This is a genomic window from Rhizobium oryzihabitans, from assembly GCF_010669145.1.
GTDB classification, from domain to species: domain Bacteria; phylum Pseudomonadota; class Alphaproteobacteria; order Rhizobiales; family Rhizobiaceae; genus Agrobacterium; species Agrobacterium oryzihabitans.
The window spans coordinates 2,465,428-2,523,098 of record NZ_CP048632.1 but is presented as its reverse complement, the minus strand read 5'-3'; the positions used below and the strand labels follow the sequence as shown (position 1 = coordinate 2,523,098).

Annotated in this window: 45 protein-coding genes and 4 pseudogenes (2 of these 49 only partly in view); 23 read left to right on the top strand and 26 right to left on the bottom strand. The window is 59.2% G+C overall.

What is annotated here, in order from left to right:
• On the top strand, positions 1–351 hold the final stretch of the coding sequence (locus tag G3A56_RS12865; RefSeq protein WP_082182958.1) for an adenylate/guanylate cyclase domain-containing protein. 1,344 nt of this gene lie to the left of the window's left edge; 351 of the gene's 1,695 nt are visible here — the last part of the coding sequence; its start codon lies beyond the left edge, outside the window; it ends in the stop codon at positions 349–351.
• Between the two features lie 37 nt (positions 352–388).
• On the opposite strand, the gene G3A56_RS12860 is transcribed toward G3A56_RS12865, so the two are convergent.
• Both G3A56_RS12860 and G3A56_RS12855 read right to left on the bottom strand, forming a co-directional pair.
• Positions 389–868 carry a class I SAM-dependent methyltransferase gene (locus G3A56_RS12860; protein ID WP_082182960.1) on the bottom strand — a complete coding sequence of 160 codons (480 nt, stop codon included), beginning with the start codon at positions 866–868 and terminating at the stop codon, positions 389–391.
• Positions 869–902: 34 nt separating this feature from the next.
• The gene (locus G3A56_RS12855) at positions 903–2,243 is read right to left on the bottom strand and encodes a nucleotide sugar dehydrogenase (RefSeq protein ID WP_164056412.1); all 1,341 of its coding nucleotides are present in this window, start codon (positions 2,241–2,243) and stop codon (positions 903–905) included.
• Positions 2,244–2,370: 127 nt separating this feature from the next.
• Between G3A56_RS12855 and G3A56_RS12850 the strand changes: the two genes are divergently transcribed.
• Both G3A56_RS12850 and G3A56_RS12845 read left to right on the top strand, forming a co-directional pair.
• Complete coding sequence (locus G3A56_RS12850) at positions 2,371–3,468, top strand: glycosyltransferase family 4 protein (RefSeq protein ID WP_082182964.1); 1,098 nt, start codon at positions 2,371–2,373, stop codon at positions 3,466–3,468.
• The gene (locus tag G3A56_RS12845) at positions 3,465–4,208 is read left to right on the top strand and encodes a polysaccharide deacetylase family protein (protein WP_082182967.1); all 744 of its coding nucleotides are present in this window, start codon (positions 3,465–3,467) and stop codon (positions 4,206–4,208) included. The genes G3A56_RS12850 and G3A56_RS12845 overlap by 4 nt, the downstream gene beginning before the upstream one ends.
• Here the strand turns inward: G3A56_RS12845 and G3A56_RS12840 are convergent.
• Entirely contained in the window at positions 4,200–5,162 is a 963-nt protein-coding gene (locus G3A56_RS12840; protein WP_164056411.1) for a glycosyltransferase family 32 protein, read from the bottom strand. The genes G3A56_RS12845 and G3A56_RS12840 overlap by 9 nt on opposite strands.
• A 211-nt stretch (positions 5,163–5,373) precedes the next feature.
• On the opposite strand from G3A56_RS12840, the pseudogene G3A56_RS12835 reads away from it, so the two are divergent.
• The 7 genes and pseudogenes from G3A56_RS12835 to G3A56_RS12805 all read left to right on the top strand — a co-directional run bounded on the left by G3A56_RS12835 (position 5,374) and on the right by G3A56_RS12805 (position 15,055).
• Positions 5,374–7,265 (top strand): annotated as a pseudogene (locus tag G3A56_RS12835) (ABC transporter ATP-binding protein).
• Positions 7,262–9,163 (top strand): ABC transporter substrate-binding protein, encoded by a 1,902-nt coding sequence (locus G3A56_RS12830; protein ID WP_082182974.1) that lies wholly within the window; start codon positions 7,262–7,264, stop codon positions 9,161–9,163. The pseudogene G3A56_RS12835 and the gene G3A56_RS12830 overlap by 4 nt, the downstream one beginning before the upstream one ends.
• Position 9,164: 1 nt before the next feature.
• The gene (locus G3A56_RS12825; protein ID WP_003492296.1) at positions 9,165–10,163 is read left to right on the top strand and encodes an ABC transporter permease; all 999 of its coding nucleotides are present in this window, start codon (positions 9,165–9,167) and stop codon (positions 10,161–10,163) included.
• A complete protein-coding gene (locus G3A56_RS12820) occupies positions 10,160–11,335 on the top strand; it encodes an ABC transporter permease (protein WP_082182977.1) in 1,176 nt (391 codons plus the stop codon). The genes G3A56_RS12825 and G3A56_RS12820 overlap by 4 nt, the downstream gene beginning before the upstream one ends.
• 72 nt (positions 11,336–11,407) lie before the next feature.
• On the top strand, positions 11,408–12,616 hold the full coding sequence (locus G3A56_RS12815) for a glycosyltransferase family protein (protein ID WP_035241152.1): 1,209 nt from the start codon (positions 11,408–11,410) through the stop codon (positions 12,614–12,616).
• A 43-nt stretch (positions 12,617–12,659) separates the two neighbouring features.
• Complete coding sequence (locus G3A56_RS12810; RefSeq protein ID WP_164056410.1) at positions 12,660–13,907, top strand: glycosyltransferase; 1,248 nt, start codon at positions 12,660–12,662, stop codon at positions 13,905–13,907.
• A complete protein-coding gene (locus tag G3A56_RS12805; RefSeq protein WP_082182979.1) occupies positions 13,904–15,055 on the top strand; it encodes a glycosyltransferase family protein in 1,152 nt (383 codons plus the stop codon). The genes G3A56_RS12810 and G3A56_RS12805 overlap by 4 nt, the downstream gene beginning before the upstream one ends.
• On the opposite strand, the gene G3A56_RS12800 is transcribed toward G3A56_RS12805, so the two are convergent.
• The 6 genes from G3A56_RS12800 to G3A56_RS12775 all read right to left on the bottom strand — a co-directional run bounded on the left by G3A56_RS12800 (position 15,021) and on the right by G3A56_RS12775 (position 22,249).
• Positions 15,021–15,761 (bottom strand): copper homeostasis protein CutC, encoded by a 741-nt coding sequence (locus G3A56_RS12800; RefSeq protein WP_082182982.1) that lies wholly within the window; start codon positions 15,759–15,761, stop codon positions 15,021–15,023. The two genes, G3A56_RS12805 and G3A56_RS12800, sit on opposite strands and share 35 nt — an antisense overlap.
• 79 nt (positions 15,762–15,840) lie before the next feature.
• The gene (locus tag G3A56_RS12795) at positions 15,841–17,046 is read right to left on the bottom strand and encodes an MFS transporter (protein ID WP_082182983.1); all 1,206 of its coding nucleotides are present in this window, start codon (positions 17,044–17,046) and stop codon (positions 15,841–15,843) included.
• Between the two features lie 62 nt (positions 17,047–17,108).
• Complete coding sequence (locus G3A56_RS12790) at positions 17,109–18,542, bottom strand: M81 family metallopeptidase (protein WP_082182986.1); 1,434 nt, start codon at positions 18,540–18,542, stop codon at positions 17,109–17,111.
• A gap of 12 nt (positions 18,543–18,554) precedes the next feature.
• On the bottom strand, positions 18,555–20,474 hold the full coding sequence (locus G3A56_RS12785) for a beta-N-acetylhexosaminidase (RefSeq protein WP_082182988.1): 1,920 nt from the start codon (positions 20,472–20,474) through the stop codon (positions 18,555–18,557).
• 44 nt (positions 20,475–20,518) lie between these two features.
• Positions 20,519–21,301 carry an SDR family oxidoreductase gene (locus G3A56_RS12780; RefSeq protein WP_082182990.1) on the bottom strand — a complete coding sequence of 261 codons (783 nt, stop codon included), beginning with the start codon at positions 21,299–21,301 and terminating at the stop codon, positions 20,519–20,521.
• An 84-nt stretch (positions 21,302–21,385) separates the two neighbouring features.
• The gene (locus G3A56_RS12775) at positions 21,386–22,249 is read right to left on the bottom strand and encodes a MurR/RpiR family transcriptional regulator (RefSeq protein ID WP_082182992.1); all 864 of its coding nucleotides are present in this window, start codon (positions 22,247–22,249) and stop codon (positions 21,386–21,388) included.
• Positions 22,250–22,492: 243 nt separating this feature from the next.
• Between G3A56_RS12775 and G3A56_RS12770 the strand changes: the two genes are divergently transcribed.
• Positions 22,493–22,978: a hypothetical protein gene (locus tag G3A56_RS12770; protein WP_082182994.1), complete on the top strand. Its 486-nt coding sequence runs from the start codon at positions 22,493–22,495 to the stop codon at positions 22,976–22,978.
• Positions 22,979–23,130: 152 nt separating this feature from the next.
• Here G3A56_RS12770 and G3A56_RS12765 read toward each other — a convergent pair whose 3' ends face one another.
• The 5 genes from G3A56_RS12765 to G3A56_RS12745 all read right to left on the bottom strand — a co-directional run bounded on the left by G3A56_RS12765 (position 23,131) and on the right by G3A56_RS12745 (position 28,637).
• Positions 23,131–24,243 carry an ABC transporter ATP-binding protein gene (locus G3A56_RS12765; protein WP_082182997.1) on the bottom strand — a complete coding sequence of 371 codons (1,113 nt, stop codon included), beginning with the start codon at positions 24,241–24,243 and terminating at the stop codon, positions 23,131–23,133.
• A 188-nt stretch (positions 24,244–24,431) separates the two neighbouring features.
• Positions 24,432–25,664 carry an ABC transporter substrate-binding protein gene (locus G3A56_RS12760; RefSeq protein ID WP_082183001.1) on the bottom strand — a complete coding sequence of 411 codons (1,233 nt, stop codon included), beginning with the start codon at positions 25,662–25,664 and terminating at the stop codon, positions 24,432–24,434.
• A 40-nt stretch (positions 25,665–25,704) separates the two neighbouring features.
• Positions 25,705–26,562: a carbohydrate ABC transporter permease gene (locus G3A56_RS12755; RefSeq protein WP_003492317.1), complete on the bottom strand. Its 858-nt coding sequence runs from the start codon at positions 26,560–26,562 to the stop codon at positions 25,705–25,707.
• Complete coding sequence (locus G3A56_RS12750) at positions 26,559–27,443, bottom strand: carbohydrate ABC transporter permease (RefSeq protein ID WP_003492321.1); 885 nt, start codon at positions 27,441–27,443, stop codon at positions 26,559–26,561. The genes G3A56_RS12755 and G3A56_RS12750 overlap by 4 nt, the downstream gene beginning before the upstream one ends.
• 12 nt (positions 27,444–27,455) lie before the next feature.
• Positions 27,456–28,637 carry a Gfo/Idh/MocA family protein gene (locus tag G3A56_RS12745; protein ID WP_082183003.1) on the bottom strand — a complete coding sequence of 394 codons (1,182 nt, stop codon included), beginning with the start codon at positions 28,635–28,637 and terminating at the stop codon, positions 27,456–27,458.
• Positions 28,638–29,076: 439 nt separating this feature from the next.
• Here G3A56_RS12745 and G3A56_RS12740 point away from each other — a divergent pair.
• From G3A56_RS12740 to G3A56_RS12725, 4 genes and pseudogenes are all read left to right on the top strand, one after another.
• A pseudogene (locus G3A56_RS12740) lies at positions 29,077–29,831 on the top strand (GntR family transcriptional regulator).
• A gap of 26 nt (positions 29,832–29,857) precedes the next feature.
• Positions 29,858–30,879, top strand: a pseudogene (locus tag G3A56_RS12735) (SIS domain-containing protein).
• Positions 30,876–32,041 (top strand): annotated as a pseudogene (nagA, locus tag G3A56_RS12730) (N-acetylglucosamine-6-phosphate deacetylase). Before G3A56_RS12735 ends, nagA begins: the two co-directional pseudogenes overlap by 4 nt.
• 3 nt (positions 32,042–32,044) lie before the next feature.
• A complete protein-coding gene (locus G3A56_RS12725) occupies positions 32,045–32,971 on the top strand; it encodes an ROK family protein (RefSeq protein ID WP_082183014.1) in 927 nt (308 codons plus the stop codon).
• A 6-nt stretch (positions 32,972–32,977) separates the two neighbouring features.
• Here G3A56_RS12725 and G3A56_RS12720 read toward each other — a convergent pair whose 3' ends face one another.
• A complete protein-coding gene (locus G3A56_RS12720; protein WP_164056408.1) occupies positions 32,978–34,240 on the bottom strand; it encodes an FAD-dependent oxidoreductase in 1,263 nt (420 codons plus the stop codon).
• 34 nt (positions 34,241–34,274) lie between these two features.
• Entirely contained in the window at positions 34,275–34,976 is a 702-nt protein-coding gene (locus G3A56_RS12715) for a phosphatase PAP2 family protein (protein WP_082183019.1), read from the bottom strand.
• A 186-nt stretch (positions 34,977–35,162) separates the two neighbouring features.
• Here G3A56_RS12715 and dxr point away from each other — a divergent pair, with 186 nt between their 5' ends.
• Positions 35,163–36,356, top strand: coding sequence for a 1-deoxy-D-xylulose-5-phosphate reductoisomerase (gene dxr / locus G3A56_RS12710; RefSeq protein WP_082184529.1), 1,194 nt, complete (start codon positions 35,163–35,165; stop codon positions 36,354–36,356).
• A 39-nt stretch (positions 36,357–36,395) separates the two neighbouring features.
• On the opposite strand, the gene hemA is transcribed toward dxr, so the two are convergent.
• Positions 36,396–37,613 carry a 5-aminolevulinate synthase gene (gene hemA, locus G3A56_RS12705; RefSeq protein WP_035241168.1) on the bottom strand — a complete coding sequence of 406 codons (1,218 nt, stop codon included), beginning with the start codon at positions 37,611–37,613 and terminating at the stop codon, positions 36,396–36,398.
• A gap of 370 nt (positions 37,614–37,983) precedes the next feature.
• Between hemA and G3A56_RS12700 the strand changes: the two genes are divergently transcribed.
• The 5 genes from G3A56_RS12700 to G3A56_RS12680 all read left to right on the top strand — a co-directional run bounded on the left by G3A56_RS12700 (position 37,984) and on the right by G3A56_RS12680 (position 47,328).
• A complete protein-coding gene (locus G3A56_RS12700) occupies positions 37,984–38,235 on the top strand; it encodes a YMGG-like glycine zipper-containing protein (protein WP_003492347.1) in 252 nt (83 codons plus the stop codon).
• Between the two features lie 175 nt (positions 38,236–38,410).
• Positions 38,411–40,336 carry an autotransporter assembly complex protein TamA gene (locus tag G3A56_RS12695; RefSeq protein ID WP_082183021.1) on the top strand — a complete coding sequence of 642 codons (1,926 nt, stop codon included), beginning with the start codon at positions 38,411–38,413 and terminating at the stop codon, positions 40,334–40,336.
• 45 nt (positions 40,337–40,381) lie between these two features.
• On the top strand, positions 40,382–44,542 hold the full coding sequence (locus tag G3A56_RS12690) for a translocation/assembly module TamB domain-containing protein (protein ID WP_164056404.1): 4,161 nt from the start codon (positions 40,382–40,384) through the stop codon (positions 44,540–44,542).
• Between the two features lie 238 nt (positions 44,543–44,780).
• Entirely contained in the window at positions 44,781–45,257 is a 477-nt protein-coding gene (locus G3A56_RS12685; RefSeq protein ID WP_003504949.1) for a chemotaxis protein CheW, read from the top strand.
• A 334-nt stretch (positions 45,258–45,591) separates the two neighbouring features.
• Entirely contained in the window at positions 45,592–47,328 is a 1,737-nt protein-coding gene (locus G3A56_RS12680; RefSeq protein ID WP_164056402.1) for a methyl-accepting chemotaxis protein, read from the top strand.
• Between the two features lie 53 nt (positions 47,329–47,381).
• Here G3A56_RS12680 and fdhD read toward each other — a convergent pair whose 3' ends face one another.
• From fdhD to G3A56_RS28905, 9 genes are all read right to left on the bottom strand, one after another.
• Positions 47,382–48,194: a formate dehydrogenase accessory sulfurtransferase FdhD gene (gene fdhD / locus G3A56_RS12675; protein ID WP_082183028.1), complete on the bottom strand. Its 813-nt coding sequence runs from the start codon at positions 48,192–48,194 to the stop codon at positions 47,382–47,384.
• Between the two features lie 269 nt (positions 48,195–48,463).
• On the bottom strand, positions 48,464–48,874 hold the full coding sequence (locus G3A56_RS12670; protein ID WP_082183031.1) for a F0F1 ATP synthase subunit epsilon: 411 nt from the start codon (positions 48,872–48,874) through the stop codon (positions 48,464–48,466).
• 129 nt (positions 48,875–49,003) lie between these two features.
• Positions 49,004–50,458, bottom strand: coding sequence for a F0F1 ATP synthase subunit beta (atpD, locus tag G3A56_RS12665; RefSeq protein ID WP_026363767.1), 1,455 nt, complete (start codon positions 50,456–50,458; stop codon positions 49,004–49,006).
• Between the two features lie 23 nt (positions 50,459–50,481).
• Positions 50,482–51,360 carry a F0F1 ATP synthase subunit gamma gene (locus G3A56_RS12660; RefSeq protein ID WP_003492362.1) on the bottom strand — a complete coding sequence of 293 codons (879 nt, stop codon included), beginning with the start codon at positions 51,358–51,360 and terminating at the stop codon, positions 50,482–50,484.
• Positions 51,361–51,390: 30 nt separating this feature from the next.
• Complete coding sequence (gene atpA / locus G3A56_RS12655) at positions 51,391–52,920, bottom strand: F0F1 ATP synthase subunit alpha (protein ID WP_003492364.1); 1,530 nt, start codon at positions 52,918–52,920, stop codon at positions 51,391–51,393.
• The gene (locus tag G3A56_RS12650) at positions 52,920–53,486 is read right to left on the bottom strand and encodes a F0F1 ATP synthase subunit delta (RefSeq protein WP_175414380.1); all 567 of its coding nucleotides are present in this window, start codon (positions 53,484–53,486) and stop codon (positions 52,920–52,922) included. The genes atpA and G3A56_RS12650 overlap by 1 nt, the downstream gene beginning before the upstream one ends.
• A 261-nt stretch (positions 53,487–53,747) precedes the next feature.
• Positions 53,748–54,134, bottom strand: coding sequence for an AGROH133_08824 family phage infection protein (locus G3A56_RS12645; RefSeq protein WP_003492369.1), 387 nt, complete (start codon positions 54,132–54,134; stop codon positions 53,748–53,750).
• Positions 54,135–54,214: 80 nt separating this feature from the next.
• Positions 54,215–56,137 carry a primosomal protein N' gene (locus tag G3A56_RS12640; RefSeq protein ID WP_246231316.1) on the bottom strand — a complete coding sequence of 641 codons (1,923 nt, stop codon included), beginning with the start codon at positions 56,135–56,137 and terminating at the stop codon, positions 54,215–54,217.
• Positions 56,050–56,430, bottom strand: a complete 381-nt coding sequence (locus G3A56_RS28905; protein ID WP_246230993.1) for a primosomal protein N' family DNA-binding protein — start codon at positions 56,428–56,430, stop codon at positions 56,050–56,052. Before G3A56_RS28905 ends, G3A56_RS12640 begins: the two co-directional genes overlap by 88 nt.
• Positions 56,431–56,575: 145 nt before the next feature.
• Between G3A56_RS28905 and G3A56_RS12635 the strand changes: the two genes are divergently transcribed.
• Both G3A56_RS12635 and G3A56_RS12630 read left to right on the top strand, forming a co-directional pair.
• Positions 56,576–57,523 (top strand): tyrosine recombinase XerC, encoded by a 948-nt coding sequence (locus G3A56_RS12635; protein ID WP_003492373.1) that lies wholly within the window; start codon positions 56,576–56,578, stop codon positions 57,521–57,523.
• A gap of 80 nt (positions 57,524–57,603) precedes the next feature.
• A protein-coding gene (locus G3A56_RS12630) for a TraB/GumN family protein (protein ID WP_082183036.1) crosses the window boundary here: on the top strand, positions 57,604–57,671 show its 5' portion. 1,027 nt of this gene lie beyond the right edge of the window; only the first 68 of its 1,095 coding nucleotides appear in the window; its start codon is at positions 57,604–57,606; its stop codon lies off the right edge, out of view.

Sequence of the window (57,671 nt, the reverse complement as noted above, 5' to 3'; positions counted from 1 at the left end):
GCCGCGATCATCTTGCGGGAACTTTCCATCCTGAACGAGGGCCTGGAAAAGCAGTTTGCCGTCCGGCTGGAAGTGGTGGTCGGCATCCACGTCGGCCCCACAATCGTCGGCATCATGGGGTATGGCGCGGCGAAGACCCTGACCGCGATTGGCGACACTGTAAACGTCGCAAGCAGGCTGGAGTCCAAGGCAAAGGAATTCGGCGCCGCCATCGTCGTTTCCGAACCGGCCATCATTCAGGCGGGCCAGGAAATCGCCGATCTGCGAAGTGAAAAAATCGCCATTCGCGGACGAAACTCGCAAATGAAGGTCTTCCTGCTCTCCAAGGAAGAGAGCGAACGCTATCTATGAGACAAGCTCTGCACGCCTGCTGGCAGGCCGCTTGGTCTCAAATCTTTCGGTAGAGAAAATAGCGGTCGGTCGGCACGCTTTCCGGCACCGGCAGCGGCTTCAACACGGGATGATCGAGAGGCAGACCGCTGACCGCAACGCCCCCCTTTGCGAGCATGCCCGCAGCAAGATCAGTAAGCCATGTCAGGGTGATGGCATCCTTCTCGGGATAGCCGGTACCGATATCGGCATGCACCAGCGCCGCCTCAGCACCGATGAAGGCCGGAGCGGTTTGCGATATTTCGCCGATCACGAGATCTTCCTGAGGCGGAACGGAGGAGGCGTGTGCCCCCATGGCCCTGTCGAAGGCAACGATGCGGCGCTCCGGAAACAGTTCCCGCAAATGATTGAATGTGCGCCCGTTTCCAAGCCCGATTTCCATAATCGCCCCCTCCGGAAGATCGAGATCGGCCTCGACGTGGTTGAGGATATCCCGCTGCGCGGTCAACCGGCGAATGAAACTGTCCAGTCTGCTCATATTCCGTCCGTTCATGAATGCCTGATGAGGGCTATCAGGCCTTGATGATGTGTTTTGCGGCTATATCCCGGCGCGCGAAGACATTTCGCGTATCGATGATCAGCGGCGACCACTCGCAAAGAGCGGCATAGTCGACATTGTCGTGATCCGTCGCGACGAGAACGGCATCAAAGGCGCCGATCGACTGCCTGTCCCATGCCACGGATTTCATGCCCATCAGGTGGCTATATTCCCGGGTTTTCGGGATTTCAGCCACGTGCGGATCATAATAGGCAGCTTCGCCGCCACGCTCCTGGATGAGCTCGATGAGTTTCAGCGAGGGACTTTCACGAATATCGGGCACGTTCTTCTTGTAGGCGAGACCGACGACCAGCACCTTTGAGCGGCTGAGCGCCCTGCCGGAATGGATATCGAGCGCTTCCGCCACCCGCCCGATGACATGGCGCGGCATGCCGGTGTTGATTTCGCCGGCAAGTTCGATGAACCGCGTCGGCAACTCGTATTCCCGCGATTTCCAGGTGAGGTAGAAGGGGTCGATCGGTATGCAATGGCCACCGAGACCCGGACCGGGATAAAACGGCATGAAACCGAACGGCTTGGTTTTCGCCGCGTCGATCACTTCCCAGATATCGATGCCCATTGCCTCGTAGACGACCTTGAGTTCGTTGACGAGGGCGATATTGACGGCGCGAAAGACGTTTTCGGTAATCTTGACGGCCTCGGCCGTGGCGTTTGTGGAAACCGGAACGATCTTCTTGACCACCGAACCGTAAAAAGCGGCCATCAGTTTTCCGGCAGCCTCACCATCACCTGCGACGACCTTCGGAATGGTCGAGGTCTCGAAATCGCGATTGCCGGGATCTTCCCGTTCGGGCGAAAAGCCGATGAAGAAATCGACGCCGGAAACAAGCCCGGTGCTTTCCAGAATGGTCTTTACCACACCGTCGGTCGTACCGGGATAGGTGGTCGATTCCAGAACGACGAGCTGCCCCTTGCGAAGATGGGCGGCAATATCCCGGCAGGTCTTTTCGACATAGGAAAGGTCCGGCTCGCGATATTTCGTCAAGGGCGTCGGCACGCAGATGGCGATTACATCACATTCGGCCAGCCTGGAAAAATCGGAGGTTGCGACGAAGCCGTCATTGCGCCGGACACTTGAAAGCACGTCGTCCGACACGGCCTCGATATAGCTGCGGCCCGCATCGATCGCGGTAATTTTACCGGGATCGATATCAAAACCGACGACCCTGAAACCGGCCTTGGCAATTGTCATGGCAAGCGGCAGGCCGACATAGCCAAGGCCGATCACGCCCGCTCTGGCGCTCTTGTTTTCGATGCTGGAAAGCAGGGTCTGGGAGACATCTGGGGAAGTCAAAGCGTGTCACGCTCCGCGCATGTGCAAAAGATGCCTTTCAGTTGGGCAAGAATGGCCGGGCTGTCAAGGCTGCACCCTTTCAAATTCCGGTTGACGCCGCAGCCGCGACCAACGCACAACCATCGGCATGAAGATCGCCTTTTATTCGCCGCTCAAATCGCCCAACCATCCCGTTCCCTCCGGCGACCGGTTGATGGCCCGCCTGCTGATGACGTCGATGACCATGGGCGGCCATGAGGTTTCCGTCGCCTCCGAGTTGCGCAGCTTTCTGAAACAGGCGGATGATCCGGCGCGGACCTTGCTCACCGATGCGGCCGAACGCGAAATCGAGACCATTGCAGAGCGCTGGCGAAAGCAGGGCGCACCGGACCTCTGGTTTTGTTATCACCCCTATTACAAGGCCCCGGATTTGCTCGGGCCGGAACTGGGCAGGCGTTTCGATATTCCCTACGTCACCGCCGAGGCCTCCTATTCCCCGAGACGCAACGGCATGGGCTGGCAGGCGGTTCAGGACGAATTGCTGGCCGCACTGAATGCCGCCGCCGTCAATATCTGCTTCACCGCGCGCGATCGCGAGGGGCTTCTGCGCGCTTCTCCCACAATCCACCATGCGACCTTGCAACCCTTTATCGACGCCAGCGCCTTTCTCGAAAACGAGCCTCGCGCGACGCCGGCAAGGCTTATCACCGTCGCCATGATGCGGGCGGGGGACAAGCTCGACAGCTACCGCGCACTTTCCGAAGCGCTTGCCCTCTTGCCGCAGGAGGTGCACTGGACGCTGGATATCGTCGGCGACGGGCCGGAACGCGCGGCCGTGGAAGCCCTGTTCAGCTCTTTTCCCGCTCACCGCCTTGTATGGCACGGGGAAAAAACCGCGACGGAAATCGCTGCTCTTCTTTCCAAAGCGTCCCTTTACGTCTGGCCGGGACATGGCGAAGCCTATGGTCTTGCCTATCTTGAAGCGCAGGCGGCCGGGCTGCCCGTGGTGGCCGAAGAAGTGGCCGGTGTTCCCGAAGTGGTGAAATCCGGAACCACCGGATTACTGACACCAGAAAATGATAAAGCCGCCTATGCCGGAGCAATTGAAACCCTGCTCGGCAATGACAGGCGGCGTGAAGAAATGGCAAGGGCGGCCCGACAATTCGTCAAGGATGAACGGTCTTTGCAAAACGCCGCGAAAGAACTGAACCATATCCTGTTGCGAGCAAAGGCACGAACATCATGAGTCTGGAAAAACTCGTAGCGGCACTGGACGAATGCGGACGGCGCGGCATAACCGCCGATCTCTGGCTGAGAGACGACGATGCGGTGGAGCCAACACCGGCTCTCGACACGCTGCTCGATCTTTGCGGCAGCTTTTCCGCTCCGGTCACGCTCGCGGTCATTCCGGAGATGACGACGGATAAGCTCGCGCAGCATCTTGATGCGTCTGATATCGCCCAGGTCGCCGTCCATGGCTGGTCCCATATGAATTATGCCGGCGAGAAGGAAAAGAAACAGGAACTCGGCTCGCATCGCGACCCGGCCATCGTTCTCGATGAGTTGCAATCCGGACTGGATAAACTCCACGACCTGCATGGCGGGCGTCTGGTGCCGATGCTCGTGCCGCCGTGGAACCGCATAGATGCGGCTATCGTGAAGGAATTGGCAGGCCTCGGATATCGCGCGTTGTCCGTTTTCGGCCCGGAGAAAAACACCCTGCCGCCCTGCCTGAACACCCATGTCGACGTCATCGACTGGCACGGCAGCCGCGGCGGTCGCGAAGACGACATTCTTTTCGCCGAGACCGCCGCCCGCATCCTGAAGACTACAGAAAATGGCGGCGCAACCGGCATCCTCACCCATCATCTCGTACATGATGACAATGTCTGGCGCTTCCTGGGACGGCTTTTCGAAGTGACCGCCGAGCATCCCGCCGCACGCTGGCGGTCCTCGAAAGACCTCGTGGAAGAAATTTCACCATGATTTCCAGGCGATCAGCAACCCACCTTCTTCGGTTGCGAGTTCCCGCCTGACCGCTTCCACCGCCTCGAAAGGCGCGCGGTCGGGAAGGGACGCGGCGACAAAGGATGCAGGCGCGAGGCTGATGCTTCCCGCCCGGGCAATGACGGTGAAGATCAGCGGCCCTGTCGACCACCAGGCCGGCGCGCGCGGCATCTCCTCGATGATCCCGGGAAAGGCCGCCAGCATCCTGCGAAAGACGGGATGGCCGGCTGGAGCCGCGATAAAGGAATTGGCAAGAAGCATGCTGCCCTGCCCGGTATCGCGCGGCGTTTTTTCATCGAACGCCGTCAGCCCCATCAAGGGCAGGAAAGCGTCGAAACTCAGATCGTCCCTCGCCGGATACCAGTCACAATCGAGATAGATGCCGCCGAAACGTTCCAGCAGAATGTAACGGGCCACATCCACCGCGCCCGGATAATCGCCCTGATCCAGCATCGTTCTGAAGACGTCGTTTGCAAACACGCCTTCCCGCTCAAGATCGGCCTCGCGCCAGAAGCGATACTCGTAACCGTGCGAGGCCGCATGGGAAGCCCAGGCCTTGACCGATGCGGGCGGAGCCTTTTCACCAATCCATATCTGGTGAATGAGCCTCGGCACTTCCTCCCTGCTTTTCAGGTTGATCGTGCGGCGCTCTTCAGGCGAAAATTGTGCATATTTTGCCAGCACCCGCGGCGGCGGAACCAGCGTATACTGATAGCCGATCCTGGCGACCATATCGCCTTCGGCCTTGGCGAGACGCAGCCGCGCGGAATGAAGCCTGCGCGGCAAGCCGAGCACTGTTTCCTCGCCCATCAGGTGCCCGTCTTTTACTGCAACCAGCGATAGGAGAAGCGCATGCGCTTCCCCATACAGGCCTTCGTTTTGCAACTGCCGGGCTCTGTCTAGCTGGGCATCGTAATATTTCTTGTCGGACATGGATCCTCATCCAGAAACGCTCGTTAACATATCGTCAAACAAGAGCCGTCGCGCAAGCCGTCAGGTTTCAGAAGCCGGCTTTGAATTTGCTAAACAATTCGATGTTTCAGAAGCATAGACAGACAACAAACCCTGCGATAACGTGAATTTAAGCCCTCCTGAGCAAGTTGTCACAAGGCAACGATAAAGAGACGGCAAGGAACCCTTTGGCATGAGCGCAGGCGCAGATTTGCTCCGTATTGAAAACCTGCGGGTCTCGTTTTCTCTTATGGGTGGCACCATTGAAGCCGTGAGAGGCGCCAGTCTCCGCATTCTTCCGGGCAAAGTAACCGCGCTGGTCGGCGAGTCCGGCTCCGGAAAATCCGTCATCGGTCAGACCATCATGGGCATCCACCCCAAGACGGCGCGCGTGAACGGCCGCGTACTCTTTACCGATCCTAAAAATACCGCCGCCGGCCCCGTCGATCTGCTGCAATTGCCGAAGGACGGCCGGGAGATACGGGCCATCCGCGGAAATCGCATCGGGCTGATTTTTCAGGAGCCGATGACGTCTTTTTCACCGCTGCACACCATCGGCAACCAGATCGACGAGGCGCTGAGAATCCACAGCATCCTGTCGCCGGCCGAGCGCGCGGAAAAAATGCATGAAACGCTCGATCTTGTAGGGTTTTCCAACCCGAAGAAGGTCGTGAACATGTATCCCTTCGAATTGTCGGGGGCATGCGCCAGCGCGCCATGATCGCCATGGCGCTGATCTGTCGCCCGGCGCTTCTGATCGCCGACGAACCGACGACGGCGCTTGATGTGACCATCCAGGCGCAAATCCTCAAACTCCTGCGCGATCTGCAGAGCCGGCTCAACATGAGCATGCTGCTCATCACCCATGATCTCGGCGTGGTGGCAAACATCGCCGATGAAGTGGCCGTGATCTATCAGGGCGAGATCATGGAAGCGGGCACGGTCGACGACATTTTCAAATCACCAAGCCATCCCTACCTCAAGGGCCTGATGGCCGCGGTGCCGCATTTCGACATGAAGCCCGGCGAGAGGCTGAAGGCGCTGCGCGAGATCACCGTCGATCATGAAAGCCTTGTCGGGAAGAAAACCGCCACTGTGAACAAGACCCCCGGCCCGCTCTTGACGGTGGACAATATCAGCAAGACCTTCACGACCCGCAAGTCCAGCTGGTTCCGCAAAGGCGATGCCCATGCCACCAAGGCGGTCAACAGCGTCAGTTTTGACATCCGCCGGGGTGAATGCCTCGGACTGGTCGGCGAAAGCGGCAGCGGCAAGACAACCGTCAGCAAGATCCTCATGCGCGCCGTTCGCCCGGACGAAGGCTCCGTGACCTTTCACCGGCCGCAGGGCGATATCGATGTCCTCAATGCCAGGGACGGCGATCTCAAGGAGTTGCGCTCGAAGATACAGATGGTCTTCCAGGACCCGATCTCATCGCTTTCGCCGCGCATGACCGTGGGCAACATTCTCAGTGAACCGCTTCAAATCCATGGGCGGGGCGATGCGAATTACCGCGCGGAAAAAGTCCGCAACCTCGTCAAGGCCATCGGTCTTGGAGAAAGTGCGCTGAACCGTTACCCGCACAGTTTCTCCGGCGGCCAGAGGCAGCGTATCGGCATTGCCAGAGCCCTGGCGCTCGGTCCCGAGCTGCTGATCTGCGACGAACCCGTCTCCGCCCTCGATGTCTCCGTGCAGGCGCAAATTCTCAACCTGCTCAAGGATCTGCAAAAGGACCTCGGGCTTACCTACCTCTTCATCTCGCACAATCTGGCAGTGGTGGATTACATGGCCGACCGCGTGGCCGTGATGTGCGAGGGCCGTATCGTTGAGCTGGCGCCGCGGGAGGTCATGATGCGCTCACCCGTGCATCCCTATACCAAATCGCTGCTGGCGGCCGTGCCCTTCCCCGATCTCGACCGTCCGCTCGATTTCCGCACCATCGGAAAGATCAGCGCGACCGGCAAGTTCGACTGGGGCAAACAGTTCCGCGATGAGGGTGACGGCGAAATGATCTCTGCCGATCTGGGTGACGGCCATTTCGTTCTCGCAAATGGCAATGCCGATATCCGGGAGCTCCGCCCTTGATCACGCGCCGCACCACCCTTGCCTTGCTGGCCTCCGTCTTTTTGCCGACCTATGCACGCGCCGCCTATACCGACCCTGCCTACTTCAAGGAAAAGCGGGAAAAGGGCGAATTGCCTGATATAGCGGAACGCCTGCCAAAAAATCCGCGCGTCATCGACATGAAGGCGCTTGGCCGCGAGCCGGGCAAACACGGCGGCTCCGTGCGCATGCTGATTGGCGGCCAGCGCGATATCAGGCTTATGCCGATCAGCAACTATGCCCGCCTTGTCGGTTATGACGAAAAATTCGAGCTTCATCCGGATATTCTGGAAAGCTACGATGTTCAGGAAGAGCGCATCTTCACCTTCAAGCTGCGTGAGGGTCACAAATGGTCCGACGGCAGCGACCTTACCTCAGAGGATTTCCGCTATTTCTGGGAGGATGTCGCCCTCAACAAGGAAATCCACAAGGGCGGTCCGCCGATCGAACTTCTGGTCAATAACCAGCCTCCCCTGATCGAAGTCATCGACCGGTTGACGGTGCGTTACACCTGGGAAGGTCCGAACCCGGATTTTCTGGCGAAGCTCGCGGCCGCCTCACCGGCGCGGCTGTTCCTTCCCGCCGCCTATATGAAGCAGTTCCACATCAAATATCAGACTGCAGAAAACCTCGCCAAGCTCATCAAGAAAAACAAGACGGATGACTGGAGCGGGCTACATATCAAGATGTCGCGGCAGGTCCGGCCGGAAAATCCCGCTTTGCCGACGCTCGACGCATGGCGAAACACCACCTCGCCGCCGGCCGAACAGTTCGTGTTCGAACGCAACCCCTATTATCACCGTGTCGATGAAAACGGCCTGCAACTGCCTTATCTCGACCGGTTCCTGCTGAACGTCACCTCGTCCGACATTATCTCGGCCAAGACAGCATCTGGCGACAGCGACCTGCAATATTTCGGCCTCGATTTCGCTGACTACACCTTTCTGAAGGATGCCGAAAAGCGCTTCCCCCTGAAGGTCAACCTCTATAAGCGCTCTCAAGGGTCGCGCATCGCACTTTTGCCCAATCTCAATTGCGCCGATCCGGTGTGGCGTGGCTATTTCCAGGATGTGCGCGTGCGCCGGGCCTTGTCGCTCGCGATCAACCGGCATGAAATCAACATGGTCTGCTTTTACGGGCTGGCGAAGGAAAGCGCCGACACGGTTCTGCCGGAAAGCCCGCTTTACCGGCCGAAATTCGCAGAAGCCTGGAGCGCCTTCGACCGGGCGACCGCCAACAGGCTGCTCGATGAGGTGGGTCTCGACAAGCGCGACAGTGCCGGCATAAGGCTCCTGCCGGACGGCCGCCCGGCCTATATCATCGTCGAGACAACAGGCGAAAGCACGCTTGAGACCGACGTGATGGAACTGGTGACGGATCACTGGCGTCACATCGGCATTGCGGTTTCCGTCCGCCCCACGCAGCGCGATGTCTTCCGCAAGCGCGCCATGGGCGGCGAGGTGCTGATGTCGGTATGGATGGGCATGGACAATGGCGTGCCGACGCCCGACATGCTGCCCTCCGGCCTCGCCCCCACCGGCGACGACCAGCTGCAATGGCCGGTCTGGGGCGTCCACTATCTCTCCGGCGGACGTGAAGGCAAGGAGCCCGATCTGCCGGAGGCCGCCCATCTGCTCGATCTCCTGAAAAAATGGCGCAGAAGCATCACCGAGGAAGAGCGGACGGCCATCTGGCTGGAAATGCTGGAAATCTATACACAGCAGGTGTTTTCCATCGGCATTGTCAACGGCGCGCTTCAGCCCGTCGTCCATGTCAAACGCATGCGAAATGTGCCGGAAAAGGCGCTTTTCGGTTATGAACCCACATCGTATCTCGGCGTCTACCTGCCGGATGCCTTCTGGTACGACGGAGACGCCTGATATGCTGCGGTATATTTTGAAGCGCATCCTCGTCATGATCCCCACGCTGATTCTGATCTCGATGCTGGTTTTCACCATCATCGAACTGCCGCCGGGCGATTATTTCGAAAGCTATGTCGCCGAACTGCGCGCCATGGGCGAGACGGCGAACCTTGCCGAAATCGAGGAGCTGCGCACCCGCTATGGCTTCGATCAGCCGGCACCGATCCGCTACTTCCGCTGGGCAACCGGCATGCTGGTCGGCGATTTCGGCTACTCTTTCGAATATCAGCTGCCCGTCAGCGACGTGGTGGGGGATCGCCTGTGGCTGACGGTGCTGGTGTCCTTCGTCACCATCATCGTCACATGGCTCCTCGCTTTCCCGATCGGCATCTATTCCGCCACGCATAAATACAGCTGGGGTGATTACGGGCTCACCTTCCTCGGCCTGCTCGGCATCGCCATTCCCAACTTCATGCTGGCGCTGATCCTGATGTATTTTGCCAATATCTGGTTCGGAATCTCCATCGGCCATCTGATGGACCGGGAATATCTGAACCAGGCAATGAGCTGGGCGAAGTTCAAATCGATCCTCGAACATATCTGGATACCCGTCCTCATTATCGGAACGGCAGGCACGGCCGGCATGATCCGCCGCCTGCGTGCCAACCTCCTGGACGAATTGCAGAAGCAATATGTCGTAACGGCGCGTGCGAAGGGGCTTCACCCCTTCAAGGTGCTGATCAAATATCCCCTGCGCATGGCGTTGAATTTCTTCATTTCGGACATCGGCTCGATCCTGCCTGCCATTATTTCTGGCGCGGAAATCACCGCCGTCGTCCTGTCGCTCGAAACCACCGGTCCGATGCTCATCCGGGCGCTGCAGAGCCAGGATATGTATCTCGCCGGTTCGTTCCTGATGTTCCTTGCTTTCCTGACGGTGATCGGCGTGCTGGTATCAGACATCGCCCTTGCCATACTCGACCCGAGAATTCGCTTTGGAGGTGGTAACGTCAAATGACTTCATCCATCCCGAACTCAGGCGAAGCACTGCCCCATTACGTCTCGACGGCGCCATTCGACCCGTCGCTCATCGAACCCAACACATCCGGAATGGCGGCCTTCAGCAAGGCGTCGCAATTGCGGCTCATGTGGTGGCAGTTCCGCCAGCACAAGATCGCGGTATGGTCCGGCGCGTTTCTGGTGGTGCTTTATCTCTCGATCCTGATCAGCGAGTTCCTCGCCCCTTACAATCTCCACACCCGCAATATCGAGCATATCTACGCACCGCCGCAGGCTATTCACCTCTTCAACGACGGCAAATTTGTCGGCCCCTTCGTTTATGGCCGGGAAATGACGCTCGACATGGACAATCTGAGGCGCGTTTACCGGGATGTACCGACGGATATCCAGCCGCTCCGCTTCTTCTGCAAGGGCGATACCTACCGTTTCTGGGGCATGTTCGAAGGCAGAACCCACCTCGTGTGCCCCGCCGAAGGCGGTGAAATGTTCCTGCTCGGCACCGACCGGCTGGGACGCGACGTGCTGTCGCGCATCATCTACGGCGCACGCATCTCGCTGACCATCGGCCTCCTCGGCGTCGCCATGAGCTTTGTTCTCGGCATTGTGATCGGCGGTTTAGCCGGTTATCGCGGCGGCACCTTCGATCTCATCGTCCAGCGCATCATCGAGGTCCTGCAATCCATCCCGAGCATTCCGCTATGGCTGGCGCTTGCGGCGATCATGCCCGTGACCTGGAGCCCAATCCTCGTCTATCTCGGCATCACCATCATTCTCGGCATGCTGGACTGGACGGGACTGGCGCGCGCCGTGCGTTCGAAATTGCTGGCGCTTCGCGAAGAAGACTATGTTTTGGCTGCGCAATTGATGGGTGCTGGCACGCCGCGCATCATTGGCAGACACCTTATCCCCGGCTTCATGTCGCATCTGATCGCTTCGGCAACGCTGACGATACCGGGCATGATTCTCGGCGAAACCGCGCTGAGCTTCCTCGGCCTCGGCCTCCGGCCACCGATCACAAGTTGGGGAATTCTGCTCACGGAGGCGCGCAGCGTCAGCGTCATTGCGCTATATCCGTGGCTTCTCATACCGACGATCCCGGTCGTTCTCGTCATTCTGGCCTTTAATTTCTTCGGTGACGGACTACGTGATGCTGCGGATCCCTTCAGATAAAATGGAACACCTTTTGATGAACTGCTCTTCCGCCATCGCCTTTTTTGTGAAAGGCAAAAAGAGGTGTGGCCCATGACCTCCCGTTTGAACGACGCGCGTATCCTCATGTACAGCCACGATTCCTTCGGCCTCGGCCATCTGCGGCGGTGTCGCACGATTGCGCATGCGCTGGTGGAAGATTATCGCGGCCTCAACGTTCTCATCATTTCCGGCGCGACCATTGCCGGCGCTTTCGATTATCGCGCCCGCGTCGATTTCGTGAAAATCCCGAGCGTCATCAAGCTGCGCAACGGTGAATACACCTCGATGGACAGGCATATCGATCTTCAGGAAACGCTGAAGATGCGCCGCTCCATCATTTATCATACGGCCGAAAGCTTTAAGCCGGATATCTTCATCGTCGACAAGGAGCCCATGGGCCTTCGCGGCGAGGTGGAGGAGACGCTGGCCTACCTCAAGGGTCAGGGAACCAAGCTCGTCATCGGCCTGCGCGATGTCATGGATGCGCCGCAACTCCTCGAAGCGGAGTGGAAGCGCAATAACGTCATGACCAAGATCGGTCAGTTCTATGACCATGTCTGGGTCTACGGCCCGCCGGATTTCCACGACCCGCTGACGGGGCTCGATGTTCCTAAGAACGTTCGCGACAAGATGGATTTCGTCGGTTTCCTGCAGCGCTCGAAAACGCAGGCTGAAACCGTGGCGCACCGTCCGGAGGGGGACTATCTTCTCATCACCACCGGCGGCGGCGGCGATGGCAGCGAATTGATCGACGACGTCATCAATGCCTATCGCCATGACAGTGAACTGACGCACAAGGCGCTGGTGGTGCTCGGCCCCTATATGCCGGCGGATCAGCGCCAGCGCTTCATGAGCAGCGTTGCCGATATCCCGCATATCGAGATCATCGAATTCGACAATCGCATGGAAGACCTCGTTGCCGGCGCGCAAGCTGTCGTGTCGATGGGCGGCTATAATACCGTCTGCGAGATTTTGTCCTTCGACAAGCCCGCCCTCGTTGTACCGCGCACGGTGCCGAGGGAAGAGCAGCTTATCCGCGCCAGCCGCGCGTCGGAACTCGGCCTTTTCGACATGCTTCTGCCGGAAGATGCCGAGAACCCCGCCAAGATGGCGGCGGCTCTCAAGGCGCTGCCAAACCGTGCACCGCCCTCCGTCAATTCGCGGGATCTGAAGCTCGATGGTCTCGAGAACATCTCGAAACGGATCGCCGAATGGCTGCCGCCCGAGGGCGAGCGGGCGCCGATCACGCTGACCGCGTGACCGGTTCCCTGACAATCACCGCTTCAAAAGAGACACGCGCAACGTGACAGATACAAAAAAAATCGTGGTGCTCCTCAAGGGCTATCCGCGCCTGTCCGAGACTTTCATTGCCCAGGAGCTTCTGGGGCTCGAAAAGGCCGGGCTCACGCTGGAACTGATGTCCATGCGCCGGCCGACGGATAAAAAACGCCACCCCGTTCATGATGAGATCCGCGCGCCCGTCACCTACCTGCCGGAATATCTGCATGAAGAACCGCTGCGCGTTCTAAAGGCATTGTGGGCGTGCCGCAAAAAGCCGGGCTTCACCAAGGCGCTCCGCCGGTTTTTCAGCGATCTGCCGCATGATCTCAGCCGCAACCGCTTCCGCCGTTTCGGGCAGGCCGCCGTGCTTGCCCACGAATGGCCAGCGGATGCCGAATGGCTGCATGTCCATTTCATCCACACACCCGCCTCGGTCGCCGCCTATACCCATCTCATTACTGGCACACCCTGGACGATTTCGGCGCACGCGAAGGACATCTGGACCTCGAACGACCGTGACCTTGCCGCTAAGCTGCAAAGCGCCCGCTGGGCCGTGACTTGCACTGCCGGCGGCTTCCAGCATCTGCAGACCCTTTCCGGGGCCAGGCAGAATGTGCATCTGAGTTATCATGGCCTCGATCTCACCCGCTTCCCGCATTTCGACACGCCACGCCCGGCGAGAGACGGTTCAGATGCCGGTGACCCGGTCAGGATTTTAAGCGTCGGCCGGGCGGTCAAGAAAAAGGGCATCGATATTCTCCTGCGCGCGCTGGCTTCACTCCCGCAGGATATCCATTGGCGTTTCACCCATATCGGCGGCGGTGATGAACTGGTCGCGCTGAAGAAACTCGCAGACGAGCTTGGCCTCGCCGACAGGATCGTCTGGACCGGGGCCATGGACCAGAAGCAGGTGCTGGAGAATTACCGGGAGGCGGATCTCTTCGCCCTTGCCTGCCGCATTACCAGCGATGGCGATCGCGACGGCCTTCCCAATGTGCTGGTTGAGGCCGCGAGCCAAGCGCTGACCTGCATTTCCACCAAAATCTCAGGCATTCCGGAATTCTTCGTCGACGGTGAAAACGGGCTGCTAACCGATCCGGAAAATCCGGCCGCATTCGCCGAAGCACTGCGTGCGGCCATCACCGATCCGCAACTACGCCAGCGTCTGGGTGCTGCCGCCGAAAACCGCGTTCGAACCGCTTTCGATCATCGCACCAGCATTGCCGAACTGAAAGCCCTGTTCGAAACCGAGTGGGAAAAGACGCCATGAGTGATACGGAAAAGCGTCCTTCAGTCTTCTTTTATGTCCAGCATCTTCTGGGCATCGGCCATATCGCCCGCGCCAGCCGCATTGCCAACGCCCTGCAGGCGGATGGTTTCGATGTCGTTCTGGTGACGGGCGGCACCCCGGTACCGGGCTTTCCGGGCGATGGTATCCGTCATGTCGAATTGCCGCCCATCGCCGTCAGCGACGGCAGCTTTTCCGGCCTTGTCGACAGTTCCGGCAAACCGGTGGATGACGACTTCAAGAAACTTCGAACAGACATGCTGATCGGCGCTTACCATGGCGCAAAACCGGACATCGTCATCATCGAGGCTTTCCCCTTCGGGCGCAGACAGGTGCGTTTCGAATTGCTGCCGCTTCTGGATGAGATCGAGGATAGCGAACCGCGCCCGCTCGTCATGACGTCGCTGCGTGACATTCTGCAGGAAAAAACCAAACCCGGCCGTGACGAAGAAACCGTGTCGCTGGTGAAGAAACATTTCGACGCGGTGCTGGTCCATGGCGATCCGGAATTTGTGCGACTGGAGGATACCTTTCCCCTTGCCGGCGAAATCAGCCAGCGCATTATCTATACCGGCCTCGTCGCACCGCTGCCGCCGCCAGAACCGGCTGAAAAATTCGATATCGTGGTATCCGCAGGCGGCGGCGCGGTTGGCGCAGCACTCGTCCGGGCAGCACTTGAAGCCGCCCCGCTGCTGGACGGCATCAAAAGCTGGTGCCTCGTCACCGGCCCCAATATGCCTCAAGCGGATTTCGATGCGATCTCGGCTGAGGCGGCGGACAATGTATCCGTCTTTCGCTTCCGCAAAGACTTCGCAAGCCTTCTTGCCGGCGCGCGGCTTTCGGTTTCACAGGCCGGTTACAACACCGTCTGCGATATTCTTCAGGCAAAATGCCGCTCGCTTCTGATCCCCTTCGCGGCGGGCGGCGAAACGGAACAGAGCGCCCGCGCCGAACGACTGGCGCGGCTGGGACTGGCGCAGGTGCTGGAGGAGAAAGATATCTCCGCGCAATCCATGGCAGATGCCATCAGGGCCGCATTGGCCCTGCCGGAACCGGACACGATCAGCCTCGATCTCGATGGCGCGGCTGGGACAGCTAAAGCTTTGCGCCGCCTTTTTGATGAGCGGTGAGGATCGCCTTTAATTCGCGAACCGCCGCTTCGTCTGTTCCCTTGCGCCCATCGCCGGTGAAACCGAGCTTCGCAACCTTGCTTTCCGGATCATAAGATGGAACGGCGGAACAGGATGCGTGGATTTCCGTGATCGGAAAGCGGTCCAGCAATGTCTGCACGATCTGCGGACGCACGCCTGCACCTGGCATGATGACGATCCGGCCGGCGGCGATCTCTGATAATCGCGCCAGCGTCTCCATGCCCTCCAGCGCCGAACGCGCGCCGCCTGAGGTGAGGATTCTCGGAAAACCGAGCGCGATGGCAGCTTCGAGAGCCTCGTCCATGTCGGGAACGACGTCGATCGCCCGGTGCAGCGTCATATCCAGCCCATCGGCGTGACGGCGCAATTCTTCGAGCAGCCGAATATCAAGCGAGCCATCGCCAAGCGATGCGCCGAGCACCACGCCGGAAAGCCCCGCAGCACGCGCCGCATCAATATCGCGTTTCATCACATCGGCTTCGTCACGTGTGAACACGAAATCACCGGCGCGCGGTCTGATCATCACGCTGACCGGTAATCCATAGGCCGCCGCTCGCTGCATGAAACCCGCAGACGGTGTGACGCCGCCACCGGACAATGCCGCGCAGAGCTCGATACGATCGGCACCGCCCCTGACCGCCGCTTCCAGCCCGGCCACATCGTCCACGCAAATCTCGAGAATCATCGTAACCTCTTTCATTCGAACGTGCTCTGTTCACGCACCGGGTTATCCGAAAGCCGCCCACACTTTTCGGCCCGACGCTCTACCTGCGGCGACCCGTCCCATCAAGCGCATAGAGCATGTAAACGCCGCCGAGACCCACAACTGCTCCCAGAATGGAGGTTCCCGAATAGCTTGTGACAAATGTGCCCAGGGCGAAAATCAGCGCACCCAGACCGGCACCAAGGAAGATATTGACGGCGATCAGCGAGCTTCCAAGCCCTGGCCGATCCGCGATCAGCTCCTGCAGATAGGTAATCGGGATACTGATGATGGCCGCCGCGCCCAGCGCGCTGATGATGGTTTGTGCGTAAATGTGCCATGGCGCGGAAGCGAGCCCCTGCAGGATGAGATAGATGGCATAAAGCACCGCTCCCGCCGCCAGCGTCAGCGTTTGCGGCACCTTTTTCTCGATCCAGCCCCACAGGAGAATGAAAACGATTTCCAGCGCCGCGACAATACCCGCCACGATACCGATATCCGCGACCGTGCCCTGCGCCTGACCCGTTATGATCAGCGAACGTATGGAATCATTGAGATGCAGCATCGAGCAGATCAAGGCGATAGCAATGATCCGCAGCAGCACCCGCCGCGACCCGATTTCCGCGAGCGAGGCGCGGAGGCCGAACCGCGCTTCGGTGTTCACGGTCGCCGGCGTGGCAGCGCGCGGCAGGCAAAAGGCGACAAGCAGAAAGCAGATAAGCGCGCAAATGCCTGAGAACAGGAAAGCCAGCAGCATATTGCCGGAATTCACCAGAAAGATACCGACGATACCCGGCACCAGCACCCAGGACAGCGAGATCGTGGCCCGCATGATCGAATTCACGGCGATCATGTCACCCGTCGAAAGATTACGGGCATCGGCGCGCACATGTGCAAAGATCAGCGAATTCATCGCCCCGAAGATCGGCAGGAGGACCAGCTTCGCACTGATGAAAGCCATGGCGTTACCGACGAGATAAACCAGCAGGTAACCGCTGACGCCGAAGAGCGCGATGAGCAGCATGGGCTTGCGATATTCGCCCAGCCTGTCGGCGACGATGCCCATCAATACGCTGGCGCTGACATTGATGACGGCGGCAAACAGCATCAGCAGGGAATAGACGGTGTTGCTAAGCCCGATTTCACGAATGCCGATGACCGCCTGATAGGGAGCGGTGGCTGCATTCGAAAATCCGAAAAACAGAATGGCGAGCGCCCCGATGCGGATCGACGGATTATTGATAACGATGGAAAGAGCCGACGGCATGGATATTCGCCTGAGATGATCCGGCATCGCCGGATCGCTTGATAAAACCTATCGAACCGCCGTCATCGCCAGCGGGCAGAAAGGATGGGTTTCGGGATATAGTCGAAATGCGGCTTCCATGGGTAAAAATCGCCTTCCCGGCGGCGATTGGGAAGGTTTTCGATATCCTGATTGATAACCCCCTCCGTCAGCGCCATCAGATTGGGATTGGCGATCGGCGCCAACTCCGGCGAAAGATACCCGGATTTGACGACCAGCAGCCTCACAGCCTTCGGATCGAAGCCCAGACGGGTGAAATCCGCGATCATGTGATAGGGCCTGCGCCTTGCGGCCAGAATGACGATGATGCCGCCGATGCCGACCACCGCCTGCCGCTGATCCGCAGCATCGGGATCGTCCAGTTTCAGAACCTTGGCTTCGACCGTGACGGACGGGCTCTCAGGATCGAGACTGCCGCCAATCTTCAGGGAAAGCGTCGCGTCCTCACCTGCCGCGAAGCAGGCTTCGACGGCCGGCCTGTCGGTGATGCCGCCCATCAAAGCGCCCTGCCAGTTGCGTTTAATCAGCGCCGCCAGAACATCGGCGCGATCGCCCACGCCGCCGCCGGTCGGATTGTCACCCGAGTCCGCGAGAATGATCGGGCTGGTGGCCGTTTTTTCCGCAATATCGAGAATGGCGTCGAGCGGCTGGGTCACCGGCCCGAAACGGAAATCCTGCCGGGCATTCCAGTAGGATTGCGCGATCTCACTGGCAACCGCCTGCGCGGCCTCCCTATCCGTCCCCGTCACCACCGCACAGGACGTCGCCCTTGGTTCGTCGGCCCAGACATAGCCGATCATGAAATTCGCATCCCATATGCCGGGCCGGGCATCATGATCCGGTAGAACGGCATAGAGACTTTTTGTGGGTTCATCTTCCGTGGATGTCTTTTCACCCGGCAGCAGAACGGGGATTTTCGCCCAGGCCACACCGGGCTTCTCGCCCGTTTTCAGCGCCTTGATGAGCATCGTCCACGCCCGCACCATCGTCTCGCGCACATCGATATGCGGCGCAGTTCGGTAGCCGGCGAAGATATCAAGCTGGTCGATGATCGTTTGGCTGACATTGCCATGCAGGTCGTAGCTCGCAGAAATAATCACATCCGGCCCGACCACGGCGCGGGCGCTGGAAATCCAGTCGCCCTCCGCATCGTCCATGCCTTCGACATTCATCGCGCCATGCATGGCAAGGTAAAGCCCATCCAGCGGCAATGAAGCTTTCAGCCGCTCGAGAAATTCCTGCTTGAACGCGTCATAGGCCGCGCGCGATACCGGACCACCCGGCACCGCCCGCGCATGAAGCAACGGCAACACCTCCGCCCCGCCTTCGCCGAGGAAATTGAAGTACTCGGCTTCCGGCAACTCTGCACCGCGGGAAACGCGAAAGTCTTCCTGGCGCATCAGCACCGGCGAATAGGTGCTGCATTCGGTATGAATACCACCAACGGCAATACGCATCTCGCCTGCCCCTCAATAAACCGGGTTCAAGGAGACGATGGCGGAAAAACGCAGCCAGTCCTTCTGCGCCTTCGGGGTCCACGCCGCCTCGGCAATAGCCGGCAGCCTCGGGAAAACCAGATGGTTGAAATAGGCGCGGTTGAGGAAATGCTCCGACCAGATGCAGGCCTGAACGCCTTTCATCCGCTCCTTCAATTCCTCCGGGAAGTCGCCGACCGCCTCGTAAGTATAGGTGTGCGAAGGCGGAACGGTGCCGGCCCAGCTTGCGCCGGGCTCCTGCCAGGCCTCATCCTGTACCATGTCGAGATAATAGGCCTGTCCCGGCGTCATCACCACGTCATAACCCTGCTTTGCAAGCTCAAGGCCAACTTCCGGCTTCTGCCAGGCCATCAGCAATGTTCCAGCCGGATCGACGCCGCCACCATGTGAAACTTCGTCCCAGCCGGCAAGCTGGCGGCCACGCTCATGCAGCATCCCCTGGATGCGCTTCATGAAATAGGACTGGATGCCGAAGGTGCCGTCGAGCCCTTCCTTTTCCATCAACGACTTGGCAAGCGGCGAGGCAAGCCAGGAACCATCCGCAACCTCGTCGCCACCAATGTGGATCAGCCGCGAGGGGAAAAGCTCCACCATCTCGTCGAATATCTTGCCGAGGAACTCATAGGTCGGCTCGATGGCGGGGTTGAGCGCATTGTTGGGATAGCCCTGCACCGAACGGTAGCTGTCCGGCGCTTCCTGCCCGTCTGTCAGATCCGGATAGGCAACGAGAGCCGCCGTGCTATGGCCGGGAATATCGACTTCCGGCACGATCTCGACGTTCAATGCGGCCGCATGCGCAACGACCTTGCGCACATCGTCCTGGCTGTAATAGCCGGAAACGGGCTCGGCCCCGTTGCCGAGTTGCGGCAGAAGCGGCGTATCCGGACCGCGGGTTGCGCCAACGGTTGTCAGCAGCGGATAGGCCTTGATTTCAAGCCGCCACGCCTCGTCATCCGTCAGATGCCAATGGAACCTGTTCATGCGCAGCCATGCGAGAATATCGATCAGCCGCACGACATCATCAGTCGGATAGAATTGCCGCGAGACATCCAGATGGCATCCGCGCCAGCTGTAACGCGGTGCATCGGTGATGGTGCCGGAGGCCGGGAAGCGAAACTTGGGATCGATCCGCGCGCCATGCAGCAATTGCGCCAGCACCGTCAGGCCATATTGCAGACCGGCAGCGGCCGAATATTCCACGACAACAGCTTCATCGGAGAAAGACAGGCGATAACCTTCCGCCTCCAGGCCGCTATGTTTCTTGAAGCGAAGCGGTTTGCCCTCATGAACCGGCGCAAGGCTGAAAGGCACATGCCCAACGGCAAAAAGCCTGCGGAACAGCGACAGCACGGTTTCCACCGCAAGCACTTCCTCAGCCTTTGCATCCTCCGTCGGGAAAAGTGCGACGGGGAAGGCCTCGCCCGGCTCGGCATCGACTTCCGCTGGCCATGGCTGGATGGCGAAGGGCAGGTCGAGCTTCCCTTCAGGAAGCAGAACCGGCGCCGGCTCGCTGTGACGCCCGTCCAGCATCAAATCGCCGACAGCAACGGCGCGATGCGTACCGTCGGCAAGGCTGACATAGGCGGATTTCGCGCCATCCGTGCGATGGCGGGCTGGCCTCAGCAAGCCATCGACGGTGAAACGCCAGGATTTACCGGCCTCGAGCACGAAACCGGGCGGCGGCGCAAATTCATGGAAATTGGCATTGCGGCGCAGATAAACGGCATTGCCGCAAACCGGCTTGTCCACCGTCCGGGTGAGGGACGTGTAGACGATCCGGAAATCTTTCAGCGGCTCATGGGAGAGATTGAACAGGGTGAAGGTGAAACCACCCGATGCGGATTCTGCGAGCGGATGCCACGAATTTTCAAGACGATAATGTGCGAGCGCCATGATGCTCCCCTTTATTGCGCATTGCGCCCCCGAAAGGGCTTCGATCAGTAGTGTTCGGATTGCGAGAAAGTACGGGCAAGCGGGGCCTGCCCCGCCGTGAGCCCGCAGTCGACCGGCAGGCACACGCCGCTGATGGCGGCGGCCTGTGGACCGGCCAGAAAGGCCACGGCGTTGGCCACATCTTCGGGTCTCACGATGCGCTGCAGCGGATACCAGTGCTTCGCTTCCTCGAAGACCTGAGGATTGACCGCCGCCCGCGCCTCCCACGCCTGCGTGCGCACGGTACCCGGCGCAACGGCATTGGAACGGATGCCGAATTTACCGTATTCGACGGCGATCAGCTTCGTCAGATGGATCAGCCCCGCCTTTGCCGCGCTATAGGCGGGATGGCCGAACACAGCCATGCCGTTGACGGAACTGATATTGACCACGGAACCCTGCGTTCGCTTCAGCGCCTCTTCGAAAGCCCTGAAGCAGAGAAACGGTGCTTCCAGATTGAGGGTATTGTCCTTGCGCCATATTTCGGCGGTCGTGTCGTGCAGGCTGACCGCCCTTGCAGCCCCTGCATTGTTGACGAGGGTCGCAACATCACCCAGCTCCGCGACCTCCGCGGCCAGCCTTGCAAGGTCCTGCGGATCGGTGACATCGCAGGTTTTCGAAACGAAGGCGGGACCGGAAAGCAGGGAAAGCGCATTGGAAAGGGCGTCGGGATCGATATCCACCAACACCACCTTCGCATGGCTTTCAGAAAGCGCCGCGGCAATTGCCCGGCCTATGTCACCTGCCGCCCCCGTTACGACGGCGACCCGGTCTTTCCTGTCCTGCATCTCATCCCACTCCTTCGAAGCTTTCCAATCAGTCTCGGAGCGGGTTCTTCAGGCAAACCGCTCACAATTTTCACTTTCCCGCCTTCAGTCACCCAGCAATTGCCGGTCATCCGGATCGCGATGTTCCACGAGTTGCTGCTTGATGTGACGCAGGGTCACCATCGACCGTTGCCGGTGATGATAGGCAGCAAGGGTCGCCAGAATATCGACGGCGGCCAGATAGGCGTAACGCGATGAGGTCGGGCGGAAGATGTTGTTTCCTTCAGGCACGTTGACGGCCACCACCATATCGGCGGCCATGGCAACGGGCGTGTCGCTCTGGGTAAGCGCGATGGTGGTGACCCCCATTTCCCGCGCCACCTTGAAGCATTTCACCAGTTCCATGTTGCGCCCGGAAAAGGAGGAACCGATGATGACATCTTCCTTCCGCGCGGCAGCGGCCATCATCAATTGCATGCTATGGTCGGCGCTGGTGGAGACGCGCAGGCCCAGGCGAAACAGCCGGTTCTGGATTTCCGACGCGATCATCGAGGAATTACCGCCGGCACCAAAGGCATAGATCATGCCGCTATTGGCGATCTTGATCGCCGCTTCGTCGGCAAGAGCGGGATCGAGTGTCTTGTGGAGCAGGAAAAGTGCTTCCTGCGCTTTCGCAAGCACTTCCTCGGCCACATCCGACGGGCCGGTGCTTGTGGGTTCCGAGGTGAGATAACGGATGCCCACATAGGCGGTCTTGGCAAGGCTGACCTTGAAATCCGAAAAGCTCTGGCAGCCGAGACGCCGGCAGAAGCGCGTCACCGTTGGCGGCGAAACCTCGGCGCGAGCGGCAAGCTCGATGATGGAGGCATTGACAGCGAATTCGAAGTCCGAAACCAGAATTTCGGCGATGCGCCGCTCCGATTGCGAGAACTGCCCCTTGTCTTCCTGAATCCTTGCGAAAATATCCATGCTCACCGGTCTCCGTTCCGCCAAAACTTAAGGCTTGGCCCCGTTACCGATGCATCCTAATCCGAGACGCCCGTCAACCGTACACACCCATGAATCAACCATGCTTCGTCCCATTGACGACACGATGGACACCTTTGATTTGAAAATCATTTTCTCTGTTGATTGCGAGATGAGCATATGCCAACAATCTTCGCCAGAGAAATCTCCAAATCCTGAAAATAATTTCAACAATGGAACTGAATCATGCGCGATCCCTTCAAAAACCCCTTTCCCGAAACAGACGTCGCCCGCCATTCCATCTGGGAGATGCTGGTGACGCGGGACATCGACGCATTCCTCGCCGCCGACTGGTCGAAGGTCGCGGGTGATTTCGTCGAAGAGGGCTTCCTCGGCATCAATGCCAACCGGGACGCAAACCCGGACAACTGGCGTCTGTCCTTCCCGTCGCTCGTGGCCTACCGTGACGAATGGCTGCGACAGGCGCAGGATTTCCAAACCCAGCAATTCGCCGAAAACCCGCGCGATGCGATCTTTACGACCACCACGCTGGAAGACATCGAAGTGGAAGGTGAGACCGCGCTGGTTCGCAAGAAGTTCGATGGCGGGCTTCGCAAGGCCGATGGCAGCTTCGACGTCATGCAATGGCAGACGCTCTATTATTGCCGGCTGCATGAGGGCCGCTGGAAAATCAGCGGTTTCACCGGCTACATGCCCAACCCGATGCCTTGATCCAACGCTTTTGCGAGAAATATTCGAGCGCCGGGCCGAAAGCCCGGCGTTATTTTTTCGTCCGGAAAAGGCGGAAGAAAACCGCCGGGAATGGATCGCGTCAGGAAAAACCGGGCATGGGGAAACAGATTTCATGGCCCGGTTCCTGCCCTTTATTGTATCAGCTTGAGGACTGAGAGGTCGACGCGCCGTTCCAGCGCGATACCGCTCTCATCAAACAGATGGCAATCCGACGCCTTGATGCCGGTGACAATAGGTTCATCAACGACAACCGGGGCGGAACCGGAAAGAAGCGCGCAATAGTTCTCGCCCGTCGGAGCAACACCGTAAGCGATGGTATTGACCCCCAGCCGCTCAATGACGCTGGGCGCGATCTTGATATTCAGGTCGGCCGTTTCAAGACCTGTATGTTCCGGACGAATGCCAAGCGTCAGCTGCGCGCCTTCGAGACCGGGGCGAGGTTCCACCGGCACGGTGATCGTCTGGCCCTCATATTCCACGGTCACGCCATCGGCGCTGGCGGATTTGCAGGTGACCTTCAGGAAGTTCATTTTCGGATTGCCGATGAACCCCGCAACGAAGAGGTTCGCCGGCTTATGATAGAGCTCCAGCGGCGCACCGACCTGGGCAATTTCGCCGGCATTCAGCACGACGATACGATCGGCCATGGTCATGGCCTCCACCTGATCGTGCGTGACGTAGATCATCGTCGCCTGCAGCGTCCGGTGAAGATTGGTAAGCTCGATGCGCATGTCGGCGCGAAGTGCCGCATCGAGGTTGGAAAGCGGCTCGTCAAACAGGAAGATCTTCGGTTCGCGAACGATAGCGCGACCGATCGCCACGCGCTGGCGCTGGCCACCGGACAACATGCCGGGGCGCTGCTGCAGGCGCTGGTCGAGTTGCAGGATCTTGGCAACCCCCTCAACCTTTTCCTTGATCTTGCTCTCTTCCATCTTTTCGACGCGGAGCGGAAAAGCGATGTTTTCGAAAACTGTCATATGCGGGTAGAGCGCATAGGACTGGAACACCATGGCAATGCCGCGTTTTACCGGCGGCAATTCATTGACCTTGACGCCGTTGATGACGACGTCGCCGGCGGTAATATCCTCAAGGCCGGCAATCATGCGCAGCAATGTGGATTTTCCGCATCCCGAGGGGCCGACAAAAACGACGAACTCGCCATCCCTGATGTCGAGCTGAACGCCCTTGATGACTTCGAAATGTCCATAGTTCTTGCGGACGTTGTTGAGATAAAGCTGACCCAAAACTTGCCTCTCCCGTCACCAGCCGACATCAGGCTGCGTTCAGAGACGTTCCGCAACACGGGAGAAAACCGCGCCTTACCGGAACCGTTGAAAAACACGAGAAGCCCCTTCCGTCACAGCGGCTGGCATTCTCGCGGCGAATTCATGAGGTTGCGGGCGACCTGCGCCCGCAACCGTCGCATTGTGGATTATTTATACTGCTCGAGAGCGGCGGAGGCCTTCTTCGCGGCATCCTCCGGCGTCGCCTTGCCGGTAACGACGGACTGCACCATCTCGATCATCGTGTCCTGGAAGCCCTTGTAGTCGGTGAAGAGCGGCTCGGGACCACCATAGGCGATACCGTCGATCAGCGGCTTCCAGAAGGGGTCCTTGGCGATGAATTCATCAACCTTCGGCGACGGACGAAGCGGGGTGAGGCCAGCGCCGCCCTGCAACTCGTATTCGCCCTGCGGGCCGGGCGAAGTGATGAACTTGGCGAATTCGGTCGCCTTTTCTTCCACGCCCGTTCCCTTGAAGATCGCGAGGCTGTCGGTGATGAGCAGCGTGCCGGGACCCTTGGCTTCAGGGCCGAGCGGCAGGGTTGCGATGCCCCAGTTGATCTTGGTTTCCTGCAGGCGGGTTGCTGCACCCGAACCGGCCTGGATCATGCCAACCTTGCCATCGAGGAAGATGGCGCGGATTTCGTTCTGCTCATAGGCGGTCGGACCTTCGACGGAATAAGGCGTGATGTCCTTATAGGCCTTCAGCGCCGCGACAACCTGCGGGCTGTCGACGGTGATCTTGTCGCCATCGATAACCTTGCCGTTATTGGTGTAAACCCAGTGCATGAACTGGTGCATGGTGTTGTCGAAGGTCTTGGCGGGCAGGCCGTAACCGGCGATGCCGGTCTTTTCCTTGATCTGCTTGGCGAAGGCAATTTCTTCAGCCCAGGTCTTCGGCGGTGTTTCCGGGTCGAGACCGGCCTGCTTGAACAGGTCCTTGTTCCAGTAGAGCGCCTTGGTCGAGAAAGCGACCGGCACGCCCCATTGCGTATCCTCGAAGGTGACCGTGTCGACAATGTTCGGGTAATAGGTCTTCTTTTCGTCTTCCGTCATCGGCACCGGAACGATGAGATCGTTCTGCGCGAACTGCTTCAGCGTGCGCGAACCGACATAGGCCATGGCGACCGGGGTGCCGGCAGCAGCGAGCGTGGTTGCCTTGTCCTGGCACTGAGCCCAGCCGACGACTTCAGGCACGACTTTCCAGCCTGCATTCTTGCCTTCCCATTCCTTGATGTATTTCTCATGGATGGGGTCCATCTTGTCGCCGCAATAGATCCAGCTGATCTCCTTGTCGGCGGCATGCGCCGTCACCGTGCCAAGGGCAGTGGAACCGGCAAATGCGAAAGCGCAAAGCGCCAATCCGTAATGTTTCAGTGCCATAGGTAGTCTCCCATTTTCTGGTGGTCGTTCCGATTGTTGATTATTTCACCGCGCCGGCGGTCAGACCGCTGACGAGATATCGTTGCATGAAGAAGATGACGACCATGGCCGGCGCAATGCCGACGAAGCTGGCTGCCATCAACTCATTCCAGATGACTTCCTGACGACCGAAATAAGCGAACAGACCAATGGGCAGCGGCATATATTCGGTCTTGGAATTGAAGGTGAGCGCGAAGATGAACTGCTGGGCATAGGCGCCGATGAAGGTGGTGATGGAGACGACCGCGATGCCCGGCATCGCCAGCGGCAGGATCACCCGGCGGAAGGTATAGAAATAGCTCGCACCATCCACATAGGCCGCTTCCTCCAGCTCACGCGGGATACGCAGCATGTAGGTCCGCAAGAGCCAGATGGCTGTCGGGATCAGAAAGGCGGCGCCCGGAATGATCATCGCCAGATAGGTGTTCAGCACGCCCATATTGCGCATCAGCCGGTAAAGCGGGATCAGAAGGACCGCGCCGGAAAACATGTTGATCGCCAGAAACGCGCCGAGCAATTGCCCGCGACCGCGAAACTGGAACCGGGCGAAAGCATAGGAGGCCGGCACCACCAGAAGCAGAACGATGATCGTCGAGATCGTCGAAATGAAGAAGGAGTTGAAGACGTAGCGGGCAAAGCCGGGAACACTGACCCACATCGTCCGATAGGCCTCGAAGGAACCGTTCTCCGGCCAGAATTTATACGGCGAGGAAAACAGCAGGCTGAGCGGTTTCAGCGAAACCAGAAACCCTTCCACGAAAGGCGCCAGGACGAAGGTCAGGAACACGGCGATGCCGCAATAGATCCCGACCATTTCATACCACCTGTAGCGGTTGATCATCGCATTCTTGTCGGTCATCGGCTGGCCTCCTGCGAGATACGGCTGGTGATGCGGAAGTAGAAATAGGTGAAGATCGACAGGAAGATGCAGATCAGCACGGCGCGGGCGGCACCCTCACCGTATTTGTAAGAGCCGATCGCCGTCTTGTACGTGTCGATGATCATGGTCGTCGTCTGGCCGGTCGGACCGCCCTGCGTCAGGATCCAGATGATGTCGAAGGAATTGAAGGTCGAAATCAGCGAGATCATCGACATGGTGATCATGGCGGGCAGCATCAGCGGCAGCGTGATGCGGCGGAAGCGGTAGGCGCGGCTTGCCCCATCCGTCCAGGCCGCCTCGTAAAGGTCCTGCGGAATGGCCTGAATGGCGGCCAGCAGATAGAGCGTCACCATCGGCACGCCGATCCACACATCGGTGATGATGGTCGCCCAGAAGGCCGTATTGCCATAGGCGAGGAAAGCGACCGGACCATTCACCAGGCCAAGGTTCTGCAGCACGCCGGAAATCATGCCGAACTGGCCGTTATACATCCAGCCCCACATAAAGATGCCGATAGCCATCGGCACGATCCAGGGCGGCATGGTCAGGATGCGAAACAGGGCGCGGCCGGGAACGGCAGAGTTCAGAAGGACCGCGCCAAATGTGCCGATGATCATCTTTATCGAGACGGAAAAGAACGTCCAGATGAAGGTCCGCGTGATGACATCGGCAAAAGTCGCGTTGAAGATCTTGTCGTAGTTTATGAAGCCTACCCAATTCGTCGTTTTTCTGAGCGACGCATCGGTAAACGACAGGATGAAGGTATCGACGAGCGGATAAGCAACGATAACCGTGATGTAGAGAAGTGCCGGCAAAAGAAGAAGCCAGGCAAAGACGACCGCGCTGCGTTTCGCATCCATCGCCGCGCCCCCTTAAGCCGATTTCGCCGCAGGCGTCTTCGGCTGCCCGTGGAGCGCCAGATCGTATTCCTCCCACACCGGCTTGAGATCCACCACCTTGCGGCCGTGGCGCGCCTCATCCATGGCAAGCGCCAGAATGCCGGCCTCGATGGCATCAAGTGCGGAAACCGGCAGCGGCGTGCCCTTGACGATATGGTCGATCACGTCCTCGGCCATCTGCTCATCCGCACCGTAATGCTGAGAGAGCACGGTCGCCGCCGAATAGGTCTTGGCGACAGTCTTTTCGTTAGTCCGGGCATTGTGCACGTTCAGGAAACCGCGCACGAAATCGCCCTCCGCCATGCCTTTGGCGCCAATGACGCAGAAACGGCGGAAATCGTCGGGAACGTTGAGATTCGTATGGAAGGCAAGCGACGCGCCATTCTCATATTCGACGATCGCCGTCTGGTAATCGATGATGTCGCCGTCGCTGTCGAAGACCTTCTCGGAGCCCATCCAGCCGCTCGGCTTGCGATGGTAGACCTCCATGTCGTTGATGCCGTCATTCTGTGGGGCATTCGCAGGCGTGAAGCTCTTGCGTCCGCCGAAACTCGACACGAAACGCGGCCGCGCACCGACAACGCCATTGTAGAGATCAAGGTCGTGGCAGCATTTTTCCAGCATGAAGGAGCCGGAATAATTTTCGTAACGCCGCCAGTCGCGCATGAAGAACGCGCCATGATAGGGCGGGATATGTTCCGAAGCCTCGATGGAAACGACATCGCCCAGCTTGCCTTCGGCCTGCGCGGCGCGCAGATCGCGGTAAAGCGGCGAATAACGCAGGACCAGACCCACCAGCAGCCGCTCATGACCATGCTTGTTGAGCAACCGGGCGAGTTCAAGGCTTTCCTCGATGCTGACGACGATGGGCTTTTCGGAGAAGATAGTGCAACCGGCCTCAAGCCCGATGCGGATATGCTCGAGATGCATATGGTTCGGCGAGCCGATCATCAAGAGGTCGAATTTCTCGCCGGCGATCAGCGCCTCGGGGCTGTCATACGCCTTGCCAACCGAAATGCCTTTTTCCTTGAGACCGGGCAAACCAGCCGGCGCGGGATCGACGTAACCGACGATCTCGAAGTCCTTGTCAATCTCATGAAAAACGTAGCCCAGATAACCGAGACGGAATCCGAGTCCGATAATTCCCACCTTCATGAACTTTGTTCCCTGTTCATTCGTAATTCATTTTCGCAGAAGTAACCATTTCTGTGCTGGTTATTCACATATCTGCGATAATTTCCTGCCACGATGAAATTAATTTTCACAACGGTCAAGCTAAATTCGATTTCGCCAACCCTGCGGAGGACCGGAGATCGACTTTTCCCGTCGGAGCGCAAGCGAAACAGACCGCTGCAGCCACCAACGCAAAAAACAATACCAAAAAAATGCCAATCGTCTAGAGCAATTCCTGCAGTGGGAAATTTTTTTTGGTTAATGCGAAAATATCAAGCACATAGCCCGATTATTCAGCAAAAACTCGAAAAAAACACCGATTTATCGTACAAATACGCTAATGGTTCTATTTTGGTATTGCCGATTGCGATGCTTATGGTATAGCCAAAATTCGCCACATCGATTGTGACAGAGGTTATGCATGAACGGCGCAGCGCTTAATCTGGACGACCTGCAATCGGGGGCGGTGGCCCGCTTTACCTGAAACTGCGTCAGACGATTGAAGATGCCATCAATGCCGGCCGCCTGAAACATGGCGACGCCTTGCCGCCCGAGCGCGACATTGCCGAAAGCGCCTGCGTCAGCCGTGTCACGGTGCGCAAGGCCGTCGACGATCTTGTCCGCGACGGCCTTCTGGTCCGCAGGCACGGTTCGGGCACCTTTGTCGTCAAGCCCATCACCCGCATGCAGCAGCCCTTGACGAAGCTGACCTCATTTACCGAGGATATGCGCCGCCGGGGCATGGCCGCAAGCACCCGCTGGCTGGACAGGGGACTGTTTTATCCGACCGGTGACGAGATGATGGCTCTCGGCCTGTCCCAATCCGCCATGGTTGCAAGGTTGACACGACTGCGCCTTGCCAACGACCAGCCGATCGCACTCGAAGTCACGAGCCTGCCCGGTGACATTCTGCCCGACCCGCAACTGGTGGAAAACTCGCTTTATCTGGAGCTTGAGAAAAACGGCATTCGCCCCGTCCGCGCCATTCAGCGCATCTCCGCCCGCAACCTGACGGATGAGGAGACCCTGCTGCTGGGCGTTCCGCCGGGCTCGGCTGCACTTTCGGTGCAGCGCATGGCCTATCTGGAAAGCGGACGCCTCATGGAAATATCCCGCGCCCTTTATCGCAGCGACGCCTATGACCTCGTCGCCGAACTGACGATGACCTCCGACTGAAACAAATCGACCAAGGACAGAAAACGATGACAACCCTGATGCGCCAGGAAATCAGCGAGATTCCCGATGCCGTCGCCCGTCTGCTGGACAATGCGAAAAATGATTTCCACGAGGCCGGCAGCCAGCTGAAGGCCCGCGATCCCGCCGTTATCGTCACGATTGCGCGCGGCTCCTCCGACCACGCTGCACATTTTCTGAAATATGCGATCGAATTGCAGACCGGTCTTCCGGTGGCCTCTCTCGGACCGTCGCTCGCTTCCATCTACCAGACGAAACTGCGGCTGGAACGGGCGGCGGCCTTCGCCGTGTCGCAATCGGGCAAAAGTCCCGACATCGTTGCCCTGGCGCAAAGCGCCCGCAAGGGCGGCGCGCTCACCTTTTCTCTCGTCAACACCCTGCCTTCCCCCTTGGGGACGCAGCCAATCAGGCGATCGATATCCAGGCAGGACCGGAAAAAGCGGTTGCCGCAACCAAATCCTTCGTCAATTCCATTGTCGCGGGCCTCGCGATCCTTGCCGAATGGACGGAAGACAGCCTGCTCGCCAAGGCCGTCAGCACCCTGCCACAGAATTTCGCCAAGGCGATCGCGCTTGACTGGAGCCATATCGGCGAGGCGGTGAAGGGCGAGGAATCGCTTTATATGCTGGGTCGCGGTCCCGCCCTTGCGATTGCCGCAGAAGCCGCGTTGAAGTGCAAGGAAACCTGCGAGCTGCATGCGGAAGCCTATTCATCGGCGGAAGTCATGCACGGCCCGGTCTCGCTGGTCGCACCGAAATTTCCGGTCATCGCCTTTGCCGCGCGCGACCGCGCCGAAACCTCCGTAACGGATATTGCCGCAAGCCTCGCTCAAAAAGGCGCGAATGTTTTCGTCACTTCCGCCAAGGGCAGCCCGGCCAAGCCCCTGCCCTTCGTGGAAACCAACCATCCGCTGACTGATGCCTTGCTGCTGATCGCGCCGTTTTACGGTTTCATCGAGCAATTGTCGCGTGCAAGAGGCTTCAACCCGGATGCGCCGGTGGCATTGAAGAAGGTCACTGAAACCCAATGAGCGGCACCAGGGCATTTATCGGCGCACGCATTTTCGATGGCGCCGCGTGGCACGATGACAAGGTGCTTCTGACCCGCGACGGGCATGTTGCCGCAATTTCGGACAGCGTACCCGCCGACGCCGAAACAATCGATGTGAATGGGCTGCTGATCGCGCCGGGCTTCATCGACCTCCAGGTCAATGGCGGCGGCGGGGTCATGTTCAACAACCAGCCGGATGTGGCAGGCATTGCCCGCATCTGTTCCGCTCATGCGCAATTCGGCACCACGGCGCTGATGGTCACGCTCATCACCGACCGGCCGGACGTGACCTCCAAGGCGGCGCAGGCGGGCATTGCCGCCAGCAAGGCGCAGGTGCCCGGTTTCCTGGGCCTGCATTTCGAAGGGCCGCATCTTTCCGTTGCGCGCAAGGGCACGCATGATCCGGCGCTGATCCGCAAGATGGAGACGGCCGATCTTGCAGTTCTGACCGGCTGCAAGGCGCAACTTCCCTTCGTGCTGACAACCATTGCCCCGAAAACGTGACGGCCGAACAGGTTAAGGCCCTCAGGGACACCGGCATCGTCGTCAGCCTCGGCCATACCGATACCGGCCTTGATGTGGCAACGGCCTATGCTGAAGCCGGCGCATCCATGGTGACCCATCTCTTCAACGCGATGAGCCCTCTTGGCCACCGCGAACCGGGGCTGGTCGGAGCCGCGCTTTCGAACGGTGGACTGGATTGCGGGCTGATCGCCGATGGTTTCCATGTCGACCCGGCTGCAATCGGCATTGCGCTTCGCGCCAAGATTGGCCCGGCCCGCATTTTCCTCGTCACCGATGCCATGTCCACCATCGGCACGGATGACGACGGTTTCGAACTGAACGGCCGGCAGGTCTATCGCAATGGCGGCCGTCTGACCTTGGCCGACGGCACGCTTGCAGGTGCGGATATCGACATGCTCTCCTGCGTCCGCTTCATGCATGAGAAGATGGAAACACCGCTGGAAGAGGCGTTCAGAATGGCCTCAGCCTATCCGGCGCAGGCAATCGGCGCCTCCGGCAAGGGTAAACTTCTGCCCGGTTTCGATGCTGATTTCGTCATGCTGACACCCGACCTCCAGATGCATTCGACATGGATCGGCGGAGAAAAAACCTATGATGCCAAACGCTCGGGAGTGTGAACCATGATCGTTTGTTTCGATATTGGCGGAACGACCATCAAGGGCGCAATTGCCCATGCCCCGGACGATATCCGCCCCGTACCGCGTATACCGACGCCGAAAACCAGTTTCGAGGACTTCGCCGCCGGCCTGAAATCCGTCATTGACGAGAGCGGCGGCACACCCGGCTGCGTCTCGCTGTCGATTGCCGGCGTCATCGATCCGGAAACGGGCAAGGCCACCGTTGCCAATATTCCCAGTATTCACCGTACCGTCTTGAAGGACGAGCTCGAAAAGGCGCTCAACCTTCCCGTCATCGTTTCGAACGATGCGGATTGCTTCGTGATCGCCGAATCGGAAATCGGCTCCGGACAGGGTCATCGCGTCGTCTTCGGCGTCATCCTCGGAACGGGTGTCGGCGGCGGGCTGGTGATCGACGGCAAGCTCATCAACAGCGATGGCGGTTTTGCCGGTGAATGGGGCCACGGCCCCGTGGCCGCAACATTGGCGGGCAACCCGCCGGTCTCGCTGCCGCGCTTCGAATGCGGTTGCGGGCTCACCGGTTGCGTTGATGCGATCGGCAGCGCGCGCGGCATGGAAAAGCTGCATATGCATCTTCACCGGCAGGATTTGACCAGTGAGGATATTATTGCCGCATGGCAGGCAGGCGATGCACAATCCGCCAGAACCATCGATGTTCTCATCGATATTCTCGCTTCACCGCTGGCGATGGTGATCAATGTCACCGGCGCGACCATCGTCCCGGTCGGCGGCGGGCTCTCGAATTCCAGGGAACTTCTGGCTGCTCTGGACGAGGCCGTCAGGAGCCGCATTCTGAGGCGCTTCAACCGCCCGCTCGTCGTGCCCGCCATTTGCCGGATCGAGCCGGGTCTGATCGGTTCGGCTGTTATCGGGCTGAAATATGCGAAGGAAATCGGGAACGCGGCTTAAGCCGCGTTACACCGTCTTGATCTTTTCCCGACGAAAGCCCAGCCCCACCAGCCGGCCGGTCAAATGGGCAAAAAGCGGAAATCGCATGATCGCCCGCACAAAGGCGGGCGGGCCTTTGGGCTTTTCCACCCTATCCGTATCCGCCTGCTCTTTCTTGCGGCCGATACGCATCATCCGCTGCAGAAACTGTGTGGCCTTGGTCGGGAAGGACCGGCGTTTCTGAATTGCGGCGAGATCATCATCGGCAACGGCCCGGCCGGACAAGAACACCGGCACGAGCACATTGGCCGCGGCCACGGCGTCCTGAACAGCGAGATTGATGCCGACACCGCCAACAGGCGACATGGCGTGGGCCGCGTCGCCGATGCAGATGAGGCCTGGTTTCCACCAGCGCTTCAACCGGTCGATACGAACGGTCAGGAGATGCACGTCATCCCAACTTTTGAGTTCATCGAGCCTCTCGCGCGGGAAAGGGCAGATTTCCGCGACCCTGTCCCTGAAGGCTTCAATTCCCTGCAGCTTTATGTCCGCGAAAAAGCCCTTGCGCACCACATAACCGCATTGCCAGTAGTCGCCGCGGTTGATCATCACGAAACCCTGCTGCGAGCCCGCATGCCCCATGGTTTCGGTTGGATCACCCGGCTGTTTCGAAAGGCGCAACCACAGCACTTCGGTCGGTATACCGAAGCGCTGCACTTCGAGGCCAGCCGCCTCTCGGACGATGGAATTGCGGCCGTCCGCGCCCACCACCAGATCAGCGGCGATCTCGATCGCGCCTTCCGGCGTATTGACGATGAGACCGCCAATACGCCCGTCCCTCTCGATCAGGCCGGTCACCGGCGCATTCATCAGCAGCCGGAAATTTTCATATTGCCCGGCCTTGCCGACGATGAAATTGAGAAAATCCCATTGCGGCATGAACGCAATGAAGCGATGCCGGACCGGCAGCCGCGAAAAATCCGCGATCGTGATGCGCTCGCCGCCGATGACCGCGTTCAGCCGTGGCGCGCGTGTATGCGGCAGGCTCAGGAACTCATCGATAAAACCCAGTTGCTCCATCAATTCCAGCGTGGAAGGGTGGATGGTGTCGCCGCGAAAATCACGCAGAAAATCCCCGTGTTTCTCGACCACCGTGACATCGATGCCGCTGCGGGCAAGGAGCAGGCCGAGCATCAGGCCGGCCGGCCCGCCGCCCGCCACGACGACCGACGTGCGGATGTGTTGAACACCACTACCGTCATTTTCCGCTACGACTTTCGCTTCTTCCATCACCTTCCCCCTGTTTCCGTCCCTTTAAAGGTCTTTATCGTGAATCCGCCGCCGGAAGGGTTGCATTTTTCGGCTGCGGCCAGCCGTGCGCATCGAAGCGAAAAAGCATTTCGGATCGGGCGAAGATAAAGGCGAAGGCCATGGCAGTCCACATGCCAAGCAACAGCCCGGCGGCGACATCGCTTGGGTAATGCGCACCGACAATGACGCGCGAAACGCCGATGACGAGGGCAAGCAGGAGAAACACCCAGCGGAAGCGCGGCATCAGCATGGCGAAGACGCCAAAAAATGCCCCGGCAGCGGTCGAATGGCCGGAGGGGAAACTTTCATAGAGATTGTCGCCGGTGAAGGGCGTGAGGCTGTAGGCGCCCATCTCCAGAAGAAGCTCCGGCCGCGCCCGCCCGATCAGGAATTTCAGCGTGTGGACGAGAATGCTGGCCGTACCGATCGTCAGGAAGAAATAAGCGAGAAGCCGCCATGCGGTTCGCAGCCGCCCGGCATAGGTCCGCGCCTGCAGGACCCGCGCGCCGACATAGGCAAGGATTGCGAGAGCCCCCGTAGAATAGAGCATCCAGCTGAATGTTCCGAAATCGGTAATGGAGCGATTGAAGGAAACGATCGTTCCCGGCAGGGCCTGGGCACGTTCAGAAAGGCGCGGGTCAAAAGGAATAAAGACCAGAACCAGCACAATGCTCGCCGCAAAAATCCAACCACTGGAAACAAGGAAACGTCGCATCAATATCCTCTCATCGTTTTTCTTGCATATGGCTTTGCCGTCCACAAAAACAATAGCCGGGCTTTGTCCTTGTTATGGCTGGTTTTCGCGAGTAGAGGCTAATGCATGTCGCCCGAAACTGCGTAGCGGTTTCGGGAGAACGTCATGCACCCAAGGTGCGAACTGGAAACGACCGACGGACTGAAGATGACGACTGCCAGTGAAATGCCGCGCAAGCTGACGATATTGGGTTCGACGGGCTCGATCGGAACGAACACGCTGGATGTCGTGCGTCAGCTGGGGGGCCGTGGCCAATTCGAGATCATGGCGCTCACCGGCGCAGGCAACATCACCCTTCTGGCGGAACAGGCGCGCGAATTCGGCGCTGAGCTCGCGGTGACTGCCGAGGATGACAAATACGAGGCGCTGAAATCCGCACTTTCCGGCACCGGCATCAAGGTTGCAGCAGGCAAATCAGGCCTCGAAGAGGCAGCCTCGATGGATGCAGGCTGGGTAATGGCGGCGATAGCGGGAACACCCGGTCTCGCACCCACATTGACGGCCGCACGGCGCGGCGCGGATATAGCACTTGCAAACAAGGAATGCCTCGTTTCGGCGGGCGATGTTTTCCTGCGCACAGTCAAACAGGGCGGCGGCAGGCTGATCCCGGTCGACAGCGAACATAGCGCGATCTTCCAGTGCCTGACGGGCGAACACAAACAGGCCGTGGAACGCATCGTGCTTACGGCTTCAGGCGGACCGTTCCGCACCTGGTCGCGGGAGCAGATGGCCAATGTTACGGCGGATATCGCCCGCGCCCATCCCAACTGGTCCATGGGGTTAAAGGTATCGATCGGCAGCGCCTCGATGTTCAACAAGGGTCTGGAAATGATCGAGGCGAAATATCTCTTTGATCTCAGGCCCGATCAGGTGGAGGTGATCGTCCACCCGCAGTCGATCGTGCATTCAATGGTCGGTTACAGCGATGGCTCCTACATCGCACAACTCGGGTCGCCCGATATGCGAACCGCCATCTCCTATGCCCTTACCTACCCCGAGCGCGGCAATCTCAATGTCGAGCGTCTGGATTTTGCAAAACTGGCGCGGCTCGATTTCGAAGCGCCCGACGAGATCCGGTTCCCGGCGCTCCGGCTGGCGCGCACGGCGCTGGAGCGCGGGGGCCTGCAGGGCGCGGCTCTGAACGCAGCCGAGGAGACCGCCTTTCACGCCTTCGTCGAGGGCGGCATCGGGTTTCTCGATATGGCCGAGATCGTCGAAACGGTCATGGACCGTATGCATGATGGCCGATCCGGCGCAACGATTGACGATGTGTTCGCGGCGGACGACGAAGCCCGGAACCACGCGCGGGAACTGATCGCCACCAAAGAAAAGGCCGCGTAAACGCGGCCCCGTTCTTCTCTTGATATTTGAACTGCGGCCTTAGGCCACTGCACGAGCCAGCGCGCAATGCGACCAGAGCTGGTGCAATGCACCGACCAATTGCTCGATGTCGGCATCGGTATGCAGCGGTGTCGGCGTGATGCGCAGGCGCTCTGTCTTGCGCGGCACGGTCGGATAGTTGATCGGCTGCACATAGACGCCGTGATTGTCGAGCAGGATATCCGAAATCCATTTGCACTTGGCAGCATCACCGACCATCACGGGCACGATATGGCTTGGATTGTCCATATGCGGAATGCCGCGCGCGTCGAGAAGACCCCGCAGCTTGCGCACCCGATCCTGATGGCGGGCGCGCTCGAAGGGACTTGCCTTCAGATGCTGGATCGAGGCAATCGCGCCGGCGGCAAGCGACGGCGGCAGGGCCGTCGTGAAGATGAAACCGGATGCAAAGGAGCGGATGAAGTCACAGACCGCCGTAGAGCCGGTAATATAACCGCCCATCACGCCGAAGGCCTTGCCGAGCGTCCCTTCGATGATCGTCAGGCGATCCATGAGACCTTCGCGCTCGGCAATTCCGCCGCCGCGCGGTCCATACATGCCAACGGCGTGAACCTCATCGAGATAGGTCATGGCGCCGTAACGATCGGCGAGATCGCAGATTTCCTTGATCGGCGCGATATCGCCGTCCATCGAATAGACAGACTCAAAAGCGATGAGCTTCGGCGCGTTCGGATCGGCCGCCTTGAGTTTCGCCTCGAGATCTTCGAGATCATTGTGCTTCCAGATCACCCGCTCGCAACGGCCGTAACGGATGCCTTCGATCATCGAAGCATGGTTCAGCGCATCGGAGAAAATGATCAGGCCGGGAATTTTCTGGCCGAGCGTACCGAGTGTCGCCCAGTTGGACACATAACCCGAGGTGAAGATCAGCGCCGATTCCTTGCCGTGCAGATCGGCAAGTTCCTGTTCAAGCAGGACATGGTAATGATTGGTGCCAGAAATATTCCGGGTGCCTCCCGCACCCGCGCCACAGTGATCGATGGCGGCTTTCATGGCTTCGATGACTTTCGGGTTCTGGCCCATGCCGAGATAATCGTTGGAGCACCAGACCGTTACGTCCTTGCGCTCGCCATTGGCGTTGTACCGTGTCGCGCGGGGAAAATTGCCCTGCTGGCGCTCGATATCCGCAAAAACGCGATAGCGTCCCTCAGAATGCAGGCTCTGCAGTTCCGCCGTGAAAAATGCCTCGAAGTCCATGCCATGCTCCAGAATTGACCAGATCGTTTTCTCCCCCGACATCGGGACCGTCAACCCTTTTGGGCCACTTTAACCGCGTCTGCGTCAATTCGCCGTTGTTTTGAACCATTCCAATAAACCGTTTATAGAACCCAATGAAAAGTACAAAATTGATTCACATCAAAAAACCGCGAATTTTGGAACCTTTTTCGCGACGCGCCGTTGTTTGGGACGCAATCGATTTACGCTCGGAGGAATGCCTGAACTCGAGGCTTCCCTAAACGGCATCGAATTGTTAGTTATCTGTGGCGGTCGGAGGTAGCAGTCGCCGCAGATAAATATGGGACGCCTACCGAGCCGAAGAGCTCATTGTAACGTTGGAGAGAGTTTCATGAAAAAGGCAATCATATTTGCGCTGGTCGGCCTGTCGCTTGCAAGCTGCACGCAGACTGAAAAGGGAGCTTCGATCGGTGCCGTTTCCGGTGCGGTCCTTGGCGGCGCTATCACGGGCAATGTTCGTGGCGCGGCAGTGGGCGCAGCGATCGGCGGCGTAGGCGGTGCCTTGATCGGCAATGCTTCCGAGCCGGGCTATTGCTATTATCGCGACCAGTACGGTCAGCGTTACACGGCGCGTTGCCGTTAATCGCATCGCGAAATACCGTTGCACAGAAGCCCCGGTCACCCGGGGCTTTTTGCGTTAAGACGGGCAAAACGCAAGCCAAAGGGTCCTCAACGCCGTTTATTTATGATTAAATTGCAATGTTAACGGACAGGAAACGGGTTAGAGCCAAAATAAATGCTCAACCATAAAGCAGCTTATGCGAAGAAAACGGACTAACCCGAAGACAGGTATTGCGTATCGGAAAGCTGGCACCGCTCTTGCGGTTGCCATGGCGTTCGCCCTGTATCCGGCTTTTGCCCGCGACGCCTTTGCCTTCAAACTGTTCGGTGTGCGCCTCTGGGGTTCGGAAGAACCGGAGGTTGAGGTTATCAATCCGGTCAAATATGCCGTCACGCTCAACGCGCCCGATGCCGACAAATCGTTGACAGGCAGCCTCGAGAACAGCTCGCTCCTTCTGGCAGACAAGGACAAACCCGCCTCCGGCGATCTTGGCCTTCTGATAAAGGCAAGAGATGACAGGGACAGGCTGATCGCAGCTCTCTATGAAAACGCCCGGTATGGCGGCATCGTCAATGTCACGGTCGCCGGCAAGGATGTGGACGCTCTGCCGCCCAATCCGGTATTCGATCACAGCGCACCTGTGCCTGTGGTCATAACGGTGACGCCAGGTCCGAAATTCACGCTCGGCAGCGTCCGCCTCGAAGGCGATGTGACGGGCCGCAACCTTGAAGAATACGGTCTCATCACCGGCGGCGATGCCGGGTCTTTGGCAATCATCCGCGCCGGCAACAAGCTGATCGAGGATCTGAAAGCCGAAGGCCGCCCGCTTGCCAAGCTGACGAAACGCGAGGCCGTCGCAAACCACGCGACGAACACGGTCGATATTACCATGGCCGCCGAAGGCGGGCCCGTGGCTCCCCTCGGGGAGGTCACTGTGACGGGCGAAAAAACCGTCGACGGCGACTTCATTCGCCGTTATTCACGCCTCAATGGCGGCGAGCCCTATTCGCCCGAAAAACTGCGCAAGGCTGCGGACAGGCTGCGCCAGCTGGGCGTGTTTTCCAGCCTGACAATCAAGGAAGCAGGAACGCTTTCGCGCGACGGCTCCATTCCGCTCACCATCGAGGTGTCGGAGGGCAAGCACCGCTATTTCGGCGTCGGCGCCCAATATTCCACCACCGAAGGCATTGGCCTCCAAGGTTATTGGGGCCACAGGAACCTGTTCGGGCAGGCGGAATCACTGCGCATCGAAGGTTCGGTTTCGCGCATCGCCGAAGCATCCAGCGTCGAAGGCATGGATTATTCGGCCGGCATCACCTTCACCAAGCCCGGCATGTTCAATCCGCGCACCACCTTCAAGACAAGCCTGATCGCCAAGACCGAACATCCCGATACCTATGAGGCGAAGACGCTGACGGGAACGGCCGGTTTCAGCTATGAGCTGAACGATACCGACACCGCCGCCGCCGGTCTCGAGGTGCAATGGGCCGATACCGAAGATGCTTTCGGCAAGAACGAATATCTGACCACCTCCATACCGCTGGAATTCGTGCGCGATACACGCGACGACAAGCTCAACCCCACCGAAGGCTTCCGTGCATCGGTAGCGGCGAAGCCCAGCTATGAGGCGCTGAACGGCACGTTCTTTTCCTCCTTCGAAGGCTCCATCACGGGCTACAAGGGGCTTGGCGCCGAGGACCGGCTGATCATGGCCGGAAAACTCTCAGGCGGCGTGCTGGTCGGCGGCAGCGACCTGCAGGACATACCGACCACCCGGCGTTTTTACGCCGGCGGCGGCGGCTCGGTTCGCGGCTATAGCTACCAGGAAATATCGCCCTATAATGCAGCCGGGGATGCAACCGGCGGCCGCTCTTATGTGGTAGGCTCCGTCGAAGCCCGCATCAAGGTCACCGATACGATCGGCATCGTGCCTTTCATCGATGCCGGCGTGGTTTCGGACGAAGTGACCCCCGATTTCTCCGATATCCGGGCTGGCGCCGGTATTGGTCTGCGTTACGCGACGCCCTTCGGGCCACTGCGTCTCGATGTTGCCATGCCGCTTGATAAATATGATGGCGGCAACAGTTTCGGCATTTATGCTGGCATCGGCCAGTCTTTTTAAACGCCGCAGTCGAACACCCTTACAACAGAGTGTAGATTACCCTTGATGAAAACGTTGATTCGATTGCTGAAATGGCTGGGCTACGCTGCATTGTGCGGCGTTGTATTGGTATTGCTTGCGGTTCTATTCGTTGGCTTTACCCCTATGGGCGCGAGAATTGCCGCAAAGCAGATTTCATCGCTCGTTTCCACGCCCGATCAGACGATCGAAATCACGCCTCCGAGCGGGCTTTTGACCGGTCACCTGCGGCTCGACAATGTTACCCTTTCGGACCGGCAGGGACCCTATGCCCGCGTGAACCAGATCGCCGTCGACTGGTCGCCGCTCTCGCTTCTTGCCGGAACCTTCCACGCGGACAGGGTGTCGGCTGGATCGATTGACGTCGAGCGCAAGCCGCTTCCCGCTGAGGAAACCGCGACAGCAAGCTCCGGCAACTCCTCGCTGCCAATCGAAATCGCCATCGATAATTTCAGTTTTCCCGATATCAGCCTCGGGCAGTCGCTCCTAGGCCGCCCCTTCGACCTGACGGCCGAAGGCAATCTGAAGGCGGCGCAGGACGATATGCGGCTGTCGCTGACGGCCAACCGGCTGAATGCTCCCAATGCCTCCGTCAATGCGGATGTCGCATTTCTTCCGAATGAAAATGTGCTGAAGCTGAAAGCGGAGATGAAGGAGCCCGAAGGCGGGCTGCTCGCTACGCTGCTTTCGCTGCCCGGCACGCCCGCCGTGGCGATCGACGTGAACGGCGAGGGTCCGCTTTCCGATTGGACCGGAACCTTGCGCGGCAACGTCGCCGGCAACCAGGTCGTCAATGTCACCGGCCACCATCTTCTTGGTGATGACGGCACGCGCCGCATCGAGATTGCGGGGGGCGGCCAGCCCGATCTGCTTCTGCCTCCCGCCTTCCGCCAGCTTTTTGCCGGCGAGACGAAACTTGACGCAAACGCCACGCTCTCACCGCAGGGCCGCATCGAAATCGGCAGCAGCACGCTGGAGACCGGCACGTTGCTGCTGACAGCCTCGGGCATCGTCGATCCGAACGGCCAGAACGATCTCAGCGCGAACCTCATCGGCACCGCCGGTCCGGTAGATTTTCGCTGGCCGCTGAGCAATGGCGAGGTTCAGGCCCTCATCAACGGGCTTGATCTTTCGCTGAAGGGCAACGCCGATGCCGCACATCTCAAGACCACGGCGTCATTGCGCAGCCTTTCTTTGCCGCAAGGCAAGCTTGACGATATCAAGCTGACGGCGGAAAGCACCGATCTCAATATTGCCGACCAGAGCGGCACCATCCAGACCGTCCTTTCCGTCGCGCAATCGTCCTTCGTCAGCCCGGATATCGACCGGCTCGTGCGCGCGCCCGTCACCATCAAGGCGCCGCTCCGCCTCACCTCTTCCGCCATTGGTTTTGACGGCGCGACGCTGGAAAGCGCCAGTGTGGGCGGAACGCTGAACGGCAGTTTCGACCTTGCCAATAATCGCCTGACATCCAGCGTGCAGCTTTTCGCTTTGCCCGCCACCCTGCCGCCGGCGCTTGCCGAAAAATTCGATACCACCATCGCTCTCCAGGGCGATATCGACCTGATCATCGGCGGGCGCACCAGCGTTCAGAACCTCGTGGTCAAATCAGGAACGATCGAAGCGGCCGGCGATGTCAGCCTCGAAAACGACGCGTTGAGCGCCAATCTGACAGGTAAATTTCCGGCGCTCGAAAAGCTGACGCCGCAGGCAAAAGGCGTTGCGGATTTTGCAATCGAAGCCAGCGGCGCGCTCGCCGCACCTGATTTCAATGTCACCCTGAGTTCCGAAAGTGCGATCCTTGCCGGACGAAAACTCGAAGCACTGAAGGTCAACGCCTCAGGCAAGGCCGATCCCAAGGCCCCGCAGGCGAAACTGACGGCCAGCGGCAGCCTCGACCAGCAGAAAATTGACGCCAACGCCAATGTGGTGCAGACCGAAAACGGTACGGCGATCCCCGAGCTTCACGTCGCGGTGGGCCGCAATATCTTGAACGGGCAGCTGCAATTCTCGCAGCAATTCCTCCCCTCCGGCAATCTTTCCTTCAACTTCCCGGATCTGGCTCTGCTGGCAGCCCTTGCCGCACAACAGGCGGAAGGCGACGCTGCCGGCGATATAGCGCTGAGCAACGAAAATGGCCGGATTGCCGCAACGATAAAGGCCAATGGCGGCACCATCCGTCAGGGCACGACGACGATCTCCAAGCTCGCTGCCGATATCTCCATCGATAACCTGCAGGCGCTTGCGATCAATGGCAAGGTCAGTGCCGATAGCGTCAATGCGGGCGCCGCCTCGATTTCCGGCCTGAATGCCACCATCGGCCATTCCGGCACAACAACGCAATTCGACGTCAACGGCCGTTACGACAATGCACCGCTGGTGGTGAAGGGTAGCGCCGATACCGGCGGAACACCGATGACGGTAAGGCTCGACACTTTTTCCGCCGCCCCGAAGGGCATAGCCGTGCGGCTCGAAAAGCCGAGCACCATCGCGATCGAGAACGGCACGGCCCGCATTTCCGGTCTGACCATCATCACAGGCGACGGGCGCGTCGAGGTCAACGGTACTGCCGGATCGACGCTCGACATCAATGCCGATATCCGTTCGCTTCCCGCCAGTCTTGCAAACGCCTTCGCTGCCGGGCTGGATGCGGCAGGCAGCATATCCGGCACCGTCAGCGCCAAGGGGGCGGCATCCGACCCCTCGGTTGATTATAATCTGAACTGGGCGAATGCCGAGGTCGCGCAGACCCGCGCCGCCGGGCTTGCAGCGCTTGGCATCAAGGCAAATGGCCGCTTTGCCGGCGGTACGCTGCAGATCGACACCAATGTGACCGGTCAGGGCGGCATGTCGCTTGCGGGCGGCGGCTCCCTTGGCATTGCCGGCAACCGCCCGCTTTCCATGGCCTTTACCGGCAGGCTGCCCTTCTCTGCAGTTGCCGCGCAGACCGCCGACCAGGGCCTCGATGTGGATGGCACGGCCGCCATCGATGTGAAGATTTCCGGCAGCGCCTCCGCACCCGTCGTGACCGGCAGCATCACCACCGATGGCACACGCCTGACCGATGTGCGCCGGAACCTGACCGTCAACGGACTGGGTGCAACCATCACCTTCGATCGTGACCGCGCCGTCATTTCCCGATTGACGGGCAAGCTGGCAGGCGGCGGCACAATCTCGGGAACCGGCAGCGTCGGCATAGCCGGCGGCTCGGGTTTCCCCGCAGATATTTCGATCACGCTGGATCGCGCCGGTTATAATGACGGTACGTTGGTGACCACTGTGGTAAGCGGCACGCTGACATTAAAAGGCCCGCTGCTGAATTCGCCCGTTCTCGGCGGCAACCTGACGCTGGACAGGAGCGCCATCACCATTCCCGAAAAGCTTCCGGCCTCGCTGACGGAAATCGACGTCAAGCACAAGAATGCCCCACCGAAGGTCCGCGCGCAGGCGAAAGCACTGGGTGGCGATCAGGGCGGCAGCGGCAGTTCCTCCACCATCAATCTCGATCTGCAGGTGAACGCCCCAAGCGGCATCTTCGTACGCGGACGCGGTATCGACGCCGAGTTGACAGGCAATCTGACGATACGGGGCACGGCGGCTGTTCCCGTCATCTCCGGCGGCTTTGAAATGCGTCGCGGCAGGCTGGAAATCCTCACCCGTCGTCTTGATTTCACCACCGGCAACATCAGCTTCGGTGGCGGCCTCATCCCGGTTCTCGATATGAAGGCGGACTCGACGGTCGGTTCAACCACCGTCACGGTCGCGGTTTCCGGCAATGCCAACGACCCGACATTCGCCTTCTCCTCGGCCCCTGCCCTGCCGCAGGATGAAGTCATGGCCCAGCTGATCTTCGGTCAGTCCATGTCGAAACTCTCCGCCCTGCAGATCGCCCGACTGGCGGATGCCGCCGCCCAGCTTGCCGGCGGACGCTCCACCTCGCTGTTCGACAAGCTCAGAAGCAATCTCGGCGTCGACGATCTTGATATCTCGACGGATTCCGAAGGCCAGGCCCGCGTTTCCGCCGGCAAATATCTCAATGAAAGAACCTATCTCGAATTGCAGCAAAGCGGCGATTCCGGTGCCAAAGCCATAATCAACCTCGATGTCGGGCGCGGCGTGAAATTGCGCGGTGAAGCAGGCGGCGATGGCGAAGGCGCTGCCGGCATATTTTACGAGAAAGAATACTAAACACTCCAGTAAAAATGCGTAAATCAAAGAAGAGAGTGTTTTCACGTTTCGAAGGAACGAAAACACTCCAGAGCCGTCCGCATTTAGGTTTGCGAAACCATCTCATGTTACGAATCCTCCATTGAAGACGGAAATATTGTTTCCGGCTGTTCAGGCACCAGGCAGAACGCCAAATCCGCATATGCAAGTGTCGGTGCACTTGCGCCGGCCTCCACAGCGAGCATTGGGAAGAATTCTGATGGCAATGATTAACTCTACCAATTTTGGCGGTGAGACGCTCGAAATCATCGCGTTCCGCCTGCATGATCAGGAATTCTGCGTAAAGACCACGACCATCCGCGAAATCCGCGGCTGGGCGCCTTCCACGCCCATTCCCCACGCGCCGAAAGACGTCATCGGCGTCATGAACCTGCGCGGCTCGGTCATTCCGATCATCGATCTGGCCCACAAGCTCGGCATGAAGAGCACCGTCGCCAATGAGAGAAGCGCCATCGTGGTGGCTGAAGTGCACAACATGGTCATCGGCATGCTCGTCGACCGCGTGTCCGACATTCTGACGATCCCGGCAAATCAGGTCCAGCCGGTTCCGGAAATCTCCGCCTCTTTCGACAAGTCCTATTCCGAAGGCATCATCGCCAACGAACATGGCATGATCTGCTTCCTGAACCTTGCAAAGATGTTCAAGGGAACCGAAGCGGAAGATCTCGCTGCCTAAGCAGTCATTCACTCGATTATCGACAATTAAACAGACCGCCGGAGCACAAGCCCGGCGGTTTTTGTTTTTTGTGCCGATCTCATTTTATCAAATAAGAACATTTTAATATTATAGATATCTAATATTAAAGGCCGAAGATCAGTACGCACTAAAAGGATACCCGACCGAGGCCAAGAAGTCGCAAGTGCCTGAATTGCCGCCTCGGCGGCAGAACCTGTCCGATGTTCAAACTAATACGGCGTGAACCGCATAACAGTGTAGTTCGCCGCACCGTGGACCGATATTTGGGGGACGTCCAATGCTGGGGTTAGGGAAAAGCGCAGATAACCGAAACATGCTCGATGCGATATCCAGATCGCAGGCGGTTATAGAATTCGATCTTGAAGGCAATATTCTCACGGCAAACAGCAATTTCTGCAAGGCGCTGGGCTATGAGCTCGCCGAGATCGTCGGCAAACATCATCGCATCTTTTGCGACAGGGATCTCGCAGCCTCGCGCAGCTATCAGGAATTCTGGGAATCCCTCGGCCGAGGCGAATTTCAGGCCAAGGAATATCGCCGCATCCGCAAGGACGGTTCGGTCATCTGGATCGAAGCGTCCTACAACCCGGTCTTCCGTTCGGGCAAACCCTACAAGGTCATCAAAATCGCGACCGATATCACCGCCAAGAAGATCAAGGCCGTCGAAGACGCCGGCAAGCTCGAGGCGCTTTCCCGCTCTCAGGCCACCATCGAATTTTTCCCCGACGGCACGATCATCACCGCCAATCCGAATTTCTGCGCTACGGTGAATTACGACCTCAAGGAAATCGAGGGCAAGCACCACCGCATGTTCTGTGATCCCGCTTACGCAGCGTCTCCGGCCTATGCCAATTTCTGGCCGCGGCTGGCATCGGGAGAATTCATTTCTGACGAGTTCGTACGCTACGGAAAGAACGGCAAGGAGATATGGATTCAGGCCGCCTATAATCCGGTGCTGGATGAGGCGGGCAAGGTGGTGAAAGTCGTAAAATTTGCAACCGACGTCACGCCGCGCATGAGCGCCATTACGGTTCTTGCCGATGCCCTGCAGGCGCTGGCCGAGGGCGATCTGGTGCAGCGGCTCGACAATAGCTTCGTGCCAAGCATGGAGAAGCTTCGGCACGACTTCAACGACGTGGTCGGCAAGCTCCAGACCACAATGCAGACGATCGCCCACAACGCCTCGACAATCGCATCCGGCTCGGGCGAGATACGCATAGCTGCGGATCAGCTCTCGCAACGCACCGAACAGCAGGCCGCCTCGCTGGAGGAAACCGCAGCCGCGCTGGAGGAAATCACCACCACCGTCACCGATGCCAGCCAGCGCGCCGGCGAGGCCGGGAAGCTGGTGCTGCGCACGAAAGATCACGCCGAGCATTCCGGTGAAATCGTTCAGCAGGCAATTTCCGCTATGGATGCGATTTCGCGCTCCTCCGGCGAAATCACCAACATTATCGGCGTCATAGACGACATCGCCTTCCAGACCAATCTTCTTGCCCTGAATGCAGGCGTCGAAGCTGCCCGCGCCGGTGAGGCGGGCAAGGGTTTCGCTGTCGTGGCACAGGAGGTCCGGGAACTTGCGCAACGATCCGCCGTTGCGGCCAAGGAAATCAAGTCGCTTATCAACACCTCGCGCGAACAGGTGGCCAATGGTGTTGATCTGGTCGGCAGAACCGGCGGTGCTCTGCGGGATATTCAGTCCCAGATGGGCGAAATCGATGCCAATGTCTCGGCCATCGTCGAAGCCTCGCGCGAACAGGCGAATGGGTTGAGGGAAATCAACCAGGCCGTTAACGTCATGGATCAGGCAACCCAGAAAAACGCCGCCATGGTGGAGGAAACCACCGCCGCCAGCCACGGCCTCGCCAATGAAGCTGAAACGCTACACGAATTGCTGCGTCAGTTCAGAATCTCGCATGTGGCTTCGCCATCGTCTGCGCAATCGGGCGACAGAAAGCCAGCCATCGTCACCAGGCTGCCAGCACCGCAACAGCGATATTCCGCAGCGAGATCTCATGGGAACGTGGCGGCAGAATGGGCGGAGTTTTAGATATTAACACCGCACCAGGCCGGAAGGCCACCGACAGATGGTGGCCCCTGGCGTTATAAAATAATGCGGTCCGCACGGGTGAAGATTTCGAAGTCTTCACCCCGCACCAACGCAACGAGCGTGATGCCTGCTCTCTCGGCGGTTTCAATGGCAAGCGCGGTGGGGGCCGATATTGCCGCCAGAACGGGACTGCCAAGGATCGCCGTCTTCTGAACCATTTCCACCGACAGGCGGCTGGTGACAGCCACGATGCCCGCCCTGGCTGATATGCCGGCGTTGACGACAGCGCCGGCAAGCTTGTCGAGCGCATTATGGCGGCCGACATCCTCGCGCGCAGCAAGCAGACCCTTTTCGGGATTATAGAACCCCGCACCGTGAACGGCCCTCGTCTCGCGGTTGAGGTCTTGCGCATCATTGAGCGCCTTCATTGCGGCGACGATCTCGTGACCCTCAACGGATAGTTTCGCGCCACTCAAATCCGGTACGAGGCGCACGGCCTGTTCGATGGATTCGATACCACACAGACCGCAGCCAACCGGACCCGCCATATGCCGCCGTCTCGCGCGCAGGGCGTCTGCTTCTGCATCCCGCAGATCCACCTGGAGATCATAACCTTGCCCCGCTTCGATCACCTCTACCGAGAGGATTTCCGAACGCGCCGATATGATACCCTCGGTGAGGCTGAAGCCGATGGCGAAATCGACAAGATCGGCTGGGCTCGCCATCATCACGGCATGGGTGCTGCCACCATAAGAAAAGGCAACGGGCACCTCTTCCGGAACGGATCGCTCACCCGCGGCGACTGTGCCCTGTCGTAGGGCAGTTCTTGCGACCCTTCGGTAACTTGCCTTTGCCGACACGATCATCCCTCCATTGCAAGAAGGCACCTCTCTCCGCTCGCGGCTGACAGAAGCTGCATTTCTTCTCAACATCACCTCTAGCCCAAGGCCCGGAAAATCGGAATCTATTTCAGGCCGTTGAGCGCGTCGATCGAGGCAGGGACCTTACGGAGGGGGACTTCTTCCCCTCATCCCGAGAGACAGGCACCGGCTTAAAACAAAAAAGCGACCGAAGCGGCCGCTTTTCTGGTTTGATATTGTGTGGGCAGTCATTCTTTCGAACCCGCCCGGTGCTTTCAAGCAGCGACGAGAACCTCATGCAGGTTCGTCAGTTCGTAAAGATGCTTCTCAAGCTTGGTCAGATGCTCGTGCTGGTGATTGCCTTCTTCGATTTCAGCCTTGGCCGCATCGATGCGCTTCTGCAGCGTATCGGGGGACATATCGTCGGCCGAAACGGCGGATTCCGCCAGAAGCGTGCAACCCGTCGGAAGAATATCGGCAAAACCGCCGAAAACGACGTATTTATGCGTTTCACCGGAGGCAAACTTCACCGTCACCAGACCCGGCTTGATCGTCGTCATGGTCGGCGCGTGATTGGCCAGCACCGTCATCTCACCCAGCGTAGCCGGGATGACGACTTCCGTAACCGTTTCGGAAACGAGCAGACGTTCCGGGGAAACGAGATCGAATTTGAAACTGTCAGCCATGGCTATTCACTTCTTTTCAATTACGCGGGCGTCACGGACTTGTCTTTTACAACGCCGGCCTCACCATTTCGGTTTCGCCGTCATTGCCGGCAAGGCGCGCGGTTGAACCACGCGCCCGCCAATTCATGATCAGGCAGCTTCGCCAGCCAGCTTCTTTGCCTTTTCGATGGCTTCTTCCATCGAACCGACCATGTAGAAAGCGGCTTCCGGCAGGTTGTCGTATTCGCCATTGACCAGGCCCTTGAAGCCCTTGATCGTGTCTTCGAGCGCAACGAGCTTGCCCGGCGAACCGGTGAAGACTTCAGCAACGAAGAACGGCTGCGACAGGAAGCGCTCGATCTTGCGGGCGCGGGCAACCGTCAGCTTGTCTTCTTCCGACAGTTCGTCCATGCCGAGGATGGCGATGATGTCCTGGAGAGACTTGTAGCGCTGCAGGGTCGACTGAACCTTACGGGCAACCTCGTAGTGCTCTTCACCGACGATCATCGGGTCCAGCATGCGCGAGGTGGAGTCGAGCGGGTCAACAGCCGGGTAAATACCCTTTTCAGCGATCGAACGCGACAGAACCGTCGTTGCGTCAAGGTGCGCGAACGAGGTTGCCGGAGCCGGGTCGGTCAAGTCGTCGGCGGGAACGTAAATAGCCTGAACCGAGGTAATCGAACCCTTGTTCGTGGTGGTGATGCGTTCCTGCATCTGGCCCATGTCCGTTGCGAGCGTCGGCTGGTAGCCCACGGCCGAAGGAATACGGCCGAGCAGAGCCGACACTTCCGAACCAGCCTGCGTGAAGCGGAAGATGTTGTCCACGAAGAACAGAACGTCCTGGCCTTCATCACGGAAGTTTTCAGCGATCGTCAGACCGGTCAGAGCGACACGGGCGCGGGCACCCGGCGGTTCGTTCATCTGGCCGTAAACGAGCGCAGCCTTGGAGCCTTCGCCGCCGCCAAGCTTGTTGACGTTCGACTCGATCATTTCGTGGTAGAGGTCGTTACCTTCGCGGGTACGTTCACCCACGCCGGCGAATACCGAGTAACCGCCGTGCGCCTTGGCGACGTTGTTGATCAGTTCCATGATGAGAACCGTCTTGCCAACGCCGGCGCCGCCGAACAGGCCGATCTTGCCGCCCTTGGCGTAAGGAGCCAGAAGGTCAACGACCTTGATGCCGGTGACGAGGATCTGTGCTTCGGTCGACTGTTCGACGTAAGACGGCGCATCCTGGTGGATGGCGCGCTTCTTGGCCGTAACGATCGGGCCTGCTTCGTCAACCGGCTCGCCGATGACGTTCATGATGCGGCCGAGCGTTTCAGGACCGACCGGAACCTCGATCGGAGCGCCCGTGTTGCTGACCGGCTGACCGCGGACAAGACCTTCGGTCGAGTCCATGGCGATCGTGCGTACGACGTTTTCGCCGAGATGCTGCGCGACTTCCAGAACGAGGCGGTTGCCGTTGTTCTCGGTTTCGAGCGCGTTCAGGATCGGAGGCAGTTCGCCTTCGAACGCCACGTCGACAACAGCGCCGATAACCTGGGTAACCTTGCCCGCGCCGTTCACCGCTGCGGTTTTCTTGGGGGTAGCTGCCTTAGCCATTATCCTTACCCTCTTTCCTTACCTCAGAGCGCTTCCGCGCCCGAAATGATTTCAATGAGTTCCTTGGTGATCTGAGCCTGGCGCTGACGGTTGTAGGAAAGCGTCAGCTTGTTGATCATCTCACCGGCATTGCGCGTTGCATTATCCATCGCGCTCATCTTGGCGCCCATTTCACCGGCAACGTTTTCGAGCAGAGCCCGGAAAACCTGAACCGAAATGTTGCGCGGAATAAGGTCTTCCAGAATAGAAGCCGCATCCGGCTCATATTCGTAGACGGCGCTCTGCGTCACTTCATCCTCTTCCACAACAGGCGTTGCGGCCGGAATGAGCTGCAGGCCGGTCGGGATCTGGCTGATGACGGACTTGAACTCCGAATAGATCAGAGTGCAGACGTCGAATTCACCCGCGTTGAAGAGCGAGATCACCTTCTTGGCGATCTGGTCGGCGTTTTCAAAACCGACCTTCTTCACGTCGCGCAGTTCAATGCGCTCGATGATGTTGGCTGCAAATTCGCGGCGAAGGCTGTCATAACCCTTCTTGCCGACCGTGATGATCTTGACCGTCTTGCCTTCGGAAATCAGCTTGCGGGCCTGATCGCGGGCAAAACGGGCGATTTGCGAGTTGAAACCGCCGCAAAGACCACGTTCGGCCGTGCAGACGACGAGCAGATGCACGTCGTCCTTGCCGGTGCCGGTCATCAGCGCCGGAGCAACGTCCGCCTCAACCGCCTTGGCGATGTTGGCAAGAACGGCGCTCATGCGCTGAGAATAAGGCCGGGCGGCCTCCGCAGCTTCCTGGGCGCGCCGAAGCTTCGCCGCGGCGACCATTTTCATCGCCTTGGTAATCTTCTGCGTCGCCTTCACGGAGGCAATGCGGTTTTTCAGATCCTTAAGTGAAGGCATCCGTTATCCGTCCGAGTAAAAGAGCCCTAATTACGAGAAAGACTTCGCGAAGGTATCGAGAGCGCCCTTGAGCTTGCCCTTGGTATCGTCGCTGATTGCCTTTTCCGTGCGGATGGTGTCGAGGATCGCCTTACCTTCCGAGCGGAGGTAGGAGAGGAAACCCTGCTCGAACTTGCCGACCTGTGCGACCGGGATCTTGTCGAGGTAGCCGTTGACACCGGCGAAGATCACCGCGACCTGTTCTTCCGTCTTGAGCGGAGAGAACTGCGGCTGCTTCAGAAGCTCTGTCAGGCGGGCGCCGCGGTTGAGCAGGCGCTGCGTGGAAGCGTCGAGGTCCGAGCCGAACTGGGCAAAGGCGGCCATTTCGCGATACTGGGCAAGCTCGCCCTTGATCGAACCGGCAACCTGCTTCATCGCCTTGATCTGGGCGGCGGAGCCAACGCGCGAAACCGACAGACCGACGTTAACGGCCGGACGAATGCCCTGGTAGAACAGGTCGGTTTCAAGGAAGATCTGGCCGTCGGTGATCGAGATCACGTTGGTCGGAATGAACGCCGAAACGTCGTTACCCTGGGTTTCGATAACAGGCAGAGCCGTCAGCGAACCGGCGCCCATTTCGTCGGAGAGCTTTGCAGCGCGCTCCAGAAGACGGGAGTGAAGGTAGAAAACGTCGCCCGGATAAGCTTCGCGGCCCGGAGGACGGCGCAGCAGGAGCGACATCTGACGGTAGGCAACGGCCTGCTTGGAAAGGTCGTCATAGCCGATGAGAGCGTGCTTGCCGTTGTCACGGAAGTACTCACCCATGGCGCAACCAGCAAACGGAGCGAGGTACTGCATCGGAGCCGGGTCGGAAGCGGTAGCAGCAACGATGATCGAATACTGCAGCGCGCCGCGCTCTTCCAGAACCTTCACGAACTGGGCAACGGTCGAACGCTTCTGACCGATAGCGACGTAAACGCAATAAAGCTTATCGCCGTCAGGGCCATTATCGTGAATGGCCTTCTGGTTCAGGATCGTGTCGAGAATGATCGCGGTCTTGCCGGTCTGGCGGTCGCCGATGACGAGCTCGCGCTGGCCGCGGCCAACCGGGATGAGGGCGTCGATGGCCTTGAGGCCGGTCGACATCGGCTCATGAACCGACTTGCGCGGAATGATGCCGGGAGCCTTGACGTCAACGCGCGAACGCTTGGCGGCATTGATCGGGCCCTTGCCGTCGATCGGGTTGCCAAGCGCGTCAACGACGCGGCCGAGCAGTTCCGGGCCGACGGGAACGTCAACGATAGCGCCAGTCCGCTTTACGGTGTCGCCTTCCTTGATGTCACGGTCCGAACCGAAGATAACCACACCGACGTTGTCGGCTTCGAGGTTGAGCGCCATGCCGCGAATGCCGCCGGGAAACTCGACCATTTCGCCAGCCTGAACATTGTCGAGGCCGTAAACGCGGGCGATACCGTCACCGACGGAAAGCACCTGACCGACTTCCGAGACTTCCGCCTCGTTGCCGAAATTTTTGATTTGATCTTTCAGAATTGCGGAAATTTCCGCGGCGCGGATATCCATCAGCCAACCTCTTTCAGTGCAAGCTTAAGGGTGGAAAGTTTGGTGCGAAGAGACGTATCGATCTGGCGGGAACCGACCTTGACGATCAGACCACCGAGGATCGACGGATCGACGGTAACGGAAATCGTCACATCCTTGCCGGTAACGCTCTTCAGCGCCGCTTTCAGTTCAGTTTCCTGCGCCTCGTCGAGCGCATGTGCCGAGGTGACCTCGGCGGTGATTTCGCCGCGATGGGCAGCGGCAATGGTGCGGTAGGCGCGGATCATGCCGGGAACGGCAAAGAGACGGCGATTATTGGCAACGACCTTGAGGAAATTGACGGCAAGACCCGCAATGCCGGCCTTTTCGCAGATTGCGGTGATTGCCTTGAACTGATCCTCGGCGGAAAACACCGGGCTCGCAACCAGACGCTTCAAATCGTCGCTCTCGTCGAGAAGTGCGCCGAACTTGTCCAGATCGGCTCCAACCGCTTCGACCGCACCCGCTTCCAAAGCAAGCTCGAAAAGCGACGACGCATACCTTTCCGCTACACCGGATGTTCCATGGGAGGTATCTGCCACGGGCACTTTTTCCCTGCTAATCGTCCAAGATTATCAACGGTGGCGATCCACCGCATCAAATTCTTGAAATCGTTTCAATTTCCCCGAAAAAGACCGGAATTCCCCCCTGCCTTTTCCCAATTTCGCGGTCCGTCTAGCATAGGACGCCGGGACTCGCAACACGCGTAATAGCGGAAAGCGCCGTTTGGGCAAGGGGGAATGCGTTTAAATTTTCCGATTTCGCTCAGGATGCGGGTCTGGTGCGGCAGAAAAGCCAAAAAGCCCGGCTTAGACCAGTCCAAACACGTAGCTCAACGACAATGCGGCCAGGAGAAAATGCACAACCATGAGTAAGCAATTTCGCATGGTTGCGCCTCCATCGGAGAGAATGGAGAGAATGCCACCGAAGACACTCAGGGCGAAGGCCGCGCCGAAAGCAAGATAGACCATCGGCTGCGCCAGAAGCAGAGCGGCAGCGCCGAGGCCGAGATAAAAACCGGCAAGCGAGGAGCGCACGAGCGTGTAACCGTCCCTGCGCTCGCCAGCCGGTTGCAGGCCGAAGGCGCGCAGCGTCATGCCCGGTGCAAACATGAAAAACAGGCCGATCACGGCCGATATCGCAGCCGCTCCAAAGGCCAGCTGCTCGCCGAACTCGGCGGGAAAATAAAACTCCATCTCGTTCCCCAAATCATTCTTTTCGCCTGCTGCGTTATGACACGGTCATGACAGCGGGAAAACGCCCCTGTTGATAAAGTTCAAAGGAAACTTTGCGGATCGATATCGAGCTGGACATGCACGCTGCCCCGCTCCTTCGGGCCATTGGCCAGGAGCGTTCGAAGGAAGGATTGCATGTCGGAATTGCGCCGCCCGTGCACCAGCAGACGGAAACGGTGCCGACCACGGATGAGCGCCAGCGGCGCTTCTGCCGGGCCAAGCAGCATGATGCCTGTCACCTGCGGTGCCGCCGCCCTCAAGCCCCGCGCGTGGGTTTCGGCCTCAGCGCGCGTATCGGCGGAGACAATGACCGAGGCAAGACGCCCGAAGGGCGGCAGAACGGCCTTTTCCCGTTCCACGATCTCCCTTTCGTAGAAGGCCGATGCATCCCCTGAAACGATCGCCTGCATGACGGGATGCTGCGGCTGATAGGTCTGCAACAGGCCATGGCTCTTCAAGCCCGTGCGCCCGGCGCGCCCTGTCACCTGCGAGAGCAGCTGAAACGTTCGCTCCGCCGCGCGCGGATCACCGTTGGCAAGGCCGAGATCGGCATCGACAATGCCGACAAGCGTCATCAGGGGAAAGTTATGTCCCTTGGCGACGAGCTGCGTGCCAATGACGATATCAGCCTCCCCCTTGACGATGGCCTCAAGCTCCAGACGCAGCCGCTTGACGCCCATGAGATCGGAAGAGAGGACAATGGTCCGGGCCTCGGGGAAATGTCTCTCCACTTCCTCAGCGATCCGCTCCACCCCCGGCCCGCAGGCGACCAGATGATCGAAGGTACCGCATTCCGGGCAATGGTCGGGCGTCGGCTCGCTGTGACCGCACTGGTGGCATTGTAACTGGTTGCGGAACCGGTGCTCCACCAGCCAGCTGGAACATTGCGGGCACTGGAAACGGTGGCCGCAGACCCGGCAGAGCGTCAATGGCGCATAACCCCGGCGATTGAGGAAAAGCAGAGCCTGCTCACCCTTCTCGATAGTCTTGCCGATGCCGCGCAGCAGGACGGGTGACAGGAACCCTCCCCTTTCCGGCGGATGGCGGCGCATATCGACAAGGTGCAGGTCGGGCATCGCCGCATCGCCGAAGCGGGTGTGCAGGTGGATGGTATTGTAGCGGCCAGAACTGCCATTGACCTGGCTTTCCACCGAGGGCGTAGCGGACACCAGCACCACCGGGAAATCCGCGATCCTTGCTCTCACCACTGCCATGTCGCGGGCATTATAATAGACGCGGTCCTCCTGCTTGTAGGCCGGATCGTGCTCTTCATCGACGATGATGAGACCAAGATTGTCGAAGGGGAGAAAAAGCGCCGAGCGGGCACCGGCAACCACCTTCACCTCGCCCGTCACGGCCTGACGCCAGACCTTTTCGCGCATGCGCGGCGACAGATCCGAATGCCATTCCGCCGGCCGTGCACCGAAGCGATCGTGAAATCGATCCAGAAACGCCGCCGTTAGCGCGATTTCGGGTAGCAGGATAAGGACCTGCTTGCCCTTCCTCAGCGTCTCGGCCACGGCTTCGAAATAGACCTCCGTCTTGCCCGAGCCGGTCACGCCGTCGATCAGCGAAACATGAAAACCGCCCTTGCGAACATCCTCAAGAATTTCCGATGCCGCCTGTTTCTGGGGGCCTTCCAGTCGAGGCTCGGCATAATCAGGATCAGGTTCAGCGACCACGGGCGGCGCGGGCAGAAAAACCGTCTCGAACACACCCTGCTTGACGAGACCGTCGACAACGCTGGTGGAGACGCCGGCTGCATGGGCAAGCCCGCTCTTCGTCCAGCCGTGCCCCTCGGCCGCCAGTTCCATCACCCTCTCGCGGGCAGGCGTCAGACGTTCCGGCCTGCCTTCGGTCAGTCGCAGTCCCTCGATCATCGGCTCGGGATCGAAGGCGGCGGGCGCTCGAAGCGCCATGCGCGCCACAAGGCCGGGGGAGAAAGCGTATAGGCGGCAACCCAGTCGATGAAACGCCGCATTTCCGTTTTCAGCGGCGGGCACTCGAAACTTTTGGTGATGGGCCGCAGCTTCTTCGGATCGACGCTCTTTTCTCCGGCATCGTCCCACACCACGCCGAAGACCTGCCTCGGGCCGAGCGGCACCTGAACGACGGAGCCGGTCTCCACGACCATATCTTCAGGCACGGCGTAACTGTAGGGTCCCGGCGCCGGCATGGGCACGAGAACGGGCACCGTGCGCGTGGGCGACGGCGGGTCGAACAGAGCCCCAAACAGATCGGACGAATCTTTTGCCATGATGTGGCGACCATGCCCCGGCGAGGTGAAAAAGGAAACCGCCCGGATGTAATGTCTGGCTCCCGCAAAGTCCACGCCAGATAGAAAGCGCAGACGCGGGCCTTAACCAAATGCTGACCATAAGAGCATAGCTTTGAGGAGAGGAATGGAGCGCCCCGTGACTGAAATCCTGACTTTTGCCGAACCCGATCTCCTGAACGAGCGCCAGTCCTGGCTTGCCTCGATCGCGGGCGAACGTCGTCTTTCAGACAACACCGTCGAGGCCTATGAGCGCGACACCCGCCAGTTTTTGACATTCCTCACCGGTTATATTGGCAAGCCCACAGCCATTGCGGATATAGCCGATCTGCGCCCGGTCGATCTTCGTGCCTTTCTGGCCAGCCGCCGCAGGGAAGGTGCCGGCGCGCGCTCACTTGGTCGCCATCTGGCAGGCCTGCGCTCCTTTCTTCACTATCTACAAAAGAAAGGTCTGGTGAATGCGGCGGGCGCCACTGCCATGCGCGCGCCGAAACAGCCAAAATCACTGCCTAAGCCGCTGACCGACCGGCAGGCGCTGAAGATCACCACCGCCGAGGCGCAATTGAACGAAGAGCCGTGGATTGCTGCCCGCAACGCCGCCGTCCTCTCGCTGCTTTATGGCTGCGGCCTTCGCATTTCAGAAGCGCTGGGGCTCATTCCGGCCGATTTCCCGCCCGGTGCGCGCAGCCTTCGCATCACCGGCAAAGGCAACAAGACCCGGATCGTTCCCCTGTTGGCGGTGGTAACGGAAGCGGTCGAAGCCTACAAGAAACTCTGCCCCTATCATCTGGCGGCGGATCAACCGCTGTTCCTCGGTGCGCGCGGCGGCAAGCTGCAGCCTGCCATCATCCAGCGCGAAATGCAGAAATTGCGCGGCGCTTTCGGCCTGCCGGAAAACGCCACGCCGCATGCGCTGCGCCACTCCTTCGCCACCCATCTTCTGGCCGGCGGCGGCGATCTTCGCACCATTCAGGAGCTGCTCGGCCACGCCAGCCTTTCCACCACGCAGATCTATACCGGCGTCGATACCGCAAGATTGCTGGAAATATATGATAATGCCCACCCGCGCGCATGAAGCATGAAATGCTTAACCATAGTCGTTAACCAGACGTCCAAGCCACCGTTCTATAAGAAAACGAGAACCGGATGGTACCTATGCAAAGCCTGATAAAGCCACACAATCTCACCGCCACCCTGATGGGCAAGACCGGCGATGCCCTGCT

Coding starts and splice junctions, on each gene's coding strand:
- G3A56_RS12860 (WP_082182960.1), bottom strand. CDS start 868: ATGAGCAGACTGGACAGTTTCATTCGCCGGTTGACCGCGCAGCGGGAT.
- G3A56_RS12850 (WP_082182964.1), top strand. CDS start 2,371: ATGAAGATCGCCTTTTATTCGCCGCTCAAATCGCCCAACCATCCCGTT.
- G3A56_RS12845 (WP_082182967.1), top strand. CDS start 3,465: ATGAGTCTGGAAAAACTCGTAGCGGCACTGGACGAATGCGGACGGCGC.
- G3A56_RS12840 (WP_164056411.1), bottom strand. CDS start 5,162: ATGTCCGACAAGAAATATTACGATGCCCAGCTAGACAGAGCCCGGCAG.
- G3A56_RS12825 (WP_003492296.1), top strand. CDS start 9,165: ATGCTGCGGTATATTTTGAAGCGCATCCTCGTCATGATCCCCACGCTG.
- G3A56_RS12820 (WP_082182977.1), top strand. CDS start 10,160: ATGACTTCATCCATCCCGAACTCAGGCGAAGCACTGCCCCATTACGTC.
- G3A56_RS12815 (WP_035241152.1), top strand. CDS start 11,408: ATGACCTCCCGTTTGAACGACGCGCGTATCCTCATGTACAGCCACGAT.
- G3A56_RS12805 (WP_082182979.1), top strand. CDS start 13,904: ATGAGTGATACGGAAAAGCGTCCTTCAGTCTTCTTTTATGTCCAGCAT.
- G3A56_RS12800 (WP_082182982.1), bottom strand. CDS start 15,761: ATGATTCTCGAGATTTGCGTGGACGATGTGGCCGGGCTGGAAGCGGCG.
- G3A56_RS12795 (WP_082182983.1), bottom strand. CDS start 17,046: ATGCCGTCGGCTCTTTCCATCGTTATCAATAATCCGTCGATCCGCATC.
- G3A56_RS12790 (WP_082182986.1), bottom strand. CDS start 18,542: ATGCGTATTGCCGTTGGTGGTATTCATACCGAATGCAGCACCTATTCG.
- G3A56_RS12785 (WP_082182988.1), bottom strand. CDS start 20,474: ATGGCGCTCGCACATTATCGTCTTGAAAATTCGTGGCATCCGCTCGCA.
- G3A56_RS12780 (WP_082182990.1), bottom strand. CDS start 21,301: ATGCAGGACAGGAAAGACCGGGTCGCCGTCGTAACGGGGGCGGCAGGT.
- G3A56_RS12775 (WP_082182992.1), bottom strand. CDS start 22,249: ATGGATATTTTCGCAAGGATTCAGGAAGACAAGGGGCAGTTCTCGCAA.
- G3A56_RS12770 (WP_082182994.1), top strand. CDS start 22,493: ATGCGCGATCCCTTCAAAAACCCCTTTCCCGAAACAGACGTCGCCCGC.
- G3A56_RS12760 (WP_082183001.1), bottom strand. CDS start 25,664: ATGGCACTGAAACATTACGGATTGGCGCTTTGCGCTTTCGCATTTGCC.
- G3A56_RS12755 (WP_003492317.1), bottom strand. CDS start 26,562: ATGACCGACAAGAATGCGATGATCAACCGCTACAGGTGGTATGAAATG.
- G3A56_RS12750 (WP_003492321.1), bottom strand. CDS start 27,443: ATGGATGCGAAACGCAGCGCGGTCGTCTTTGCCTGGCTTCTTCTTTTG.
- G3A56_RS12745 (WP_082183003.1), bottom strand. CDS start 28,637: ATGAAGGTGGGAATTATCGGACTCGGATTCCGTCTCGGTTATCTGGGC.
- G3A56_RS12725 (WP_082183014.1), top strand. CDS start 32,045: ATGATCGTTTGTTTCGATATTGGCGGAACGACCATCAAGGGCGCAATT.
- G3A56_RS12720 (WP_164056408.1), bottom strand. CDS start 34,240: ATGGAAGAAGCGAAAGTCGTAGCGGAAAATGACGGTAGTGGTGTTCAA.
- G3A56_RS12715 (WP_082183019.1), bottom strand. CDS start 34,976: ATGCGACGTTTCCTTGTTTCCAGTGGTTGGATTTTTGCGGCGAGCATT.
- dxr (WP_082184529.1), top strand. CDS start 35,163: ATGACGACTGCCAGTGAAATGCCGCGCAAGCTGACGATATTGGGTTCG.
- hemA (WP_035241168.1), bottom strand. CDS start 37,613: ATGGACTTCGAGGCATTTTTCACGGCGGAACTGCAGAGCCTGCATTCT.
- G3A56_RS12700 (WP_003492347.1), top strand. CDS start 37,984: ATGAAAAAGGCAATCATATTTGCGCTGGTCGGCCTGTCGCTTGCAAGC.
- G3A56_RS12695 (WP_082183021.1), top strand. CDS start 38,411: ATGCGAAGAAAACGGACTAACCCGAAGACAGGTATTGCGTATCGGAAA.
- G3A56_RS12690 (WP_164056404.1), top strand. CDS start 40,382: ATGAAAACGTTGATTCGATTGCTGAAATGGCTGGGCTACGCTGCATTG.
- G3A56_RS12685 (WP_003504949.1), top strand. CDS start 44,781: ATGGCAATGATTAACTCTACCAATTTTGGCGGTGAGACGCTCGAAATC.
- G3A56_RS12680 (WP_164056402.1), top strand. CDS start 45,592: ATGCTCGATGCGATATCCAGATCGCAGGCGGTTATAGAATTCGATCTT.
- fdhD (WP_082183028.1), bottom strand. CDS start 48,194: ATGATCGTGTCGGCAAAGGCAAGTTACCGAAGGGTCGCAAGAACTGCC.
- G3A56_RS12670 (WP_082183031.1), bottom strand. CDS start 48,874: ATGGCTGACAGTTTCAAATTCGATCTCGTTTCCCCGGAACGTCTGCTC.
- atpD (WP_026363767.1), bottom strand. CDS start 50,458: ATGGCTAAGGCAGCTACCCCCAAGAAAACCGCAGCGGTGAACGGCGCG.
- G3A56_RS12660 (WP_003492362.1), bottom strand. CDS start 51,360: ATGCCTTCACTTAAGGATCTGAAAAACCGCATTGCCTCCGTGAAGGCG.
- atpA (WP_003492364.1), bottom strand. CDS start 52,920: ATGGATATCCGCGCCGCGGAAATTTCCGCAATTCTGAAAGATCAAATC.
- G3A56_RS12645 (WP_003492369.1), bottom strand. CDS start 54,134: ATGGAGTTTTATTTTCCCGCCGAGTTCGGCGAGCAGCTGGCCTTTGGA.
- G3A56_RS28905 (WP_246230993.1), bottom strand. CDS start 56,430: ATGGCAAAAGATTCGTCCGATCTGTTTGGGGCTCTGTTCGACCCGCCG.
- G3A56_RS12635 (WP_003492373.1), top strand. CDS start 56,576: ATGGAGCGCCCCGTGACTGAAATCCTGACTTTTGCCGAACCCGATCTC.